This window comes from Streptomyces sp. WMMC1477, from assembly GCF_027460245.1.
GTDB lineage: Bacteria > Actinomycetota > Actinomycetes > Streptomycetales > Streptomycetaceae > Streptomyces.
On sequence record NZ_JAPZBD010000003.1, the window covers coordinates 3,191,915 to 3,247,813 of the forward strand.

The 55,899-nt window shown below is 72.8% G+C and carries 54 protein-coding genes, 4 tRNA genes and 2 pseudogenes (2 of these 60 only partly in view); 41 read left to right on the forward strand and 19 right to left on the reverse strand.

From position 1 onward, the window contains the following. Positions 1-260, reverse strand: partial view of a hypothetical protein gene (locus O7609_RS14565; protein WP_269736522.1) — the 5' portion only. The gene continues 34 nt to the left of window position 1, outside the view; only the first 260 of its 294 coding nucleotides appear in the window; it begins with the start codon at positions 258-260; the stop codon falls past the left edge of the window. Positions 261-267: 7 nt separating this feature from the next. Between O7609_RS14565 and O7609_RS14570 the strand changes: the two are divergent. From O7609_RS14570 to O7609_RS14580, 3 genes and pseudogenes are all read left to right on the forward strand, one after another. Further along, a pseudogene (locus tag O7609_RS14570) lies at positions 268-1,052 on the forward strand (aminoglycoside phosphotransferase family protein); the annotation flags it as partial. 204 nt (positions 1,053-1,256) lie between these two features. Further along, positions 1,257-1,664, forward strand: a complete 408-nt coding sequence (locus O7609_RS14575) for a YciI family protein (protein WP_269737253.1) — start codon at positions 1,257-1,259, stop codon at positions 1,662-1,664. A gap of 8 nt (positions 1,665-1,672) precedes the next feature. Further along, positions 1,673-2,818 carry an RNA polymerase sigma factor gene (locus O7609_RS14580; protein ID WP_269737252.1) on the forward strand — a complete coding sequence of 382 codons (1,146 nt, stop codon included), beginning with the start codon at positions 1,673-1,675 and terminating at the stop codon, positions 2,816-2,818. 213 nt (positions 2,819-3,031) lie between these two features. Here O7609_RS14580 and O7609_RS14585 read toward each other — a convergent pair whose 3' ends face one another. The 4 genes and pseudogenes from O7609_RS14585 to O7609_RS24760 form a co-directional block, all read right to left on the reverse strand. Beyond that, positions 3,032-3,514 carry a hypothetical protein gene (locus O7609_RS14585; RefSeq protein ID WP_269736520.1) on the reverse strand — a complete coding sequence of 161 codons (483 nt, stop codon included), beginning with the start codon at positions 3,512-3,514 and terminating at the stop codon, positions 3,032-3,034. Positions 3,515-3,736: 222 nt separating this feature from the next. Then, complete coding sequence (locus tag O7609_RS14590) at positions 3,737-4,438, reverse strand: hypothetical protein (RefSeq protein ID WP_269736519.1); 702 nt, start codon at positions 4,436-4,438, stop codon at positions 3,737-3,739. Positions 4,439-4,680: 242 nt separating this feature from the next. Further along, on the reverse strand, positions 4,681-7,275 hold the full coding sequence (locus O7609_RS14595; protein ID WP_269736518.1) for a LuxR C-terminal-related transcriptional regulator: 2,595 nt from the start codon (positions 7,273-7,275) through the stop codon (positions 4,681-4,683). 31 nt (positions 7,276-7,306) lie between these two features. Continuing rightward, positions 7,307-7,546, reverse strand: a pseudogene (locus O7609_RS24760) (ATP-binding protein); the annotation flags it as partial. Between the two features lie 355 nt (positions 7,547-7,901). On the opposite strand from O7609_RS24760, the gene O7609_RS14600 reads away from it, so the two are divergent. Next, on the forward strand, positions 7,902-8,255 hold the full coding sequence (locus O7609_RS14600) for a hypothetical protein (RefSeq protein WP_269736517.1): 354 nt from the start codon (positions 7,902-7,904) through the stop codon (positions 8,253-8,255). 92 nt (positions 8,256-8,347) lie between these two features. On the opposite strand, the gene O7609_RS14605 is transcribed toward O7609_RS14600, so the two are convergent. The 5 genes from O7609_RS14605 to O7609_RS14625 form a co-directional block, all read right to left on the reverse strand. Then, positions 8,348-8,839: a peroxiredoxin gene (locus tag O7609_RS14605; RefSeq protein WP_269736516.1), complete on the reverse strand. Its 492-nt coding sequence runs from the start codon at positions 8,837-8,839 to the stop codon at positions 8,348-8,350. Positions 8,840-8,850: 11 nt separating this feature from the next. Continuing rightward, positions 8,851-10,620, reverse strand: a complete 1,770-nt coding sequence (locus O7609_RS14610) for an SDR family oxidoreductase (RefSeq protein ID WP_269736515.1) — start codon at positions 10,618-10,620, stop codon at positions 8,851-8,853. After that, positions 10,617-11,480 carry a M24 family metallopeptidase gene (locus tag O7609_RS14615; RefSeq protein WP_269736514.1) on the reverse strand — a complete coding sequence of 288 codons (864 nt, stop codon included), beginning with the start codon at positions 11,478-11,480 and terminating at the stop codon, positions 10,617-10,619. The genes O7609_RS14610 and O7609_RS14615 overlap by 4 nt, the downstream gene beginning before the upstream one ends. A 97-nt stretch (positions 11,481-11,577) precedes the next feature. Next, on the reverse strand, positions 11,578-12,678 hold the full coding sequence (locus O7609_RS14620; protein WP_269736513.1) for a PDR/VanB family oxidoreductase: 1,101 nt from the start codon (positions 12,676-12,678) through the stop codon (positions 11,578-11,580). Positions 12,679-12,727: 49 nt separating this feature from the next. Next, complete coding sequence (locus O7609_RS14625; RefSeq protein ID WP_269736512.1) at positions 12,728-13,639, reverse strand: metal-dependent hydrolase; 912 nt, start codon at positions 13,637-13,639, stop codon at positions 12,728-12,730. A gap of 429 nt (positions 13,640-14,068) precedes the next feature. On the opposite strand from O7609_RS14625, the gene O7609_RS14635 reads away from it, so the two are divergent. The 11 genes from O7609_RS14635 (at position 14,069) to O7609_RS14685 (ending at position 25,446) form a co-directional block, all read left to right on the forward strand. Then, a complete protein-coding gene (locus O7609_RS14635; RefSeq protein ID WP_269736511.1) occupies positions 14,069-15,382 on the forward strand; it encodes a hypothetical protein in 1,314 nt (437 codons plus the stop codon). A gap of 276 nt (positions 15,383-15,658) precedes the next feature. Further along, on the forward strand, positions 15,659-16,024 hold the full coding sequence (locus O7609_RS14640) for an NADH-quinone oxidoreductase subunit A (RefSeq protein WP_219094465.1): 366 nt from the start codon (positions 15,659-15,661) through the stop codon (positions 16,022-16,024). Further along, positions 16,015-16,623: an NADH-quinone oxidoreductase subunit B gene (locus O7609_RS14645; protein WP_269743681.1), complete on the forward strand. Its 609-nt coding sequence runs from the start codon at positions 16,015-16,017 to the stop codon at positions 16,621-16,623. Before O7609_RS14640 ends, O7609_RS14645 begins: the two co-directional genes overlap by 10 nt. After that, positions 16,620-17,525 carry an NADH-quinone oxidoreductase subunit C gene (locus O7609_RS14650; protein ID WP_269736509.1) on the forward strand — a complete coding sequence of 302 codons (906 nt, stop codon included), beginning with the start codon at positions 16,620-16,622 and terminating at the stop codon, positions 17,523-17,525. The genes O7609_RS14645 and O7609_RS14650 overlap by 4 nt, the downstream gene beginning before the upstream one ends. Continuing rightward, positions 17,526-18,515, forward strand: a complete 990-nt coding sequence (locus O7609_RS14655; protein WP_269743682.1) for a complex I subunit 1/NuoH family protein — start codon at positions 17,526-17,528, stop codon at positions 18,513-18,515. Next, on the forward strand, positions 18,515-19,096 hold the full coding sequence (locus O7609_RS14660) for a NuoI/complex I 23 kDa subunit family protein (protein ID WP_269736507.1): 582 nt from the start codon (positions 18,515-18,517) through the stop codon (positions 19,094-19,096). Before O7609_RS14655 ends, O7609_RS14660 begins: the two co-directional genes overlap by 1 nt. Further along, positions 19,093-19,701, forward strand: coding sequence for an NADH-quinone oxidoreductase subunit J family protein (locus tag O7609_RS14665; RefSeq protein WP_269736506.1), 609 nt, complete (start codon positions 19,093-19,095; stop codon positions 19,699-19,701). The genes O7609_RS14660 and O7609_RS14665 overlap by 4 nt, the downstream gene beginning before the upstream one ends. Further along, a complete protein-coding gene (nuoK, locus tag O7609_RS14670; RefSeq protein WP_269736505.1) occupies positions 19,701-20,120 on the forward strand; it encodes an NADH-quinone oxidoreductase subunit NuoK in 420 nt (139 codons plus the stop codon). The genes O7609_RS14665 and nuoK overlap by 1 nt, the downstream gene beginning before the upstream one ends. Next, positions 20,117-22,270, forward strand: a complete 2,154-nt coding sequence (locus tag O7609_RS14675) for an NADH-quinone oxidoreductase subunit 5 family protein (RefSeq protein WP_269743683.1) — start codon at positions 20,117-20,119, stop codon at positions 22,268-22,270. The genes nuoK and O7609_RS14675 overlap by 4 nt, the downstream gene beginning before the upstream one ends. A 3-nt stretch (positions 22,271-22,273) precedes the next feature. Continuing rightward, positions 22,274-23,884, forward strand: a complete 1,611-nt coding sequence (locus O7609_RS14680) for a complex I subunit 4 family protein (protein WP_269743684.1) — start codon at positions 22,274-22,276, stop codon at positions 23,882-23,884. After that, positions 23,881-25,446, forward strand: coding sequence for an NADH-quinone oxidoreductase subunit N (locus O7609_RS14685; protein WP_269736502.1), 1,566 nt, complete (start codon positions 23,881-23,883; stop codon positions 25,444-25,446). The genes O7609_RS14680 and O7609_RS14685 overlap by 4 nt, the downstream gene beginning before the upstream one ends. Before the next feature lie 6 nt (positions 25,447-25,452). Here O7609_RS14685 and O7609_RS14690 read toward each other — a convergent pair whose 3' ends face one another. After that, a complete protein-coding gene (locus O7609_RS14690) occupies positions 25,453-26,106 on the reverse strand; it encodes a DUF1326 domain-containing protein (protein WP_269736501.1) in 654 nt (217 codons plus the stop codon). A 219-nt stretch (positions 26,107-26,325) separates the two neighbouring features. Between O7609_RS14690 and O7609_RS14695 the strand changes: the two genes are divergently transcribed. The 5 genes from O7609_RS14695 to O7609_RS14715 all read left to right on the forward strand — a co-directional run bounded on the left by O7609_RS14695 (position 26,326) and on the right by O7609_RS14715 (position 29,538). Then, complete coding sequence (locus O7609_RS14695) at positions 26,326-27,135, forward strand: DUF2182 domain-containing protein (protein WP_269736500.1); 810 nt, start codon at positions 26,326-26,328, stop codon at positions 27,133-27,135. Between the two features lie 233 nt (positions 27,136-27,368). Then, positions 27,369-28,229: a zinc metalloprotease HtpX gene (gene htpX / locus O7609_RS14700; protein WP_269743685.1), complete on the forward strand. Its 861-nt coding sequence runs from the start codon at positions 27,369-27,371 to the stop codon at positions 28,227-28,229. Continuing rightward, positions 28,226-28,636, forward strand: a complete 411-nt coding sequence (locus tag O7609_RS14705; RefSeq protein ID WP_269736498.1) for a YccF domain-containing protein — start codon at positions 28,226-28,228, stop codon at positions 28,634-28,636. The genes htpX and O7609_RS14705 overlap by 4 nt, the downstream gene beginning before the upstream one ends. After that, positions 28,633-28,986: a VOC family protein gene (locus O7609_RS14710; RefSeq protein WP_269736497.1), complete on the forward strand. Its 354-nt coding sequence runs from the start codon at positions 28,633-28,635 to the stop codon at positions 28,984-28,986. The genes O7609_RS14705 and O7609_RS14710 overlap by 4 nt, the downstream gene beginning before the upstream one ends. Positions 28,987-29,037: 51 nt before the next feature. Continuing rightward, positions 29,038-29,538, forward strand: coding sequence for an FBP domain-containing protein (locus O7609_RS14715; RefSeq protein WP_269743686.1), 501 nt, complete (start codon positions 29,038-29,040; stop codon positions 29,536-29,538). Between the two features lie 22 nt (positions 29,539-29,560). Here O7609_RS14715 and O7609_RS14720 read toward each other — a convergent pair whose 3' ends face one another. Both O7609_RS14720 and O7609_RS14725 read right to left on the reverse strand, forming a co-directional pair. Further along, positions 29,561-30,229, reverse strand: coding sequence for a dihydrofolate reductase family protein (locus tag O7609_RS14720; protein WP_269736495.1), 669 nt, complete (start codon positions 30,227-30,229; stop codon positions 29,561-29,563). A 154-nt stretch (positions 30,230-30,383) separates the two neighbouring features. Continuing rightward, entirely contained in the window at positions 30,384-30,872 is a 489-nt protein-coding gene (locus tag O7609_RS14725; protein WP_269736494.1) for a YajQ family cyclic di-GMP-binding protein, read from the reverse strand. A gap of 184 nt (positions 30,873-31,056) precedes the next feature. Between O7609_RS14725 and O7609_RS14730 the strand changes: the two genes are divergently transcribed. Next, positions 31,057-31,138 (forward strand) — tRNA-Tyr (locus O7609_RS14730). A gap of 86 nt (positions 31,139-31,224) precedes the next feature. Here the strand turns inward: O7609_RS14730 and O7609_RS14735 are convergent. Then, the gene (locus O7609_RS14735; protein ID WP_269743687.1) at positions 31,225-31,377 is read right to left on the reverse strand and encodes a hypothetical protein; all 153 of its coding nucleotides are present in this window, start codon (positions 31,375-31,377) and stop codon (positions 31,225-31,227) included. Between the two features lie 19 nt (positions 31,378-31,396). Here O7609_RS14735 and O7609_RS14740 point away from each other — a divergent pair, with 19 nt between their 5' ends. From O7609_RS14740 to O7609_RS14755, 4 genes are all read left to right on the forward strand, one after another. Further along, positions 31,397-31,891 (forward strand): MFS transporter, encoded by a 495-nt coding sequence (locus tag O7609_RS14740; protein ID WP_269743688.1) that lies wholly within the window; start codon positions 31,397-31,399, stop codon positions 31,889-31,891. A gap of 3 nt (positions 31,892-31,894) precedes the next feature. Beyond that, positions 31,895-32,023: a hypothetical protein gene (locus tag O7609_RS14745; protein WP_269736491.1), complete on the forward strand. Its 129-nt coding sequence runs from the start codon at positions 31,895-31,897 to the stop codon at positions 32,021-32,023. A gap of 61 nt (positions 32,024-32,084) precedes the next feature. Beyond that, entirely contained in the window at positions 32,085-32,501 is a 417-nt protein-coding gene (locus O7609_RS14750; RefSeq protein WP_269743689.1) for a hypothetical protein, read from the forward strand. Beyond that, on the forward strand, positions 32,498-34,717 hold the full coding sequence (locus O7609_RS14755) for a tetratricopeptide repeat protein (protein ID WP_269743690.1): 2,220 nt from the start codon (positions 32,498-32,500) through the stop codon (positions 34,715-34,717). Before O7609_RS14750 ends, O7609_RS14755 begins: the two co-directional genes overlap by 4 nt. Positions 34,718-34,744: 27 nt before the next feature. Here the strand turns inward: O7609_RS14755 and O7609_RS14760 are convergent, their stop codons facing one another. The 3 genes from O7609_RS14760 to O7609_RS14770 all read right to left on the reverse strand — a co-directional run bounded on the left by O7609_RS14760 (position 34,745) and on the right by O7609_RS14770 (position 37,162). Continuing rightward, positions 34,745-35,041: a hypothetical protein gene (locus tag O7609_RS14760; protein WP_269743691.1), complete on the reverse strand. Its 297-nt coding sequence runs from the start codon at positions 35,039-35,041 to the stop codon at positions 34,745-34,747. Between the two features lie 71 nt (positions 35,042-35,112). Further along, positions 35,113-35,775: an NAD(P)H-binding protein gene (locus O7609_RS14765; RefSeq protein ID WP_269743692.1), complete on the reverse strand. Its 663-nt coding sequence runs from the start codon at positions 35,773-35,775 to the stop codon at positions 35,113-35,115. Between the two features lie 97 nt (positions 35,776-35,872). Further along, entirely contained in the window at positions 35,873-37,162 is a 1,290-nt protein-coding gene (locus O7609_RS14770; RefSeq protein ID WP_269736486.1) for a hydrolase, read from the reverse strand. Between the two features lie 502 nt (positions 37,163-37,664). Between O7609_RS14770 and O7609_RS14775 the strand changes: the two genes are divergently transcribed. The 6 genes from O7609_RS14775 (at position 37,665) to O7609_RS14800 (ending at position 40,300) form a co-directional block, all read left to right on the forward strand. Further along, a tRNA-Thr gene (locus O7609_RS14775) sits at positions 37,665-37,737 on the forward strand. A 47-nt stretch (positions 37,738-37,784) separates the two neighbouring features. Next, a tRNA-Met gene (locus O7609_RS14780) sits at positions 37,785-37,857 on the forward strand. A gap of 92 nt (positions 37,858-37,949) precedes the next feature. After that, entirely contained in the window at positions 37,950-38,114 is a 165-nt protein-coding gene (gene rpmG, locus O7609_RS14785) for a 50S ribosomal protein L33 (protein ID WP_003956487.1), read from the forward strand. A 156-nt stretch (positions 38,115-38,270) separates the two neighbouring features. Next, positions 38,271-38,726: a MaoC family dehydratase N-terminal domain-containing protein gene (locus tag O7609_RS14790; protein WP_269736485.1), complete on the forward strand. Its 456-nt coding sequence runs from the start codon at positions 38,271-38,273 to the stop codon at positions 38,724-38,726. Position 38,727: 1 nt separating this feature from the next. Beyond that, entirely contained in the window at positions 38,728-39,162 is a 435-nt protein-coding gene (locus tag O7609_RS14795; protein ID WP_269743693.1) for a MaoC family dehydratase, read from the forward strand. 82 nt (positions 39,163-39,244) lie between these two features. Next, positions 39,245-40,300, forward strand: coding sequence for a UDP-N-acetylmuramate dehydrogenase (locus O7609_RS14800; RefSeq protein ID WP_269736483.1), 1,056 nt, complete (start codon positions 39,245-39,247; stop codon positions 40,298-40,300). A 79-nt stretch (positions 40,301-40,379) separates the two neighbouring features. On the opposite strand, the gene O7609_RS14805 is transcribed toward O7609_RS14800, so the two are convergent. Both O7609_RS14805 and O7609_RS14810 read right to left on the reverse strand, forming a co-directional pair. Next, the gene (locus tag O7609_RS14805) at positions 40,380-41,399 is read right to left on the reverse strand and encodes an adenosine deaminase (RefSeq protein ID WP_269736482.1); all 1,020 of its coding nucleotides are present in this window, start codon (positions 41,397-41,399) and stop codon (positions 40,380-40,382) included. Between the two features lie 203 nt (positions 41,400-41,602). Next, positions 41,603-42,844, reverse strand: coding sequence for a pyridoxal phosphate-dependent aminotransferase (locus O7609_RS14810; RefSeq protein ID WP_269736481.1), 1,242 nt, complete (start codon positions 42,842-42,844; stop codon positions 41,603-41,605). A gap of 319 nt (positions 42,845-43,163) precedes the next feature. Between O7609_RS14810 and O7609_RS14815 the strand changes: the two genes are divergently transcribed. The 10 genes from O7609_RS14815 to O7609_RS14860 all read left to right on the forward strand — a co-directional run. After that, positions 43,164-43,236, forward strand: a tRNA-Trp gene (locus O7609_RS14815). Positions 43,237-43,352: 116 nt separating this feature from the next. Beyond that, positions 43,353-43,634, forward strand: a complete 282-nt coding sequence (gene secE / locus O7609_RS14820; RefSeq protein ID WP_269736480.1) for a preprotein translocase subunit SecE — start codon at positions 43,353-43,355, stop codon at positions 43,632-43,634. A gap of 77 nt (positions 43,635-43,711) precedes the next feature. After that, positions 43,712-44,593 (forward strand): transcription termination/antitermination protein NusG, encoded by an 882-nt coding sequence (gene nusG, locus O7609_RS14825; protein WP_269743694.1) that lies wholly within the window; start codon positions 43,712-43,714, stop codon positions 44,591-44,593. Positions 44,594-44,863: 270 nt separating this feature from the next. Continuing rightward, entirely contained in the window at positions 44,864-45,298 is a 435-nt protein-coding gene (rplK, locus tag O7609_RS14830) for a 50S ribosomal protein L11 (protein ID WP_269736478.1), read from the forward strand. Between the two features lie 85 nt (positions 45,299-45,383). Then, the gene (gene rplA / locus O7609_RS14835; RefSeq protein WP_269736477.1) at positions 45,384-46,106 is read left to right on the forward strand and encodes a 50S ribosomal protein L1; all 723 of its coding nucleotides are present in this window, start codon (positions 45,384-45,386) and stop codon (positions 46,104-46,106) included. 120 nt (positions 46,107-46,226) lie between these two features. Next, on the forward strand, positions 46,227-47,189 hold the full coding sequence (locus O7609_RS14840) for a hypothetical protein (RefSeq protein WP_269743695.1): 963 nt from the start codon (positions 46,227-46,229) through the stop codon (positions 47,187-47,189). 485 nt (positions 47,190-47,674) lie between these two features. Next, the gene (rplJ, locus tag O7609_RS14845; protein WP_269736475.1) at positions 47,675-48,229 is read left to right on the forward strand and encodes a 50S ribosomal protein L10; all 555 of its coding nucleotides are present in this window, start codon (positions 47,675-47,677) and stop codon (positions 48,227-48,229) included. Positions 48,230-48,337: 108 nt separating this feature from the next. After that, positions 48,338-48,724 (forward strand): 50S ribosomal protein L7/L12, encoded by a 387-nt coding sequence (gene rplL / locus O7609_RS14850; protein ID WP_269736474.1) that lies wholly within the window; start codon positions 48,338-48,340, stop codon positions 48,722-48,724. 654 nt (positions 48,725-49,378) lie between these two features. Continuing rightward, a complete protein-coding gene (gene rpoB, locus O7609_RS14855; RefSeq protein WP_269736473.1) occupies positions 49,379-52,861 on the forward strand; it encodes a DNA-directed RNA polymerase subunit beta in 3,483 nt (1,160 codons plus the stop codon). Between the two features lie 96 nt (positions 52,862-52,957). Further along, a protein-coding gene (locus O7609_RS14860; protein ID WP_269737251.1) for a DNA-directed RNA polymerase subunit beta' crosses the window boundary here: on the forward strand, positions 52,958-55,899 show its 5' portion. It continues 958 nt past the right edge of the window; 2,942 of the gene's 3,900 nt are visible here — the first part of the coding sequence; it begins with the start codon at positions 52,958-52,960; its stop codon lies off the right edge, out of view.

The following is a 55,899-nucleotide window of genomic DNA, read 5'->3' on the forward strand; positions in this document are numbered from 1 at the left end:
CGCCCCAGCCCTACCCCGAGCAGCACCAGGACGAGCGTCGTACCGAGGACCGCCACCAGCCCGGCGCCGATGTCGGCCCCGACGGTACCGGCCGTCATGACCCGGTGCCCGAGCGCCGCGACGACACCCGCCGCCAGCAGCGGCCCGACGGCGGACCACCAGTACAGGGGAAACCGCCGCGTGCGGCTCCGGGCGACCAGCAGCGCGGCGGCCCCGCCGAAGGAAAGTCGGTGGCTTCCCGTGATCCTTCGTGGGGACACTTCGCGCGTGACGCTTCACCAGAACGAGATCGCGGTCGACGAGGCGCTCGTCGGGGCGCTGCTGGCGGCCCAGCGCCCCGAGTGGGCTCAACTGCCGCTGGCCCCCGCAGGCTCCGGGACCGACAACACCCTGTACCGGCTCGGCGACGACCTGCTGGTCCGGCTTCCCCGCACGCCCGGCAACGGGCGCTCCGTGGGCAAGGAGCGGCGGTGGCTGCCCCGGCTGGCGCCCCGCCTCACCCGTGCCGTCCCCGAGCCCGTCCACGCCGGTACGCCCACCGACGCCTTCCCCGTCGCCTGGTCCGACTACCGCTGGATCGACGGCGAGGAGGCCGGGCCGGACACCGTCTCCGACTGGGCGGCCTTCGGGGCCGACCTCGCGGCCACGGTGCGGGAACTCCACGCCGTCGACCTCATGGGCGCCACGCGCGGTGACGACCTGAGCTGGTACCGCGGCGGCAGCCTGCGGCCGTGCGACGAGCCGGTCAGCGCGTCGTTCGCGGACTGCCGGGCGGCCGAGGGCGCGGAGTTCGACGTCGACACGCTGGAGCGACTGTGGCGGGCCGGGCTCGCCCTGCCCGACCCCGCCGCGCCGCACGTGTGGCTCCACGGCGACCTCAAGCCCACCAACCACCTCGTCCGGGACGGCGGGCTGCACGCCGTCATCGACTTCGGTGCCCTCTCCGTCGGCTTCCCCGACGCCGAGCACGCCACCGTGTGGGACTGCCGCCCGAGGCACGTCACGCCTACTGGAACGCCCTCGGCCTCGACGACGCGACCTGGGCCGCGGCCACCTGCCTGCCCGATTCCGCAGGTGGGCGGCGGTCGGACCGTTCAGGGTGCTGCTCCGGTCCGCGCAGGCGGGAGCCCCGGGCCGGGCGGCTCGTCGGAAAAGCCCGGAAAAATCTTGGCCGGTGATGTCGAAACCCCGTGGCCCGCTCCGTCCCAGGGGTGAGCGCGACCACAATGGGCCGCACCAGCACCGAGGAGAACATCATGGCCAAGTACCTGCTGCTGAAGCACTACCGCGGCGCTCCGGCCCCGGTCAACGACGTGCCCATGGACCAGTGGACGCCGGAGGAGGTCTCGGCGCACGTGCAGTACATGAAGGACTTCGCGGACCGCCTGACGGAGACCGGCGAGTACGTCGGCGGTGAGGCGCTCGCCCCCGAGGGAGCCTGGGTCCAGTACGGCGGCGAGGGGCGGCCGGCTGTGACCGACGGGCCGTTCGCCGAGACCAAGGACCTGATCGCCGGCTGGATGATCATCGACGTCGACAGCTACGAGCGCGCCGTGGAGCTGGCCGGGGAGCTGTCGGCGGCCCCGGGCGCGGGCGGGAAGCCGATCCACGAGTGGCTGGAGGTGCGCCCGTTCCTGGCCGCGCCGCCCACGATCACGGAGTGACCTCACTCATGGACGAGGCACTGCTCCGCGGCCTCACCCCGAGCGTGCTCGCGATCCTCGTCCGCCGCGGAGCCGACTTCGCGGCGGCCGAGGACGCCGTCCAGGACGCGCTGGTCGAGGCCGTCCGCGTCTGGCCGGAGGGGGCGCCGCGGGACCCGAAGGGCTGGCTGGTCACCGTCGCCTGGCGCCGGTTCCTCGACGCGACGCGGGCGGACGCCGCCCGCCGCCGCCGTGAGGACCTCACCGACGAGGAGCCGGCCCCCAGGCCCGCGTCCGACGTGGACGACACGCTCCAGCTCTACTTCCTGTGCGCCCACCCGTCGCTGACGCCGTCCTCGGCGGTGGCGCTCACGCTGCGCGCCGTCGGCGGGCTCACGACGCGCCAGATCGCCCGGGCCTATCTGGTGCCCGAGGCGACGATGGCGCAGCGCATCAGCCGGGCCAAGCGCACCGTCTCCCGGGTGCGGTTCGACGAGCCCGGCGACGTCGCCACCGTGCTGCGCGTCCTCTACCTGGTGTTCAACGAGGGCTACTCCGGTGACGTCGACCTCGCCGCCGAGGCCATACGGCTCACCCGGCAGCTCTACGCCGTCGTCGACCACCCCGAGGTGGCGGGGCTGCTCGCCCTCATGCTGCTCCACCACGCCCGGCGCCCCAGCCGGACCGCGCCCGACGGCAGCCTGGTGCCGCTCGCCGAGCAGGACCGTGCCCGGTGGGACACCCGGCTGATCGCCGAGGGCATCGAGATCCTGCAAGCCGCCCTCGCCCGGGACCGGCTGGGCGGGTTCCAGGCCCAGGCCGCCATCGCGGCGCTCCACGCGGACGCGCGGACCGCCGGCGAGACCGACTGGGTGCAGATCGTCGAGTGGTACGACGAGCTCGCCCGCCTGACCGACAGCCCCGTCGTCCGGCTCAACCGCGCCGTGGCGGTCGGCGAGGCCGACGGGCCGCGCGCCGGGCTGGCCGCGCTCTCGGCGCTCGACGACTCCCTGCCCCGCCACGCCGCCGCCTCGGCCTACCTCCACGAGCGCGACGGCGACCTCGCCACGGCGGCACGCCTGTACGCCGAGGCCGCGCGGAAGGCGTCCAACCTCGCCGAGCGTGACCACCTCACCCGCCAGGCCGCCCGGCTCAACGCACGCCGGGACGGCTGACGGACCGCGTTCATGCCCGGGGCCGGCCAGGAGCGTGCGGATGTCGTCCCGGCACAGGTGCCCGGGTCGGTGGCGGCGGCGCGCCGGGCGTGGCCGCGCGCAGGCCGCGCGGCGCGCCCCCGCGTGGGTCCAACAGGCGACCCCCGCCCGGCCGTGTCCCCTCGCCGTGGTGGAGAGGGGACACGGCGGGCGCGGGCCTTCCGCGCGTCAGCCTCAGCGGAAGCTGAAGGTGGCGTTCACCGACGCCGGGTCGGGGCAGAGCCAGCCGCCCTGGTAGAGCGGGATGTCGGCGGTGGCCGTGTAGGTGCGGGTGTCGCCGTCGCGCTGCGCCGAGACGTCCGACGCCTGGTATCGGCAGGTCACGCCGAGCATCGTGACGGAGACGTCCAGCAGGTCGACGGTGGCCGTGCCGTTCGTGTCGTCGAACGTCACGGTCGGGTCGTTGTTCAGCACCGCGGTGGTGTCGCCCGCGCAGCTCAGGTTGCCGCCGGGCTGGTTGATGGTGTCGTTGTCGACCGTCAGGGTGTTGGGGGAGGTGTCGCTGGTGACGCCGTCGGTCCAGCTGCAGGCCTGGCCCTCGGCGGTGATGGTTCCGTCGACGGCCCCCTGGGCCGCGTTGGCCGGACCGGTCGCCAGTCCGGTGACGGCCAGCGCGCTCACCAGCACGCCGATGACCTTGGGTGAGATACGAGACATGTGCGCCCGCCTTTCCGCGAGTTGCGCAGCGTCGAGTTGATCTACCGGCCGGTAACTGACTCGAAAGTAAGTGTGCGTACGACAGGCGTCAATCCTTCGCGCACTCCCGGCCGCGCTGTGCCTGACTCCTCTGACGGAAGGGGCTGTTGGTGTGCCGTGTGCGGCACGATGTCGCCGCCGGGCGACCCCGCGGTGCGCGCGTCCCAGCCCGAGGAGCAGAGCTCACGCGTACGACGGTTCCGGGGGCGGGCCGCCCGTCTCGCCGTAGTAGGCGTGGAAGAGCGAGACTCTGGCGACTCGCCGCCCTTCCGCCAGCGCCCGCTTCGCCGTCAGGTGTCCCGAGAACTCCCGGCCCTCTCGTTCGTGCTTCTCGAAGGGTTCGAGGGAGGGGAAGTCGTTCAGGAAATGGAGCTCGCCGCCGTCCTGAACCAGGGTGACGACGAGACGGTCGCGGGTCCGGGGGTGGTGGTACCCGAATCGTTCGGAGGTTCCGGCGCTGGACGGGAACCCCGAGTACTCGCCGGTCCACCCCTGGTCGCCGAGCATCGTGTCCCACGCGTCGCCCGCGGTACGCAGGTCGTCGTCGAGGACGACGTACTGCTCCAGGCGCCACTGACAGGTCATCGGGCCCGCGGGTTCGCCCTCGAAGGGGACGTGGCGGAGGCAGTGGTCCGACGCCGCGTCGTCGAACCGCCTCGGAGCCCCCGGCAGGGCGTCGACGAGCTTCTCCAGGCGGTCCCGGGCCTCCGCCTTCCCGTTGTGGCTGGCCGTGTCCACCCGGTCGGTTCCGGAGAGCTCGGCCAGTGAGGCGTCACCTCGCAGGAAGCCGTACCACCCGGCAGTGGCCACGGCCGCCAGCGCCGCCACGGCTGTCCCGGTACGGATGATGCGGCGCTTCGCCTGAACGTTCTCCCCTGTCGCCATGCCGGGATCCTCCCAGCTCGGGGTCACCGAACGGCCACGAGGCCGGTGGGCTCCACGGGCCGGGGCGGGGCGCCGGTCGCCGTGATGCGGGTTCGACGTCAGCTCGAAGCTCCGGTTAGCCCCCCGCGACGGCTTGCTCGGGAGCGTGCCGGGTCGCGGAAGGCCGTGCGGTTGACTCCGTCCTCCGCTTCCGGACGGTCTCGGGCTGTCGGGGGCCAAGGAGCGAGCCTGGCGGGCCGAGGTCAGTTCGGGCCCCGGCGGCCGAGTTCCGCGCGGGTCGTACCGAGCTTGCGCAGGGTGCGGGCGACATGGTGCTCGACCGTGCGGAGCGAGAGGAACAGGGCCATGGCGATGTCCTTGTTGGTGGCGCCCCGGGTGAGGAGGTCGCGGACCTGTTCCTCCCGCGGCGAGAGCCGCTCGCCGTAGCCGGCGCGGCCGGGCCCGGCGAGCGCCGCCGGGCGGCCCGTTCCGAAACCGCGCAGGTGGTGGTGGCAGCGGGCGGCGTCCGAGGTGGCGCCGAGACGGTCGAACACGGCGACGGGACCGGCGAGGCGGCCGGAGGCGTCGCCGGGGTCGGAACGGGTGAGGGCGGCGAGTTCGGCGGCGAGGGCGGATCGGTAGGGGCGGCGGCCGATGGTGTGCCAGAGGGCGGCGGCGCGGTCGAAAGCGGCCAACGCCCCGTCGGGGTCCTCGGTGCGCAGCAACAAGCCGCGGCACAGATGCTGCTCGGCGCGTGCACCGGGGGCGTCCCTGCCCTCGATGCCGGCCGCCTGTTCGTCTGCCAGGTCCCGTGCCCGCCGCTGCTCACCCAGGGCCAGGAGGACCTCGACGGCGGTGGGCACCAGGTCCCATGCGTAGGTCCAGACCTCGTTGCGCCGCAGGAAGGCGAGATGGTCGAGCGGATGGGACAGGGAGGCCCAGGCGGCCTCGGGGCCGTGCCGGGCCAGGGATATGCGGGCCGCTCCGGCGGCGGCTCCGAGCGTGAGCACACTGACGCCGTCCCGGGCGAGCGCGCGGTCGAAGTCGGCCTCGGCTTCGGCGGTACGACCGCATGCGGCGGCGGTCAGGCCGTGGGCGGTCGCCACCAGGCCGTAGTCCCACACCGGTGTCTCCGTATAGCGGGCGCGGCATTCCGCGAGGCCGCGTTCCCACTCCTGCCAGCGCCCCGCCTGCCAGTCCAGGAGGATCCGGTAGGAGTGCGCGTAGGCGGTCAGGAAGGGGATGTGCGCCTCCGGTGCCAGGGCGAGGACCTCGGCGACCAGCGCGGCGGCCCGGTCGTCCTGACGCAGGCACAGGGCCGCCTCGGCACTGTTGGCGAGGATCATCACGACCGCCCGCTGGTTGATCCGGTCGCTGCCCTCGCGCGGCAGCGCCGCCAGCCGGCCCGGGAGCGACGGGTCGCCCTGGACGGACAGCAGGATGTGGTAGCAGACCTCCAGGGCGTCGCGCGCCTCGTCCTCCCCGCTGGCCGCGGCCAGCGCGCGGCCCCGCTCGATCATGGCCCGCTGTTCCGCGGAGGAGAAGCGACCCGATTCCGACGCTCCGAGCGAGGCCAGGATCCGGGCCGCGGTCCCCGGGTCGGCGTCTCCCACTTCGGACAGCGCGGTCAGGAGTTCCTCCTCGCCGGCCACCTGGGCGTGGGCCTGGTTGGCCAGCATCCCTCCCAGGTAGGAACGGATCTTGCCGCGGACCGGGACCGGCAGCCCCGGCAGCAGGACGATCCGCCGCAGCGTGGCCACCGTCTCGGTGTGCTCGATTCCGTTCCGGGTGACCACGGCGAAGGCGAGGGCGGCCTTGCCGAGTTGTTCGGAGGGCAGACCGGGGAACTTGATGATGTCGCGGAGCAGGGCGGCCGCGGTTCCGTCGTCTCCGACCTCCATCGCCTGCTCGGCGGCGGCCTGGGCCTGTGGAAGCCACGCATGCTGATCGCCCAGCGCGCGTGTGTGGTGGGCGATCTGCACCAGCGGGGGCGGATCCTGCGTCTGCAGGACGGTCCGCACCCGGCGGTGGTGCCGGTTGCGGACCGGGCCGGGCAGCGCCTCGTACACGGCCTCCTGCGCCAGACTGTGGGCGAATCCGTAGCTGTCCGGGCCCTTCTGGCGCAGCACGGAGGCCCGCAGTGTCTCCAGCAGGGCGTCCCCGCCCCGCTCGTCGTCGAGTCCGGCGGCCCGGCACAGCAGTTCCTCGTCGGCGGGACGCCCGAGCACCGCCGCTGCCCCGGCCAGCGCGAGCCCGTCGGGGGAGAGGGCGCCGGTGCGCTGTGCCATCACCTCGTGCAGACTCCGCGGCACCCGCAGGGTGGTGGCATCGGACGTTCCGCCCAGCGCGATCAGGTCCTCCTCGATGATGAGCGGAAGGCCCGCACTGCGTTCCAACAGGGTGTTCACCAGCGCGGCGGACGGCTCGCGGTCGAGGCTGTCACGGGCCAGCTTCCTCAGCGCGGCCTCGCCCAGCGGCCCGAGGACCACTTCGGCCCCGGCGGTGCCTGCCGGGTGGCGGTAGGGCACGCCCAGTACCGGTCGGCCGCCGGGGAGTTCCTCGGCGCGGTAGCTGAACACGAGTGCGGTGTCCCGCGGCACGTCACGGGCGAGCAGCAGGAGCAGTTCCCGGGTGGCGTCGTCCGCCCAGTGCAGGTCCTCCACGAACAGCGCCACCGGAGCGACCGCCTCCAGCAGGGTGCGCACCCCAGCCGCGAGGCGGTGGCGCTGCCCGCCCGGCCCGGCGCCCTCGCGAGGAGGCTCGGGAAGGCGGCGGGCGAGGTCGGGCAGAAGGGGGGGCGAGCACTCCGGCGGAGGGCTCCAGCCGGTCGGCCCGGGGAAGCCACGGGCTGATCTCACGCAGCTCGTCCATCACCGGGCCGTACGGGAGCGGCTCGCGCAGCGGGTGGCAGCCGCCCATCAGGACCCGCACCCCGTCTCTTGCCAGCACGGCGCCGGCCTCGGTGAGCAGCCGCGACTTGCCGATCCCGGCCTCGCCCTGCACCAGGACGACGGCCGGGCGGGCCGCCACCGTATCCACGACCGTTCGGAGCTCGGCCGAGCGTCCCACGAACGCCTGCGGCCGTGCCGCAGGGGGCCGGCTCCGGTCGCCGTGGCCGTGATCGTCCACTACGTGCTCCCGATTCGCCCCGAGGCTGCGAGCGCCGTTGCCGCGTCACCGCGCCCGGGGCGACACGGCACCTGTTACCAGTGTCCGGCGCGGGTGGCGGTCCTGTCCACGATGTCGGCCGTGGGCCCGGGAGGCTGGTCGGGGCCCGCGACGCCGGAGCCGGCCGGGACGGGGCAGCCGGTTCTCGTCGGAAGGAATGGGTGGTGACCCTCATTGAATACCCAGTGGACGCGCTGGTTGCCTGACGAGGCAGGCAGAGGCGTTGGAAGCCCGGGGCCCTCGTCCGAAACCCGGCAGGTGAGCCATGGACAGCACATCCGCTCGACGTACCAGTGGAGCCGCGTACGCACAGTGCGTGATCTACCTCCGGTGCTACCCGTTCGACCCCATGGGGATGGAATGCCACGTCCGCGCCCTGGAGGAGGTCTCGGCCGGCATGGGGGTACCCCAACCGATGCTGATCATGGATAACGGCAGGAGGTCGTCAGACGGCCTTCCGGGGCGGGATCTCCTGCTGCGCCTCGCGGGGCACGGTCTCCTCGACGCCGTTCTGGTACCCGGCCCCTTCGTCTTCTCGCTGGACGGCGCCCAGGCCGCCGCGGTCGTCGCCGAACTGGAGGCCCGGGGGTGCCGGGTGATGGAGCTCCCGGGCGGTGGGGGCGGCCGGGCACCGGTGAGGGCCCGGGCGGCATGGCAGCGGGCGGCCTAGGGCCGGACGGTCCGGGCAGCGGATGCCCGGCGTCCGCGCGGCTCGTTCCGCCGCCCGCGCCGCCGTCGCCCTCAGCGACGTTCCGTCCGCCCTCAGGCGGGGTCGCCGGCGAGCTCGGTGAGCTGGGCGCGGAGGGTCTCGGCGGACTGGAAGCCGAGGCCGGCGAGGGCGACGTGCTTCCAGTGGACGCGGCCCTCGGCGTCGAGGATGAAGACGGAGCGGCGCAGGCCGAGCCCGGGGACGGCGATGCCGTAGGAGCGGGCGACGGTGCGCTCGGTGTCGGCCAGCAGCGGGAAGGCGAGCCCGTGGGTGCGGGCGAACGACTCGTGGCTGTCGAGTCCCTGCGGGCTGATGCCCCAGACGGTGGCGCCGAGGCCGGTGAAGGCGGCCAGCTCGGAGGTGTAGGAGCAGAGCTGCTTGGTGCAGACGGGGGTGTTGTCGCCCGGGTAGAAGGCGAGGACGAGCGGGGCGCCGCGGTGGGCGCCCAGGCGGTAGGTGTCGCGGTGCGCGGTGCCGTCGCGCAGGACGACGCCGGGCAGCTCGAAATCGGGGGCGGTGGTGCCGGTGCCGGGGCTCTTGGCCACGTGAACGTCCCTTACTTGAGGTCGAAGCGGGCGGCCAGGCGCAGGAGGCCGGGGGAGAGGCGGCCGAGGAGGCGGGTGGCCTTCGCCTCGAAGGTTACGGGGACGACGGCGCGGTTGGCGCGGACGGCCCGGACGATCTCGTCGGCGACCTTCTCGGGCGGGAAGTTGCGCCGCGCGTACATGCCGCTGACCCGCTTGCGGCGGGCGTCCTGCTGGCCGGCGTCGAGGCCGGAGAAGGTCGCCGTCCGGGTGATGTCGGTGTTGACGATGCCGGGGCAGACGGCGGTGACGCCGATGCCCGAGGAGGCGAGTTCGGCGCGCAGGCAGTCGGAGAGCATCGCGACTCCGGCCTTGCTGGTGGAGTACGCGGAGAGCATCCTGGAGGGCAGATAGGCGGCGGCCGAGGCGACGTTGACGATGTGGCCGCCCTTGCCGCCCTCCTCCATGAGCCGCCCGAAGGCGCGGCAGCCGTGGATGACGCCCCACAGGTTGACGTCGAGGACGCGCTTCCACTCCTCGGGGGTGGTCTCCAGGAAGGTGCCCGAGTGGCCGATGCCCGCGTTGTTGACGACGACGTCGGGCACCCCGTGCCGCTTCGCGACCTCGGAGGCGAAGGCGTCGACGGTGTCGCCGTCCGAGACGTCGACGTGGTGGACGGTGGCGGAGGCGCCCAGCAGGCGGGCGAGTTGGGCGGTGCGTTCGGTGCCCTCCGGGTCGACGTCGGCGAGGACGACGTCGGCGCCCCGCTCGGCGAAGGCGAGGGCGGTGGCGCGCCCGATGCCGCTGCCCGCCCCGGTGACGACGGCGAGTTGCCCGGCGAAGGGCCCGGCGGCGGCCTTCGGGGCGGCGGCCCTGGCGGTGGCCTCGGCGGCGCCCTGGGCCGCGAACTCGCGCACCATCCCGGCGACGGCGGTGCCCTTCTCCAGCAGCGCCGACCAGTGCGAGGCGGCGAGCGAGCGGCGCACGAGCCGGGGCGCCCACTGCTCCAGGCCCTCGGCGAGGTCGGGCGAGACGTAGTGGTCCTTGGTGAGGGTGACGAGCTGGACGGGAACCTGGGTGGGCCGCAGCCGCGGGTGCAGCACGCGGGGGAGCATGTTGGCCCGGTAGAGGGCGATGCCGCGGACCGCGTCGCGGCCCAGGGTGCGCTGCGGGTGGCCGGGGCGGGGCGTGACGCCTTCCAGGCGGTGCAGGACGGTGGGCCACCCGGCGGCGAGTCCGAGCCGCCAGACGGCGGGGGCGAGCACGGGCAGGTGGAAGGCGTAGACGTACCAGGAGTGCGCGGCCTGGGCGAGGAGTTGCCGCAGGTGGCGCGGGGTGGGGCGGCGCAGCCGGTGCCGCGTCCAGTGGCCGACGTGGTCGAGGCAGGGCCCGGAGAGGGTGGTGTAGGAGGCGATGCGGCGGTCGGCGCCGGGCCGGGTGACGGCCTCCCAGCTCTGGATGGAGCCCCAGTCGTGGGCGACGAGGTGCACGGGCCGGTCGGGGCTGACGGCGTCGGCGACGGCGTTCAGGTCGTCGGCGAGGTGTTCCAGCCGGTAGGCGGCGCGGTCGCGGGGTGCCGAGGAGGCGCCGGCGCCGCGCACGTCGTAGCGGACGACGTGGTGGTCGGCGGCGAGCTCGGCGGCGACGTCGTCCCACACCTGGTGCGTGTCGGGGTAGCCGTGGACGAGCAGCACGGTGGGCCGTGCGGGGTCGCCCTGCTCGTAGACGGCCAGCTCGACGCCGGTGGAGTGGACGGTGCGGCGCCGGACGGCCGGGGCGCTGTTCGGGGGCGTGGTGCTCATCGGGCGGCGAGTTCCTTTCCGCGGCGGACGTGGGGGAGGTCGTCGTCGAGCCAGTAGGCGTCGTCCTCGGTGACGACGAGCAGCTCCTCGAACTTCAGGCCCACGTCCCGGAACCCGACGTGCGGCTCGACGGCCCACAGGCCGGGGGTGGGGGCGTGCCGGGAGGAGCGGCCGTCGGCCCACAGGGGGGAGCGGCCGTGGAGCCGTTCGCCGATGAGCTCGCGGCCGAGGGTCTGGAGGGTGCGGATGCCGAAGCCGAAGAGGGTGACGCCGGCGGGGCCGCGCGCGGTGCTGCGGGTGACCTGGTGGCCGATGACGCGGCCGGGGTAGACGCGGTGCCGGTTGTCGTAGCCGTGCCGGGCGATGAGCGCGTCGACGGCGGCGTACACCTCGTTGAGGGGGGTGCGCTCGCGCACGAGGTCGACGATGAGTTCGCGGTACTCGAGCAGGTCGACGGCGACGCGGTCCCAGACGGGGTTGTCGCCGACCTTGCCGGCGTAGCCGATGTCGGCGGTGTAGCCGTCGACGACGGGGGCGCAGTCGAGGACGAAGGGCATGCCCTCTTCGAGGCGGCGGTTCGAGGCGAAGAACTGGAGCGGGGTGCGGAAGCGCCGGAAGGCGGTCCGGTCGCCGAACCAGGCGAAGGGGACGTGGAAGTAGTCCTCGACGCCCTCGGCGACGAGTTCGCGGCGCAGCCGGGCGGCCGCCTGCCGTTCGGTGACGCCGGGTTCGAGCCAGGCGGCGGTCTTCTCGGCGCAGCGGTAGGCGAGTTGCTGGAGCTCGCGGAACCGGTCGAGGTCGTGTTCGGTGAACGGGAAGGCGGGGCGGGCGCTGCCGCGCCGCGCGGGGCTCTGGTTCATCGTCTGCTGCGTTCCCCCTCGGGACGGGCCGGGCTCGGTGGGCGGGCCGCCGGTGGTAGCCGGGTCGCCGGCGGTGGGCGGGTCGTCGGTGGGCGGATCAGAGGTCCAGTTCGAGGCACTCGCCCTCGGGTGCGCGGGAGACGCACACGAGCATGTCCCCGTCGGCCCGTTCGGCGGGGCCGAGCTTGCGGTCGCGGTGGTCGACGGTGCCGGAGACGACGCGGAGCCTGCACACGCCGCAGAAGCCCTGACGGCAGGAGTAGGGCGTGCCGGGGTCGTTCTCGCGCAGGACGTCGAGGGCCGAGCGGTCGGCGGGGACGGGCAGGACGGTGCCGCTGTGCCGCAGCCGCAGGCTGAACGGTTTGCCGTCGACGATGGGCGCGGCGGCGAACCGTTCGACGTGCAGAGCCGTGGCCGGGGCGGGCTCGAAGGCGGCGCGGACGGCGTCGAGCATGGGCCCGGGGCCGCAGCAGTAGACGGCGGCACCGGCGGGCGCGCGGCCGAGGAGGCCGGCCGCGTCGGGGACGCCGTCCTCGTCGTCGGTGAGCAGCTCCACCCGGCCGGGGTGGCGCTCGGCGAGCGCGGCGAGTTCCGTGCGGAAGGGGAGCGAGGCGCGGGTGCGCCCGCAGTGGACGAGCCGCCAGTCGAGGCCGCGCCGGGCGGCCTCGCGGGCCATGGGGAGGATCGGCGTGATGCCGATGCCCCCGGCCAGGAGCAGGACGGCGGGGTCGGCGGCGAAGGGGAAGGCGTTGCGCGGACCCGTGACGGTGACGCGGGTGCCGGCGGTGAGGGTGTCGTGCACTTCCCGGGAGCCGCCGTCGCCGTCGGGGATGCGGCGGACGGCGATGCGGTAGGCGTACCGCTCGGCCGGGTCGCCGCACAGGCTGTACTGCCGCCTGCGCCCGGACGGCAGCAGCAGGTCGAGGTGGGCGCCGGGCTGCCAGGGCGGCAGGGGCGCCCCGTCGGCCGCGGTGAGCCGCAGGGCGACGACGTCGTCCGCCGCGGCCTCCCGCGAGGTGACCGTCAGCCGCAGTGGCGGGCGGTCGGGGCGGGGGCGGCGGCCGTACCGGTCCTTGCGGGTGGCCAGATCGATGTACCGGTCGGCGAACGCGTCGAGGAGGCGGAGGAAGAGGTCGGGGCGGCGCCGCCCGAACAGGCTGGGCGGCGCCTGGGCGGGCGGGATCGGATGGCGGCTCATGCGGGGGTCCTCGGCAGGGTGCGGCTCGGCGGGCTGCGGCTCGGGCGGGTCAGTGGGCCGCGGCGCGGGCCGCGGGGGAGGAGCCGAGGTAGGCGACGGCCTGCCGGGTGCAGCCCTCCTGGGTGGGGTGGTAGCCCGGCTTGAAGTACCGGACGACGGAGTGGGCGCCCTTGCGCAGGTCCGGCAGCAGCCCGCGGCGGGCGGCCTGCGCGTAGCCGCGCCAGGTGGGCCCCGCGGCGGGGTGCAGTTCGGGGTCGGCGGCCATGAGGAACCGCGTCCCGCGGACCCACAGCTTGAGCAGCACCGTGGCCGAGATGACCATGGCGCGGCCGCGGCGCACGTAGCTCGGGTCGAGGTGGCACAGCAGGTCGTAGGCGACGCTGCGGTGTTCGACCTCCTCGGCGCCGTGCCAGCGCAGCAGGTCGAGCATGGTGGGGTCGGTGCCCGCCCGGTCGAGGCCGTCGGCGTTGAGCACCCAGTCGCCGAGGAAGGCCGTGAAGTGCTCGACCCCGGCGATGATGGCGATCCGCTCGACGAGGTACTCCCGGGCGCGCTCGGGCGACAGCCCGGGGCGGTCGCCGAGGACCCGGTGGAAGATGAACTCCAGGTGCTCGACGTAGGGGCGCGGGTCGAGGCCGTGGGCGAGCATGTGGTCGAGAACGCCCTGGTGGGCCTCGGCGTGCAGGGCCTCCTGGCCGGTGAAGCCGAGGACCTGCTCGCGCAGTTCGTCGTCGGTGATGAGCGGGATCGCCTCCTGGAAGGTGCGGACGAACCAGCGCTCTCCCTCGGGCAGGAGGAGGTGCAGCACGTTGATCACGTGGCTGGCCATCGGCTCGTCGGGTATCCAGCGCAGGGGCAGGCCGTTCCAGTCGAACGCGACGTCGCGGGGCTGGAGGACGAGGTTGTCGTGCTCTTCGGAGGGGGCGGGGCGGGCGTCCGTCCCGGGGGCTGGCTGCTGCATGGCGTCCTCCCGAGGTGTCCGGGTTACCGGAGGGCTACCTCACGGTAAGGCTTGCTGACAAATTGTCAATAGGTGCGGAGTGAGGCATGGGGCTCCCGCCGCGGGCGGCCGGGTACGGTCCGGGCCGCACCGACGTGGTCGGCGACTCGGCGGCGGGTCGTATGCGGCGGGTCGTAAGGTGTTGCCGCGCGAGGCGCCGGGCGCCTCGCGCGAACACGGGCGGAAGGGAGCCGATGGCTCGGGACTACGACAGCCAGGCGCTGGAGTCGGTCGCGGTTCGGCGTCGACGGCTGCGCGATGCGCTGCTGTTCGGCTGCGGCGGATGGCGGACCTGGTGGAGTCGATCAGCGTCGTGGTGCTGATCTCCGTCGTGATCGGCGCATTCGGCGTGTACGGCCGACTGCTGGATACGTTCTGAGAGGGTCCCTCATGGCACAGCCGGCGCAGGGTGACTGGCAGCGCGACGTGCTCGGCGAGCTGAACGGCGGCCCGCGGGGGGCGGCGGAGCCGCCCGCCGTGCCGACGCCCCCGCCGGGCGAGCCCGCGCGGCAGGCCGAGCCCGCGCCGCCCGGTGAGCCCGCGCGGCCGCAGGCGGGGCGGCCGCAGGCCGCGGAAGCGCCGCGGGCGGGAGTGCCGTCCGCGCTGGCCAGCCCTGCGCCTTCGGCGCAGACCTCCCAAGCTCCGCCGCCCACGCCCGTGTCCGTGCCCGTCGTCGCTCCGCAGCTCGCCGGAGCCGAGGGGCGTTCCCGGCACGGCGACAGCCTCGCCCGCCGCACCGGGCTGCTGCTGCGCCGCCTGGTGACGTCCACCGCCAAGGACACGGCCGCCGCCACCGAGATTGCGCAGGCCATCCAGCAGCCCTTCACCACCGGTCGGCAGATCGCGGTGACGAGCATCCGCGGCGGCGCGGGCAAGTCCACGCTCGCCGCCCTGCTGGCCCTGACGTTCGCGCACTACCGCACGGACCCGGTGCTCGCCGTCGAGGCCGATCCGGCGCTGGGCACGCTGCCGCGCCGACTGGGGGCGGAGGAGGTGCGCTGGTCCTGCGCGGACCTGGCACGCATCGTGGACCCGTCCATGCAGATCACCGACGTCACCGGGTACCTGCTGCCGTTCCCGGGCGGCGGCTGGCTGCTGCCCGGCAGTCAGGGCTCGGTCGGCGCCCAGCTCGACGTGGACATCTACCGGGTCGTCATGACCTCCCTGCGCCGCTACTTCGGCACGACCCTCGTGGACTGCGAGACGCTGCCGGCCGAGGTGGCCCGCACCGCGCTGACGACGACCCAGGCGCGGGTCCTGGTCACCCCGGCCACCGTCGAGGGTGTGGCGGCGACCCGCACCGTGCTGGACTGGACCGGCGGCCTGCACCGCAGCATGCTGCCCACGACCGTCGTCGTCCTCACCCACAGCACGCCCGACATGACGCTGGACGCCTCCGAGGCCGCCGGTTACCTGGAGGCGGGCGGGGCCAAGGTGCTGAGCCTGCCCTACGACCGTCACCTGGCGGCCGGGGGCGGCATCCGGACGAGCTTGCTCGGGCAGTCCACCCGGGAGGCCGCCGCCCGGATCGCGGCGACGCTGATGGACCGCGCCATGTCGCGCGGCGCTCGCGCGGGCCGCACCGCGGCCCCCGGCCCGACCGGGGGCGGCCCCGGCCCCTGCACGGGCGACACCGGCCCCGGTACGGGCGGTCCCGGCACGGACGGCACCGGCCCCGGGCCACACGGAGCGGCGGCGCGATGAGCGTCCGCGTGATCCACCGGCCCGCCCGCCCGTGCGGGCGGGCGCTGTCCGCCGGCCGCCCCCGGCCGGGAGGGCTTCCAGCGACTCGCCCAGCACCTGCGCACGGCGGACGACCGGGGTAAACCGGTGGATGTCGGCCGGGCTGGACGGGATTCGCCCGGGCCGTGAGACAGCGCCACGCCGCGCCCGACCAGGGCCTAGACTCCCGTCCGTACAGATCGTCGAACGCCGACGCACAGACAGGGACGACGGGGACGAGAGGGACGAGGTAGGACGGTGCCGGACTATTTCCACGGCTATGCGGTCGTCGGGCTGGTCGCGGTCGTCGGCGTGCTCTTCGTGGCCGTGTCCTTCGCGGCCGGAGCGCTCCTGCGGCCCGTGGTGCCGACGCGCGAGAAGATGCTCACGTACGAGTGCGGCGTCGACCCGGTGGGGGAGGGCTGGGCGCACACCCAGGTCCGCTACTACGTCTACGCCTTCCTGTACGTCATCTTCGCCATCGACTCGATCTTCCTGTTCCCGTGGGCCACCGTCTTCGCGGCCTTCGGCGCGGTGACCCTGGTGGAGATGCTGCTCTTCCTCGGTCTGCTCGCCGTGGGCCTGCTCTACGCCTGGAAGAAGGGTGTCCTCACATGGACGTGACACCTACCGACCTGCCGATGCCGCGCCGCCTCGGCACCCTCGCCAAGCTGGCCCCGGAGCCGATGAAGGTCGTGCTCAACTGGGGGCGCCGCTACAGCCTGTGGGTGTTCAACTTCGGGCTCGCCTGCTGCGCCATCGAGTTCATCGCCGCCTCCATGGCCCGCCACGACTTCATCCGGCTCGGCGTCATCCCCTTCGCGCCCGGCCCCCGGCAGGCCGACCTGATGGTCGTCTCCGGCACCGTGACGGACAAGATGGCCCCCGCCGTCAAGCGGCTCTACGAGCAGATGCCCGAGCCCAAGTACGTCATCTCCTTCGGCGCCTGCTCCAACTGCGGCGGCCCCTACTGGGACTCCTACTCGGTGACCAAGGGCGTCGACCAGGTCATCCCCGTCGACGTCTACGTGCCCGGCTGTCCGCCCCGGCCCGAGGCCCTGCTCCAGGGCGTCCTGAAGCTCCAGGAGAAGATCGCCGCCGAGTCCCCGGCCGCCCGGTACGGCCCCGGTCCGGCGGCCCGGCCCGGCGGCGGTTCCCGGCCCGGCACCGGCGCGCTGACCAGCGGGCTCGTCGCCCCGCCGAACGAGGAGAGGAAGCGGTGAGCGTGAACTGGCTGCCCCGCCCCGTCGAGGAGCTGTTCGGCGCCGAGGCCCGGGCCGAGGACGCCTACGAGCTGCTGACCGTCGACGTCCCCGCCGCCGAGTGGCTCACCGCCCTGCGCACCGCGCGCGACGAGCTGGGCTGCACCTATTTCGACTGGCTCAGCGCCATCGACGAACCCGGCACCGGCTTCCTCGTCGCCGCCCACGTCGCCGCCCTGCCCTCGGAAGGCCGCGACGGCGTCCGGCGGCTCGTCCTGCGCACCACCGTCCCGCACGACACGCCCGCCCTGCCCACGGCCACCGGCATCTACGCGGGAGCCGCCTGGCACGAGCGGGAGACGCACGAGATGTTCGGCGTCGACTTCCCCGGCCACCCGAACCTCACCCCGCTGCTGTTGCCCGAGACCTTCGAGGGCCACCCGCTGCGCAAGGACTTCGTCCTCGCGGCGCGGGTGGCGAAGGCGTGGCCGGGGGCGAAGGAGCCGGGGGAGTCTCCGGCGGGGGCGGCGCACGGCGGACCCAGGCGGCGTCAGATGCTGCCGCCCGGCGTGCCCGACCCGAACGAGTGGGGCCCGCTCAAGGGTCAGTTGCCGCCCGCCCCCGCCCGGCCGGCCCGGGCCACCCGCGGCCGCGCGGCGGCCGGGGAACGCCCGCCGCGCCGCGCCCGCAGTGCCTCGGCCGGTTCCGCCAGCCAGCGCGCCGCCGCGGCCGACGCGCCCTGGCGCGAGCCGAAGCCCGACGCCGAGCCGCCCGCGCCGAAGGCCGAAACCGCGCCCGCCACGGAGGCGAAGCCCGCCGCGGAGGCGAAGCCCGAGCCCGCCGCGCCGCGGGCCGAGCCCGAAGCAGAGGCCGACACCGACACCGACGACCGGACCGCTGACCGAGAGGAGGACCAGGGCTAGATGGAATTCTTCGATGTCGCATGGCGGCTCGCCGCCGTGCTCGTGGCGTTTCTGACGCTCCCCCTCCTCGTCGGCCAGACCGAGCACAAGGTCATGGCCCACATGCAGGGCCGGGTCGGGCCGATGTACGCGGGCGGCTTCCACGGCTGGGCCCAGCTCGTCGCGGACGGCGTCAAGTTCGCCCAGAAGGAGGACGTCGTCCCGGCCGAGGCGGACCGGCGGATCTTCCGCCTCGCGCCCGCCGTCGCGCTCGTGCCCTACCTCCTGGTGCTCATCGTCATCCCCGTCGCCCCTGGGGGCACCCCCGGGGTCGAAGGCTCTGGGGGAGGCGGGGTCGGGCAGGTCATCGACGCGGGCATCTTCTTCGTGCTCGCCGTCCTCGGCGTCGGCGTGCTCGGCCAGCTCATGGGCGGCTGGGCCTCGGCCAACAAGTACAGCCTGCTCGGCGGCCTGCGCACCGCCGCCCAGCTGATGGCCTACGAGCTGCCCCTCCTCCTCTCCGCCGCGTCCGTGGCCATGGCAGCCGGGACACTCTCGCTGCCGGGCATCCTGGACGCCTGGGAGTGGTGGTGGCTGCCGTGGCAGCTCATCGGTGCCTTCGTCTTCTTCACCGCGGGCGTCGCCGAGCTCCACCGTCCGCCCTTCGACGCGCCGCTGGCCCCCGAGGAGATCATCTTCGGCCCGCTCACCGAGTACGGCGGGCTGCGCTTCGCCCTGTTCATGCTGGCCGAGTACGCGGGCATCGTCGTCGTCTCGGCGCTGACCGCCGTGCTGTTCCTCGGCGGCTGGCACGGCCCGTTCTCCGACCAGCTCGGCTGGCTGTGGATGCTGCTCAAGACCGGTGCGCTCAGCTTCCTGGTGATCTGGATGCGCGTCGCCTGGCCCCGGATGCGCGCCGACCAGATCCAGAAGTTCGCCTGGACGGTGCTGGTGCCGCTCGCCCTGTTCCAGATCGCCGTCACCGGTGTCGTGAAGGTGGTGTTCCCCTGATGGGTCTCCCCGGCTCCGGCCTGGCCAAGGGCCTCGCCGTCACCCTGCGGACGATGACGCGGCGCTCGCACACCGCGCACTACCCGGACGTGCAGCCGCACCTGCCCGCGCGCAGCCGCGGCGTCATCGGACTGTTCGAGGAGAACTGCACGGTCTGCATGCTCTGCGCCCGCGAGTGCCCGGACTGGTGCATCTACATCGACTCGCACAAGGAGACCGTCCCCGCCGTCACGCCGGGCGGGCGCGAGCGCAGCCGCAACGTGCTGGACCGCTTCGCCATCGACTTCTCCCTGTGCATGTACTGCGGGATCTGCATCGAGGTGTGTCCGTTCGACGCGCTGTTCTGGTCCCCCGAGTTCGAGTACGCGGAGACCGACATCCGGGAGCTCACCCACGAGCGCGACAAGCTGCGCGAGTGGATGTGGACGGTGCCGGAGCCGCCGCCGCTCGACCCGGCGGCCGAGGAGCCGAAGGAGATCGCCGCCGCCCGCAAGGCCGCCGACAAGGCCGCGGCCGCCGCCCAGGAGGCCGCGGCGGCCAAGTCGCCGGAACAGCCGGGCGAGGAGGGGGAGCGCCCGTGAACGCTCCCGGCTTCCTCTCGCCCACCGGCGTCGAGATCGCCTTCGTCCTCACCGGACTGGTCACGCTCGGCGCCGCGCTCATGGCCGTCACCACCAAGCAGCTCGTGCACGCCGCGCTGTGGCTCGTCCTCGCCCTCGGCGGCGTCGCGGTGGAGTACCTGCTGCTCACGGCCGAGTTCGTGGCCTGGGTGCAGGTGCTCATCTACGTCGGCTCGGTCGTCGTGCTGCTGCTGTTCGGGCTCATGCTGACCCGGGCGCCCATCGGCCGCTCCCCCGACGCCGACTCCGGCAACCGCTGGGTCGCTCTCGGGGTGGCCCTGGCCGCGGCGGCGACGCTCGTCACCGTCGTCGTCGACGCCTTTGCCACCGCCTGGATCGACGTGGACACCCCGCAGGGCTCCACCCAGGCCGTCGGCGAGGCGCTGTTCCGGCACTGGGTGCTGCCCTTCGAGGCGCTGTCCGTGCTGCTGCTCGCCGCCCTCGTCGGCGCCATCGTCGTCTCCCGCCACCGGGCGGGCGAGGGGGAGCCGGAGGCCGGGGCCGAACCCGCGGCCGGTCCAGGGGCCGGTTCCGGAGCGGTGAGCGCACCGGAGGAGGAGCGCTGATGCATCTCGTCTACCCCGCCGTGCTCGCCGCCCTGCTGTTCAGCGTCGGCCTGTACGGCGTGCTCGCCCGCCGCAACGCCGTGCTCGTGCTGATCTCCGTCGAGCTGATGCTCAACGCGGTCAACCTGAACCTCGTCGCCTTCGACGTGTGGCTGCGCGACACCCTGCGCGCCGGGCAGAGCCTGACGCTCTTCACCATCGCCATCGCCGCGGCCGAGATCGGCATCGGCCTGGCCATCGTCCTGCTCGTGTACCGCAACCGGGCCGGGTCCGACGTCGACCGCCTGCGCGACCTGGCCGAGCCGCCCCCGGGGCCCGGTGACGCCGCCCACCCCGACCACCTATCCGACGACGCCGAGGAGCACGCCGTGGACAGCGCGGACGCCGCCGGGGCCCGAGGCGCGGGGGCCGCCGCGTGAGCACGACCGCCCTCGCCGTCCTCGTCCCCGTCCTGCCCTTCCTGGGTGCCCTCGGCGGGCTCGGCGCGGGTCGCAGGGCGCCCGGCTTCGTCCGGCCGCTCGCCGTCCTGCCGACGCTCACCGCCGCCGTGCTCGCCGTCGTCGTCGCCGTGCGCCAGGGCGGCCGGGCGCCGCTGACCGCCGCCACCGAGCTGACCCCCACCGGCAACGCCGCCCTCCCCGTCGAGCTGGCCTTCAACATCGACGGCACCGCGGTCCTCGTCGCGGTCCTCGTCGCCGTCGTCGCGTCCTGCGTGCAGATCTACTCCACCGGCTACCTGCGCGACGACCCCCGCTACGCCTCCTACTCCGCCCTCGTCTCCCTCTTCACCGCCGCGATGCTCCTCGTCGTCTACAGCGACGACCTCATCGTGCTGCTCGTCGGCTGGGAGGTCATGGGCATCTGCTCGTACTTCCTCGTCGGCCACTACTGGGAGACGGCCGCGGCCCGGGCGGCCTCGCTCAAGGCGTTCCTCGTCACCAAGCTGGGCGACGTGCCGTTCCTCATCGGCATCCTCGCCCTCGCCTCCGACGCCGGGACGTTCCGCATCTCCACGATCGTCACCCGCCTCACCTCCCCGCTCGCCGACTTCCAGCTCGACCACCCCACGGTCATCGCGCTGCTGCTCCTCGCGGGCGTCGCCGGCAAGTCGGCGCAGTTCCCGCTGCACACCTGGCTGCCGGACGCGATGGCGGGCCCCACCCCCGTCTCCGCTCTCATCCACGCCGCGACGATGGTGGCGGCGGGCGTGTACTTCGTGGCCCGCCTGCTGCCCGTCTTCACCGCCTCCGCGGCCGCCCTCGTCGTCCTCGCGCTGCTGGCCGCCGTCACCATGGCGGGCTCCGCGCTGGCCGCGCTCGCCCAGGACGACGTCAAGCGCGTGCTCGCCTACTCGACCATCGGCCAGCTCGGCTATCTCGCCGGTGCGCTGGCCGTCGCCGACCGGGGCGCCGCCGTCTTCCACCTCCTCTCCCACGGCGCCTTCAAGGCGCTGCTCTTCCTCTCCGCCGGCGTGCTCATCCACGCCGCCGGCACCGGCTCGCTCACCGCCATGGCCCGCGCCGGCGGCACCGCCCGCCGGGTGCCCGACGTCTACTGGACGCTGACGATCGGCCTGCTCGCCCTCGCCGCCATCCCGCCGTTCAGCGGCTTCTTCTCCAAGGAAGCCGTGCTCGGGGCGGCCGAGCACGCCGCCCTCGACCCCGTCGACGGCATCCCCGCCGCGGCCGGATGGATCGTGCTCGTGGCCGGGCTGCTCACGGCCGCCCTCACCGCCGCCTACGCGGCCCGGCTCTGGCTGCTGGCCTGCCGGAGCGAGGGTGCGGCCGCGTTCACCGCCGCGGCGCCCGCCGCCGGCGCCGTGTCGGGCGGGGGCGCGCACGTCGTCACCGGGGCCGGTACTCCCGCCGACGGCGGCACCCCGGACGTCGAGGACGCCGCGGCGCCCGAGCCCGGCGCCACCGAGGCCCGCGCCTGGGCCGCGACGGAGGAGGCCGCCGAGGGCGCGGCAGCCGTCGAGGGTGCCGCGGCCGAGGGCGCGCCTGCCGAAGGTGCGGTCGCCGGGCAGGGCACCGGGGCCGAGCCGAGGCAGCCGGAGCCCGGGCACACCCACCCGCCGTTCGTCATGACCGCCGTCCTGTGGGCGCTGGCCCTGCCCTCCCTCGCCTTCGGCCTGTTCTACGGCTGGCTGCCGCACTGGCTCGGCGGGGGAAGCCTCGGCCCGACGCTCGTCACCTCCGTCCTGGCCACCGGCGCCGCCGCCCTCGGCGCCGCCCTCGCCTGGGGCGCGTGGCGGCACGCCGTCACCTACGGCGCCGTCGACCCCGGGGCCGTGCTCCTCGGGCCGCTCCACCGAGCCGCCGTCGACGGCTTCCACCTCGACGTGCTCTACCAGAAGGCGTTCGTCACCCCCGTCCGCGCCGCCGCCACCCTCGTGCGCTTCCTGGACCGGGAGGTCATCGACGCCTACGTGCGCGGTGCCGGGACCACGGCCAACTGGCTGGGCCGGGCCGTCCGGCTCGCGCAGACGGGCAACGTCCAGACCTACCTGAGCGCCCTGCTCGCCGGCTCCATCGTGCTGGCCCTCGCCGTCGTCCTCGCCGGAGCGTGAGCCGTGATCACCCTCAACGACACCGTGCTGCAGTACCTCCTCGCGGCCGTCGTCGTGCTGCCGCTGCTCGGCGCCGGCGCGGCCCTGCTGCCCGCCCCGCCCGGTCTGCGCGGACGCGGCCCCGAGCAGGCCGTGCTGCGCCACGGCGTCACCGTCACCGGCCTCGTCCTCGCCGCCGCCCTGGTGCTCGCCGCGGGCTTCGACTACGACCGCGCCGAGGACGTCCAGGGCGGCACGGACCTCTCCTGGATCCCCGCCCTCGGCATCCGGCTCCACCTCGGCGTCGACGGCATCTCGCTCCCCCTCGTCGTCCTGAGCGCCCTGCTGACGTTCCTCTGCGCGCTCTACAGCTACCGGAACCCGCCGAAGGGCCCGAGCCCCACGGCGTTCGTCGCCCTCCTCCTCGTCCTCGAAGCCGGCACGCTCGCGACCTTCGCCGTGCTCGACCTCGTGCTGTTCTTCCTCGCCTTCGAGATGGTGCTCGTCCCGATGTACTTCCTCATCGCCCGCTGGGGCGGGGAAGGCCGCGCGCGGGCGGCCTGGAAGTTCATCCTCTACACGCTCGTCGGTTCCGTCGTCATGCTGCTCGGGCTGCTGCTCGTCGGCCTCAGCGCGGGCACGTTCGACATGGTGGCGCTCGCCACCTCGGCGTCTGATGGTGCCTCCGGCACGGGCGGCTCGGGCCTCAGCCACACCACCCAGATCATCGCCGTCCTCGCCCTCGGCATCGGCTTCGCCGTGAAGACCCCGATGTGGCCCCTGCACACCTGGCTGCCCGACGCCCACACCGCCGCCCCCACCGTCGGCTCCGTGCTGCTGGCCGGCGTCCTGCTCAAGATGGGCACCTACGGCCTCGTGCGCATCGTCCTGCCCGTCGCGCCCGAGGGCGCCGCGTACTTCGCGCCCTACCTGGCCGCCTTCGCCGTCGTCGGCATCCTCTACGGCTCCCTCGCCTGCCTCGCCCTCGTCCGCCAGGGCGGCGGCGGCGACCTCAAGCGGCTCATCGCCTACTCCTCCGTCGGCCACATGGGCTTCGTCCTTCTCGGCATCGCGACCCTCACCCGAACGGGTGTCAACGGCGCGCTCTTCGCCAACATCGCCCACGGCCTCGTCACCGGCCTGCTCTTCTTCCTCGTCGGCGCCCTCAAGGTGCGCACCGGCTCCACCGACCTCGACGCCCTCGCCCGCGGCGCCGAGGGTGGACGCGGCGCCGGGCTCTACGGCCGCGCCCCCCGCTTCGGCGGGCTGCTCGCCTTCGGCGCCGTCGCCTCCCTCGGGCTGCCCGGCCTCGCCGGGTTCTGGGGCGAGATGCTCGCCCTGCTCGGCGCCTACCACCCCGCCGACGGGCTCAGCCGCCCCGCCTTCCTCGTCTTCATGGCCCTCGGCGGCCTCGGGACCCTGCTCACCGCCGCCTACCTGCTGCTCGTCGTCCGGCGCGTCTGCATGGGCGAACGGCAGCCCGAGACCGCCGCCCTCCCGGACGTCCGCGGCTACGAGTTCGCCGCCTGGACGCCGCTCGTCGTCCTCACCGTCCTCGCCGGACTGTGGCCCGCGCTCCTCCTCGGGCTCACCGACCCGGCCGTGCAGAACCTCCTGCCGGGAGTCGCCCGATGACCGACCTCGCCACCCTCGCCGCCGGCGCGTCCAGCGCCGCGCAGCAGGTCCAGTCCGTCGACTGGGTCGCGCTCGCCCCCGTCGTCGTCACCGCGGGCGTCGGGCTGTTGCTCCTGCTCGCGGACCTCTTCGTCGCCGAGCGGCACAAGCACCTGCTCGGCTGGGCCGCCGTCGCCGGACTCGGGCTCGCCGCCCTCTCCCTCCTGCCGCTCCTCGGCGACGACCGCACCACCTTCTGCCTGACCGACCAGCCCACCGTGTGCAGCTACACGGCCGACGGCTTCGCCCTCGCCATCCAGTTCCTCGTGCTCGGCGGCGCCCTGCTCACCGCGCTGCTCTCGCTCACCACCGTCGCCGACAGCAAGCTGCCCCCCGGCGAGTACTGGTTCCTGCTGCTCGCCTCGGCCGCCGGGGCCGCCCTGCTGCCCGCCGCCCGCGACCTGGCCACGCTCATCGTCGCGCTGGAGGTCGCCTCGCTGCCCGTCTTCGGGCTCATCGCGCTGCGCCGCGGCGACCGGCTCGCCTCCGAGGCCGCGCTCAAATTCTTCCTGTCCTCCGTCGCCGCCACGGCCGTCAGCCTGCTCGGCATCAGCTTCGTCTACGCCGCCACCGGCAGCCTCCACCTCAGCGCCGTCGCCGAGGGGCTGCGCGACGTCGACCCCGCCCTGGCCCTCCTGGCCCCCACCGGCGTCGTCCTCACCCTCGTCGGCTTCGCCTTCAAGACCGCCGCCGTCCCCTACCACTTCTGGGTGCCCGAGACCTACGTCGGCGCCCCCGTGCCCGTCGCCGCCTACCTCTCCGTGATCGGCAAGGCCGCCGGCTTCTCCGGGCTCGTCCTCGTCACCGTCTACGCCTTCCCCGCCTACGGGGACACCTGGGGTCTGGTCGTCGCCGTCCTCGCCGCGCTCACCATGACCGTCGGCAACGTCGGCGCCCTCCGGCAGCGGGCCGACGCCCCGCACAGCGCCGTCCGGCTGCTCGCCTGGTCCTCCGTCGCCCAGGCGGGCTACCTGCTCGTGCCCATCGCCTCCGCCGCCTACGCCGAGGACCCCGGCCGGGCCGTCGGCGCCACCGTCACCTACGCCCTCATGTACGCCGTCGTGAACCTCGGCACCTTCGCCATCGTGCTGCGCGTCCACCGCACCGGGCGCGACGGCGCCCCCCTGCCCGAGGGCAGCGCCGGGGGAGCCCGGGTCAGCGACTTCCGCGGCCTCCACGCCGCCCACCCCCTCACCGCGCTCGTCCTCGGGTTCTTCCTCCTGTGCCTGGCCGGGCTGCCGCCCGGCGTCATCGGGCTGTTCGCCAAGGTCACCGTGTTCGCCGCCGCCGTCGACGCCGACCTCGGCTGGCTCGCCGTCGTCATGGCCGTCAACGTCGCCATCGGGCTCGTCTACTACCTGCGCTGGACGGCCGTCCTCTTCCGCGCCCCGGCCGGGGCGCCCGTGCGGCTCGCCCGCCCGGCCCCGGTCGGCCTGGCCGTCGGCCTCACCGCCGTCACGGCCCTCGTCCTCTCCGTCGCCCCCCAGCTCATCCTGCGCTTCGCCTCCGGCGACCTGCTGTAGCCGGGCTCATCCGGGGCCGGTCCAGTCGAACGTGATGTGCTTGCTGGACTGGCCCTCCCGGCTCCAGGCGAACCCGTAGGCGTCGGCCTGGTCGGCGGTCGACCGGCCCCAGGTCGCCACCTGGCCCGGGCCCGTCTCCGAACCCGGCAGGTTGGTCGACTGGACCCGCGCGCCCTCCGGCGTCGTCGGACCCGTCAGCGCCTCCGCGCGGGCCCGGACCCTTCCGGGGACCTCCGCGCGCCAGGAGCCCAGGTCGTCGTCCACCTCGATCCTGACCGGCGCGAACTCCATGCCGCGCATCTCGGCTCCGAACATCTCCGCGAACTCCGCCGGCCAGCCCCCGGCCTCGCCGCCGAAGATCATCTGGATGGCCTCGCGCTGGCGCTCGTCCGCCCGCTCGTCGACGAAGACGGCGGCGTAGGCGTCCGAGTGCTCGGCCCACGCGTTGCCGACGAAGCTGCCCAGCATCACGACGTTGAGCCCGTCCAGCCGGACGTCGCCGTAGCTTCCCTCACGGATGTGCCAGGCCAGCACGCCCTCGCACTCACCGAAGGTGGGCAGCTGGGCGAACGTGCACGGGCAGGGCACATTGCACTTGCAGGTGTCGAACCAGTCCCCGCGCAGACTCCAGGAGGGCACCGTGGGTGCGGTGGCTGTCATGGGAGTGCCTCCTTCGCGACTCCGCTCTCCTCCGCTTCCGGCAGCTCGCGTGCCCGGGGCGCTTCCGGGCGGACGCCCGGCGTCCTCGGGCCACGACGCGCCGGTGCTCCTCCTTCCAGTCTGAACCCCGGCGTCCCCCGGCTCCAGCCAGCTGTCGGGCCCCTGCGACCGGGGCCGCCGCGTGCTCTACTGAAACCACCGACCCCGGGGAGGTGCCTGGTGCGGGGAAGCCCTGAGCGAGCCCCCGGGCGGGAGGCCGCCTCCCCGTCCGGGACGGGCGTCGAGCGCGGCCCGCTCAGGGAGTACGCCCGGGTCTGGGCCGTGCTCGTGCTGCTGATCGCGGTGCCCGCCTGGCTGCTCACCGTCGCCCAGGCCGGCGGCCTCGGCGCCATGCCCGGGACGATGGGCCTGGCACTGCCGCTCTTCCTGGTCATGTGGCTGACGATGATGACCGCCATGATGTTCCCCGCGCTCGCGCCGGTCGCCCTGACCTGGGGCCGGGGCATCCGCCGGCAGTCCCGGGGTCTCGCCCGGGCCGCGCGGTTCACCGAGTTCACCGTCGGCTACCTGCTGGCCTGGACGGCGCTGGGCGTGCCCGCGTACGGCGTGTTCACGCTCGTCGCGGACCTGTCGGCCGACCACCCCGGCGCCGTGCGCTGGATCGGCGCCGGTGCGTACCTGGTGGCCGGGGTCTACCAGTTCACCTGGGCGAAGAGCGCCTGTCTGCGCCACTGCCGCAGCCCCATGGGGCAGCTCCTGGACTACTCCCGCTACCGCCCCCGCCTGCGTGACCTGCGCGTCGGCCTCCACCACGGGCTCTACTGCGTGGGCTGCTGCTGGGGGCTCATGCTCGTCCTCGTGCCGCTGGGCGCGATGAACGTCGCCGCCATGGCCGCGCTCGCCCTGGTGATCTTCCTGGAGAAGCTGTGGCCGCACGGCTGGTACCTGTCCCGGGCCGTCGGGGTGGTGTTCCTGGCCCTCGCCGCGCTCGTCCCCTTCCAGAGCTGGCCGATCGCCGCCCTGTCGTAGGCGGGGCGCGGACGTGGCGGCCGCTCGCGCGATACGGCGGCCTATCCGCCTGTGCCTGGCTGCTGATCGACCGAATGTGGCGGCTGAGGTAGATGTACGGCACACCGGATTCGCCGCCGGCGGGGAACCCGGGGTGGCCGCCTCGCGTTGTGCTCACAGGGAAGGTCCACTGGACGGTGGCGGAGACGCCACCCGCGCAAGGGTCCCCCGATGCACCACCAGGAGGGCGTACCGTGCACCGCCGACACAACGGCCTGAGGACAGCTGCGCTGCTCGGGGCGCTGTCCGCACTGATCATCGTCATCGGCGGTCTCTTCGGCCGCACCGGCCTGATCCTGGCGCTGTTCGTCGCCCTCGGCACCAACGCCTACGCCTACTGGAACAGCGACAAGCTCGCGCTGCGCGCCATGCGGGCCCGCCCGGTCAGCGAGTTCCAGGCCCCGCAGCTCTACCGCGTCGTGCGGGAGCTCTCCACCGCCGCCCGGCAGCCGATGCCGCGGCTGTACGTGTCCCCGACGCAGGCGCCCAACGCCTTCGCCACCGGACGCAACCCGCGCAACGCCGCCGTATGCTGCACCGACGGCATCCTCCGTCTCCTCGACGAGCGCGAGCTGCGCGGCGTCCTCGGGCACGAGCTCAACCACATCCACAACCGCGACATCCTCATCTCCTCCGTCGCCGGTGCACTCGCCTCCGTCATCGTCTTCCTGGCCAACTTCGCCTGGCTGATCCCCCTCGGCCGCGACGACGAGGAGGGCCCCGGCCTGCTCGGCATGCTGATGCTGATGATCCTCGGGCCGCTCGCCGCCTCCCTCATCCAGCTCGCCGTCAGCCGTTCGCGCGAGTACGAGGCCGACGCCGCCGGAGCCCGGCTCACCGGCGACCCGCTCGCCCTCGCCTCGGCCCTGCGGAAGCTGGACGCCGGCACGAAGCAGCTACCGCTGCCCCCGGAGCCGCGCCTCGAAACCGCCAGCCACATGATGATCGCCAACCCCTTCCGGCGCGGCGAGGGCATGGCCACGCTGTTCTCGACCCACCCGCCCATGGCGGAACGTATCGCCCGCCTCGAACGCATGGCAGGCTGGCGCCCGTGAAGACCATCCTCAACCTCATCTGGCTCGTCCTCAGCGGATTCTGGCTCTTCCTCGGCTACCTCCTCGCCGGGCTCATCCTGTGCGTCACGGTCATCGGCATCCCGTTCGGCGTCGCCTCGTTCCGGATCGGCGTCTACGCCCTGTGGCCCTTCGGCTACTCCGCCGTGGAGCGCCCCGACGCCGGAGCGCCCTCGATGATCGGCAACATCCTGTGGCTCGTCCTCGCCGGCTGGTGGCTCGCCCTCGGCCACATCGTCTCCGGCGTGCTCCTGTGCGTCACGATCATCGGCATCCCCTTCGGGATCGCCAACTTCAAGCTGATCCCCGTCTCCCTGATGCCCCTCGGGCGCGAGATCGTCCGCGACGGCACGCCCACCGCCCACCCCTACGGAGGCCACGCCCGATGACCGTCCGCCGCGTCGTACCCGACCTCCACACCCACGCCATGGCCGAGCACCGCGACTTCTACGGGCTCCTCGGGCTGGAGGAGGTCATGAACCTCGACTGGGTCATGACCCTCGCCTCCCCCAGCAACCCCTCCGCCCAGCTCATCTTCATCCGCGAGGAGGAGTCCGCGCCCGTCGTGCCCGACCTCAGCATCGAGGTCGTGGACGTCGACGCCGTCCACGCCGCCGTCGTCGCCTCCGGAGCCGAGATCGTCCACCCCCTCACCGACGAGCCCTGGGGCGTCCGGCGCTTCTTCACCCGCGACCCGCACGGCCGCGTCGTCAACGTTCTCAGCCACCCCACGGCCTGACCAGCGGAAATCGACGCGACCGCGAGCCCTGCGGTCGCCTACCGTCCTGGTATGGACCCATTGACGGAAAAGGACATCCGCAAGAGCTTCGTCAACTGCAGCAAGGGCGAGGCCACCCGGCTGCGCCTGCCGCCGGACTTCCCCGACACCCCCTGGGAAGATCTCGACTACCTCGGCTGGACCGACCCGACGGCACCGCAGCGCTCCCTCATCGTCATGCCCGGCGCCGAAGGCCCCCTCGGCATCCTGCTGCGCAGCGCCACCGGCAAGCCCGCCGGCGCCGTCAAGTCCAGCATGTGCCAGATCTGCCTCACCGGGCACGACCTCGCCGGCGTCCGCCTCCTCGTCGCCCCGCGCGCGGGCGCCGCCGGCCGCCAGGGCAACTCCGTCGGCCAGTACATCTGCGCCGACCTCGCCTGCTCCCTCTACCTGCGCGGCAAGCGCCAGCCCGCGCTGCGCCTCGTCCGGCACACCGAGTCCCTGACGCTCCAGGAGCGCGTCGACCGCGCCATGGCCAACCTCACCGCCTTCGCCGCCAAGGTGACCGCCTGACCGGTGCCGCCCGGCCTGCCCGCTACCGGCGCCAGAACAGGTGGTGCGCCACGCCGCTCGGGCTGGGCACGACCTCCAGGTGGAACCGGTCGAGCAGCTCCTCGGGGGACTCCCAGAGCCGCACCCCGGACCCGAGCTCCACCGGCGCCACGGCCACGTGCAGCGTGTCGACGAGATCGGCGTCCAGGAACTCCCGGATCGTGGTCGCTCCGCCCCCGAGCCGCACGTCCCTGCCCTCGGCCGCCTCCCGCGCCCGCTCCAGGACGTCGGCCGGGTCGCCGGAGACGAAGTGGAACGTGGTGTCCGACAGCGTGAACGAGGGCCGCTCGTGGTGGGTCATGACGAACACCGGGGTGTGGAACGGCGGATCGTCGCCCCACCAGCCACGCCACTCGTGGTCGCGCCAGGGCCCGCGCTGCGGCCCGAACTTGTTGCGGCCCATGATCTCGGCGCCGATGTTGTGGCTGAAGTCCCGCGTGAAGTAGTCGTCCAGCCCCCGGCTCCCACCGGGGTCGGTGCGCCCGGGCCAGCTCGCCGTCGCCCCGGCCCAGGCGAACAGCTCGCCCGGGTCGACGGCGATCAGCTCGCCCGGGCCGACGTAGCCGAAGGGACGTTCCAGGCTCTGGCCCTTCCCGGCACCGACGCCGTCACGCGAGACGCTGAAGTTCTGCACCCGCAGAAGCTGTGCCACGGCTTCCTCCTCATACCGTCGATAACGGTGAGAGAGACTCCCCGCCCCGCCGAAACTCATCGCCGCCCGCGGAACAGCGTGCAACGAGGGCCGCCGTCGGGGCGTCCCCGGCGACAACGCCCCCGTTGCGCGCTGCCGGCGCGGGAGCGCTCCGTCAGCGGTAGTTGACGAACTGGAGCGCGAAGTCGAAGTCCTTGCCCTTCAGCAGGGCGATGACCTCCTGCAGCGCGTCCCGGCTCTTCGAGCTCACGCGGAGCTCGTCGCCCTGCACCTGCGCCTTGACGCCCTTGGGGCCCTCGTCGCGGATGACCTTGGCGACCTTCTTCGCGTTGTCCTGGGAGATGCCCTCCTGGATCGAGCTGAAGATCTTGTATTCCTTGCCCGACGCCTGCGGCTCGCCCGACTCCAGGGCCTTCAGCGAGATCCCGCGCTTGACCAGCTTGCCCTGGAAGATGTCGAGGACCGCCTTCGCGCGCTCCTCGGAGTTCGCGCGGATCTCGATCTTCTCGCCCGACCAGGCGATGCTCGCTCCCACGCCCTTGAAGTCGTACCGCGTCGAGATCTCCTTGGCGGCCTGGTTGAGGGCGTTGTCGACCTCCTGCCGGTCGACTTTCGAGACGATGTCGAAACTGGAGTCGGCCATCGTTGGTTGGCTCCTCGTACGTAGATCCGGTAGGGACGACGGCCCGCCCGACGGCGTCCGCGCCCGCCCAGCCTAGCCCCGTCGCCCCGCCGGGCCGCTGATCAACCGAGTGGCGAAGCACCCCCACCCATCAGGTATGGTTTACCCCGTCGTCGAGGAGCGCGGCTCCGGACGGCGAACCCCTGGCGGTGTGCCCGAGCGGCCAAAGGGAGCAGACTGTAAATCTGCCGGCTCAGCCTTCCCAGGTTCGAATCCTGGCGCCGCCACAGGAACGGGAAACCCCCTCCGATCAGGTCGAAAGACCAGGTCGGAGGGGGTTTCTGCGTGTCCGGCGGTGGCCCTGGGGGTGGGGTCAGGGGGGTGGGGTGCCGTTGTCCGGGGGCAGGGTCGCGGTGAGGCGGCGGAGCAGGTCGGCGAGGTGGACCTGGTCGTCCTCGTCGAGCCCGGCGAGAAGGCGGCGCTGGTTGTCCAGGTGGACGGCGACGAGCGCGTCAGTGAGGGGCAAGCCGGCGTGGGTGAGGGTGATGCGGCGTCCCCGGGAGTCTGATATCAACTTCCTGGTCGCCTTCGGCTACACGGCCCAGGCCATCGCCCTGCCGGTCTACCTCACCCGCGACGTCGGGCTGCCCGGCGCCCTGGCCGGGCTGGTCTTCGCGGTCAACACCGCGCTGGTCGCCGGGCTCGGCGTGCCCGTCGCCCGGCTGACCCTGCGCGGTCGGCGTACCCGCACGGCCGCACTCGGCGCCGCCGGTTTCGCGGCCTCCTTCGCCGCCTTCGCCGCCCTGCCCCGGTTCGTCGGCGGCCCGGACGCGGTCGTCGCCGTCCTCGCCGTCGCCGTGCTCTACACCGCCGCCGAGCTCGTCCACTCCGCGCCCACGCAGAGCCTGTCCGTCCAGGCCGCCCCCGACCACCTGCGCGGACGCTACCTGTCGGCCTATCAGCTCTCCTGGTCGCTCTGCCGCACGATCGCGCCCCTGCTGCTGGGGCTCCTGCTCGACGCGGGGGAGTGGCACGTGTGAGCGGTGCTCGCGCTGATGGTGCTGGCCGGCGCGGCGATCCTGCTGCGCGCCGAACGCTCCCTCCCCGCCCAGGTGCTCACCATGCCCCGGGCCCCCGCCACCGCCCCGCCGCCGCAGAAAGCCGCCCGATGACGCGACGGGGCCGGGGAACTAGGGTGACGGGACGTCAGGCAGGACGTGGGACGGGGGCGGAATGGACGCGCAGATCGTCGAGTTGGCGCGGGCGGCGGGGACGGCCGTCGTCGGGGTGCTGGTGACCGAGGCGTGGCAGTCGGCCCGGGACGGGCTGACGGGGCTGTGGCAGCGGGTGCACCCGGAGCGGGCCGAGGGTGTCGGGGCGGAGCTGGCGGCGTCCCGGGACGAGCTGCTGGCGGCCCGGGAGGCCGGGGACGAGCTGGCTGAGGAGGAGCTGCGCACCGAGTGGCAGGCCCGGGTCCGGCGGCTGCTGGTCGAGCGCCCGGAGGTGGCGGACGAGCTGCGGGTGCTGCTGGACGAGCTGCGGCCCGCGCAGCCGGAGCAGACGGGGACGACGGTGACGTTGAACGCGACGGCGTCCGGGCAGGCCCGGGTCTACCAGGCGGGCCGCGACCAGCACATCGGCGAGGGGTGAGCGGGGCGCTGTCCGGCCGTGCCTCCGGGCAGGGCCGGGTGTACCAGGCGGCCGGCGACCAGCACATCGTCGAGCACCACCATCACCACCCCGCCGGGCCGGGCCCCATGCCTGACTCCGTGCGGGTGCCGACGGTGGGGCGCACGCCGCCCGTCCTGCGGGACCGGAACGAGGTGAGGGCCGCGCTGCGGGAGGCGGTGGCACCGGGCGGCTCGGGGGTGCACGTGCTGTTCGGCATGGGCGGGTGCGGGAAGACGAACATCGCCCACGCGCTCTTCCGGGAGGCGGAGCGGGAGGGGGCGCGGGACTGCTTCTGGGTGGGCTGTGCGGACCGGATGACCCTGCGCTCCTCCATGCTGGCCGTGGCGGCCGAACTGGGCGTGCCCGAGGGCACGATCGCGGCCGCGGCCGAGGGGCGGCGCCCTGCGGCGGACCTGGCGTGGGCGGCGCTGGAGGGGGCTTCGCGCCCGTGGCTGCTGGTGCTGGACAACGCCGACGCCCCGGAGATCCTGGCCGAGGGCGGCTGGCTGCGGGCGGCCCGCCGGGGGACGGTGGTGGTCACGACGCGGCTGGGGACGTCCCCGGTGTGGGCCGGGGCGGTGCGCCACGCGGTGGGCGCGCTGCCGCTGCCGGACGCAGCGCAGGCGCTGTGCGATCTGGCGCCGGAGGCGGGCGGGCCGACGGAGGCGCGGGAGATGGCGCGGCGGCTGGGCTGCCTGCCGCTCGCGCTCAACCTGGCCGGGACGTATCTGGCCCAGCAGGTGCTGGAGCGGTGGACGATGAGCGAGTACTGCGGCCGTCTGGAGCCTGATCCGACGGCGCTCCTGGACCGGGGCGCGCGGCCCGGGGCGCCGGACGGCCAGCTGGTCGGCGGCACGTGGCGGCTCTCGTTGGACGCTCTGGCCGCCGAGGGCCTGCCCGGCGCGGTGACGCTGCTGCGTCTGCTGGCGTGCTGGGCGGCGGAGCCGCTGCCGTTGCCGCTGCTCGCGGCGGCGGCCGGGCATCCGGTGACCGCGGGGGTGCGGGTGGAGCCCGCGCTGCGCGGGCTGCTCGACCACTCGCTCGTCGCCCTGACCACGGCGCCCGGGGCGGGCTCGGCCGAGCCCGCGCGCTGCGTGCTGGCCCATGGCGTGCTGCTGGACAGCGTGGCGGCGGGCACCCCGCACGGTGAGCGCGCGCGGCTGCTGACGACGGCGGCCGAGCTGCTGGACGGTGCGCTGCTGGCCGGTGCGGGCAGCGACGGGGAGCGGGCGACGACGCGGCTGCTGGCGCCGCACGCCGCCGCGCTCCTGAAGCGGGCCACGGCCCACGCGGAGTCGGCGGAGCCGCCGGACGGGGCGGCGGGCCGGGCGGCGGACGAGCCGTGCGTCACGGCCGCCGCCGAGGTCGTGCGGAAGGTCCTCGGGCCCGTGCTGCGCGTCGCCCGGCTCGCCTACCGGGCCGGTGACTGGCCCGCGGCCCTGGCGCTCGCCGACGCGGCGGCGCGGACGGCGGGCCGGGTGCTGGGCGAGCGGGACGCGGTGACGCTGGAGGCGGGGCTCGCCGCCGGGCCCGTGCTGTTGCGGCTCGGCCGGTACGCCGAGGGTGCGGAACGGCTCGGCCGGGTGCGGGCGGGCTGCGTCGACGTGTTCGGCCCGGACGACGTCCGCACGCTCGACGCGGGCTTCGAGCTGCAGCGGCTGCTGCATCGGCTCGGGCGGTGGGCCGAGGCCCGCCCGCTGCTGGAGGCGGTGCTCGCCGGGCGCGCCCGGCTGCTGGGGCCGGAGCACACCGACACGCTCAAGGCCCGCTGCGAGCTGCTGGAACTCCGGGCGGCGCAGGGGGACCACGCGGGGGCGGAGACGGCGGCCGCGGAGCTGGTGGGGGCGTGCGAGCGGTATCTGGGCGCCGGGCACCTCGTCACCGTCTGGGCCCGGGACGCGTATGCGAAGGAGCTGCTGCGCCAGGGCCGCGCGGAGGCGGCGGCCGGGCTGCTGCGGTCGGTGCTGGCGGGGCAGCGCGCCGGGTACGGCGAGGGGCACCCGCTGGTGCTGGGAGTGTCGATCGTGCTGAGCCGTGCGCTGTACGCGTCCGGTGAGACGGCCGAGGCCGCGGCGCTGGCCCGGGAGGTGGCGGAGGGACGCGCGGCGATCCTCGGCGAGGACCACCCGGAGACGGCGGCTGCGCTCGCCTGGCTGGACCGGGCTGCCAACGGGGGTGTCAGCGAGGCCGGGTGACGGCGTCTGCCCCCGGTTGCCGGGATGTCAGGTCACGTCCTTCTCCTCGGCGGGTTCGAGGATCCGGGTGCGGGGTGTGCCGGCGAGTGAGGAGGACCGTTCCTTGTCCGGCCAGACTTTCGTACGCACCGTGTAGAGGAAACCCTCGGCCTGCTCGATGGTCGGGAAGTCGAGGTCGATGACGACGGTGGCCGGGTCGTCGACCGGACGCTGGACGCGGTAGTGCTGGACGCCCGCTTTGCGGCGCAGTTCGGCGTTGCGGTCGAACTGACTCTTGAAGAGATCGAAGTCGGTGATCGGCGCCTCGATGTGGACCGTGGTCATGGTGCCCTCCTCGGGGAGGCTTGCACTTCCCATGCTCGTACGGCGGAGGAGGGCTGTCCAACCGCGTCGGATCAGGCCGGCAGGGTGGCGGTGACGGCGGCGGGGACCGGGGTCTCGCCGCTGACGAGGCCCAGGGTGAGGCCCGCTGTGCGGGGCTCGTCGAGGAGGGCAGCGAGGACGGCGGCCACGTCCTCGCGGGGGACCTCGGCGCGGGTGACGTCGGGGCCGAGCCGGACGCGCCCGGTGCCGGGCTCGTCGGTGAGGCGGCCGGGGCGCAGGATCGTCCAGTCCAGGTCGGTGCGGGCCCGGACGGCGGCGTCGGCGGCGCCCTTGGCGCGGAGGTAGGCGGCGAAGACGGGGTCGGTGCCGGGCGGCGGCTCCTCGTCGACACGCAGGGCGGAGACGACGAGGAGACGGCGGACCCCGGCCCGGGCGCAGGCCTCGGCGAAGAGTTCGGCGCCCGCGCGGTCCATGGTGTCCTTGCGCGCGGCGCCGCTGCCGGGGCCCGCGCCGGCGGCGAAGACGGCGGCGTCGGCGCCCGCGAGATGACCCGCGACCTCCTCGGCGGTGGCCGACTCCAGGTCGCAGACGACGGGTTCGGCGTGGGCGGCCCGGACGGCGTCGGCGGCTTCGGGACGGCGGATCAGGCCGACGGCTTCGTCCCCGCGGGCGGTGAGCAGCCGCTCCAGCCGTACCGCGATCTTTCCGTTGCCCCCTGCGATGACTGTGCGCATGGCCCCGACCGTACGGCACCGGACCCGGCGGAGAAGGGCAACCCCGCGGGCGACCCCGCCGCCGACCCCGAAGTCAGCCCCGCGGGCGACCTTGAGGTCAACCCTGGGCCTGGCGCGGGAGGTCGAGACCGTCGGCGTCGGCGGCGTCGCAGAACTCCCGTACCGCGCTGGTGCGGGCCACCACGCGCCCCCGGTGCACGACGACGCGGCTGTACCCGAGCGACAGCACGCCCGAGACGGTCTGGCCCCGGACGGCGAGCAGTTCGGCCGGGAAGCCCGCCTCGACCCGGACCGGGGGCAGCCCGAGGGTGTGCCGGGCGGCGGCGCTGACGGCGGCGTAGGCGGTGTGGGGGTCGGCCTCGGCGGCGGAGGCGAGCAGGAAGGCGGCCTCGAGGGGGTCGCCGCGGCCGACGGGGTTGGCGGTGTCGCGCAGGGCCCCGCTGCCCGCCGCGACGTGGACGCCTGCCGCACGCAGAAGCCGCAGCGGCGCCCAGCCCGCCTTGCCGGGGCCCGGGTCGCCGGGGTGACCGGACGGGCCGGGGCCGCCCTCGTACGCGCAGCCGCCCTGGGGCAGGGTGACGACTCCGACCCCGGAGGCGGCGAGCCGTTCGGCGAGCTGCCGGGCGACGTCCTGCGGCAGCCGGGCGAGCCCGCGGCAGGGGCCGATGGTGACGCGGGGCCGCAGCCCGCCGGCCATGGTGGCGAGCCGGGCGAGGCGGACGGGCTCGGGGGCGCCGGTGTGGAGGTCGACGGGCCGGCCGTGTTCGGCGGCGAGTTCGAGCACGGCCTCGGTGTGCCCGGCGGGGTCGGGGTCGAGGTCGGGGCAGCCTCCGACGACGTCCACGCCCATGCGGACGGCGTCCCGCAGGAGGGCGAGCCCGTCGGCACCGGCCATGCCCGTGAGGAGCCCGGGGACGGCGACGACGCTGAGCTCGGTCAGGCCGCGCAGGGCGCGCCGGGCGCCGAGGACGGCCTGCAGGGGACCGAGCCCGGTGACGTCGCCGACGCGTACGTGGGTGCGGATGGCGGTGGCGCCGTGGCCGAGTTGGAGGAGCGCGGCCTGTGTCGTGCGCCGCTGGACGTCGCCGGGGTCCTGGGAGGGCGGGCCCGGGGCGTCGGCGGTGAGGGCGTTGTCGTGGTGGGCGTGGGGCTCGGCGGGGGCGGGAAGGAGGAGGTAGCCGGTGAGGTCGACGCGGGTGCCCCGGTCGCGGGGGACGGTGTCGGCGAGGCTGCCCGCGGTGCCGACGGCCTGGATGTGGCCGTCGGTGATGCGGACGTCGACGGCGCGCCCGTCGGCGAGGCGGGCACCGCTGAGGAGGAGGGTGGCGCCGTCGCGGTCGGTGCCGGTGCGGCCCTCGTCGGGCCCCTGAGGCTGGCTGTCCGGCATCGGGCTCCCCTCGGTGACGCCCCGGCGGGGTGCGGTGCGGGGCGTGTGCGGACGTGGAACGTGCGGCCCTGGCTCCCGGCGGGCCGGGGCCTGCGGACTGGGGACGTGCAAGATCCATCCGAGCGTAGGACGCACTCGCGGACGATGGTGCCCAGTCGTGGCCTGTCGGGATAAGTCGTACCGGCAGCGGCGGGCCGAACCGACGGCCGCGCGCCGGAAGCCGCCCGGGGCCGCGCGGCGGAGGGCGCCCGGAGAGCGGCCGGCCGATGCCGAGCCGGGCGGCCGCCGAGCGGTGGGGCCGCCGGACGCAGAGGCCGCCGAACCGCGAGGCCAGCGGGCCGGGAGGACATCGGCTGGGCCGTGCGGGGGCGTGCGCGGCAGGGTACGGGGGCGTGCGCGAGACCGCACGTCCAGTGGCGCGCCGGGCGGCGCGCTGGGGCGCCTCACGCACGCGATACGGATTTCACCTTCGGCGGCGGACCGTGTAGTGTCTTCATCGCTCGCCCCAATAGCTCAGTCGGCAGAGCGTCTCCATGGTAAGGAGAAGGTCAACGGTTCGATTCCGTTTTGGGGCTCTGATGTGTTAAGCCGTCCGCCGCTGGCGGGGGGCCGCTCGCATCGTGGCGGCGTAGCTCAGTCGGTAGAGCAAACGGCTCATAATCGTTGTGTCACCGGTTCAAGTCCGGTCGCCGCTACTAATCCCAGTAGCCGATTGTGGGGTCGGTCCTTCGATCGGCTACTCTTTCTGCGTTAAACACCTATTCGTTCGCGTCAAGGAGCACTCAACGTGGCTGCCACCGACGTCCGCCCGAAGATCACGCTGGCCTGCGTGGAGTGCAAGGAGCGGAACTACATCACCAAGAAGAACCGGCGTAACAACCCGGACCGTCTTGAGATGAAGAAGCACTGCCCGCGCTGCAACTCGCACACCGCGCACCGCGAGACGCGCTGACCGCAGGGCTGATCAAGGTTCGTCACTGAGGCCGCCCCCTTTCCCGGGGGGCGGCCTCAGGGCGTTCGGGGTCGGGGGAGACCAGCGCCACAGTGCGGGCAGCCCGACCCCGTGAGGTGTACGGACAGACGAGATCCCAGCAGGAGGTAGCGGGCCATGGCCCTCGACCAGTCGTTCGTCGGGCGGAGTTACCCGCCCACCGCGCCCTACGAGGTCGGCCGCGAGAAGATCCGGGAGTTCGCGGAGGCCATCGGCGACGCGAACCCGGCGTACACGGACCCGGAGGCGGCGAAGGCCCTCGGCCACGAGGACGTGATCGCCCCGCCCACCTTCGTGTTCAGCATCACCTTCCGCGCCGCCGGGCAGGTCGTGCAGGACCCGGAGCTGGGGCTGGACTACAGCCGTGTCGTGCACGGCGACCAGCGTTTCGTCTACACCCGCCCGGTGCGGGCCGGCGACCGGTTGACGGTGACGTCGACCGTCGAGGCCATCAAGTCCATGGCGGGCAACGACATCCTGGACATCCGCGGTGAGGTGCACGACGCGCTGGGCGAGCACGTCGTGACCGCCTTCACCAAGCTGGTGGCCCGTGCGGCGGACGAGGAGAGCTGAGATGACCGCCACGATCGCCTACGCCGACGTCGAGCCCGGCACCGAGCTGCCCGCGCAGACGTTCCCCGTCACCCGCGAGACCCTGGTGCGGTACGCGGGGGCCTCCGGGGATTTCAACCCGATTCACTGGAACGAGCGGTTCGCCCGCGAGGTCGGCCTGCCCGACGTCATCGCGCACGGCATGCTCTCCATGGCCTCCGCCGTCCGCGTCGTCACCGACTGGGCCGACGACCCGAGCGCCGTCGTCGAGTACGGGGTGCGGTTCACCAAGCCCGTCGTCGTCCCGGACGACGGGAAGGGCGCCGTGATCGAGGTCTCGGCGAAGGTCGCGGCCAAGCTGGACGACGAGGCCCGCACCGTCCGGGTGGACCTCACGGCCACCAGCGCGGGGCAGAAGGTGCTGGGCATGTCCCGCGCCGTCGTCCGCCTCGCCTGACGCCTCACCCGGTCTCCTGTCCCCTGTCCCGTTGTCCGCTCGCCCGGCGTCGCCGTCGGGCCCGCCCCTTACGCTGGTGCCCGTGCAGGAACTTCTCGACGCCCCGCTCGCCCCGCTGACCACCTTCCGGCTCGGCGGGCCGGCGCGCCGCCTCGTCACCGCCACCACGGACGACGAGGTGGTCGCCGCCGTGCGCGCCGCCGAAGCGGCCGGTACCCCGCTGCTGCTGGTCGGCGGCGGCAGCAACCTCGTGATCGGCGACGGCGGTTTCGACGGCACCGCCCTGCGCATCGCCACCACGGGCTTCGCCCTGGACGGGACGGCGCTGGAGCTGGCGGCGGGGGAGACGTGGTCCGACGCCGTGGCCCGCACCGTCGAGGCGGGGCTCGCCGGGATCGAGTGCCTGGCCGGGATCCCCGGTTCGGCGGGGGCCACCCCGATCCAGAACGTCGGCGCCTACGGGCAGGAGGTGTCGTCCGTCATCACGGAGGTCGTCGCCTACGACCGCGCCGAGGGGCGGGTCGTGACGATCCCGGCGGCCGACTGCGGCTTCTCCTACCGTCACAGCCGCTTCAAGGCACACCCGGAGCGCTACGTCGTCCTGCGGGTGCGCTTCGCCCTTAAGGACGCCGGCGGGCTCTCCGCGCCCATCCGCTACGCGGAGACGGCGCGGGCCCTCGGGGTCGAGGTCGGGGAGCGCGTTCCCGCGGCCCGGGCCCGCGAAACCGTCCTCAAGCTCCGGGCCGGCAAGGGCATGGTGCTCGACCCGGAGGACCACGACACCTGGTCCGCCGGCTCCTTCTTCACCAACCCGATCCTGGGCGAGGCCGAACATGCCGCGTTCCGCGCCCGCGTCGCCGAGCGCCTCGGGCCGGCCGTCGAGCCGCCCGCCTGGCCGGTCGGCGACGGCCGGGTGAAGACGTCCGCGGCCTGGCTGATCGACCACGCCGGGTTCCGTAAGGGCCACGGCACCGGTGCCGCCCGGATCTCCACCAAGCACACGCTGGCGCTCACCAACCGGGGCGCGGCCACCACCGAGGAGCTGCTGGGCCTCGCCCGCGAGGTCCGGGACGGCGTGCGGGCGGCCTTCGGGGTCACGCTCGTCAACGAGCCCGTCACCGTCGGCTGCGCCCTCTAGCCGACGCGCCCCCCGAGGCACCTCCCGAGCCGTTCGCGAGCCGTTCCCGAGCCGTTCCCGAGCCGTCCGCGAGGCGCCGTCAGGCCGTCAGCCAGGCGTCGATGTCCGCCAGCAGGGCCTTGCGCACCTCCGGGGGCGCCACCGAGCCCCGCACCGACTGCCGGGCCAGCTCGGCCAGCTCCACGTCCGAGAAGCCGTGGTGCTCTCGGGCCAGCTCGTACTGGGCGGCCAGCCGGGAGCCGAACAGCAACGGATCGTCGGCGCCCAGCGCCATCGGCACCCCCGCGTCCCACAGCACCCGCAGCGGGACGTCGGCGGGTTTGTCGTAGACCCCCAGGGCCACGTTCGAGGCGGGGCAGACCTCGCAGGTCACGCCCGCGTCGGCGAGCCGCCCGAGCAGCACCGGGTCCTCCGCGGCCCGCACCCCGTGCCCCACGCGACGCGCGGCCAGGTCGTCCAGGCAGTCCCGCACGCTGCTGGGCCCGGTCAGCTCGCCGCCGTGCGGCGCGGCGAGCAGCCCGCCGTCGCGGGCGATGGCGAACGCCCGGTCGAAGTCGCGCGCGAAGCCGCGCCGCTCGTCGTTGGAGAGCCCGAAGCCGACGACGCCCCGGTCCCGGTAGCGCACCGCGAGCCGGGCCAGGGTGCGGGCGTCCAGCGGATGCTTCATGCGGTTGGCGGCCACGAGGACCCGGATGGACAGGCCCGTGCGGCGTTGGGCGGCCTCGACGGCGTCCAGGATGATCTCCAGCGCGGGGATCAGCCCACCCAGCCGCGGCGCGTAGGAGGTCGGGTCCACCTGGATCTCCAGCCACCTGGAGCCGTCCCGCAGGTCCTCCTCCGCCGTCTCGCGGACCAGCCGGTGGATGTCCTCGGGCTCGCGCAGGCAGGAGCGCGCGATGTCGTAGAGCCGCTGGAAGCGGAACCAGCCGCGCTCGTCCGTGGCCCGCAGCTTGGGCGGCTCCCCGCCGCGCAGCGCGTCCGGCAGGTGGACGCCGTATTTGTCGGCCAGCTCCAGCAGTGTGCCGGGCCGCATCGAGCCGGTGAAGTGCAGGTGCAGGTGGGCCTTGGGGAGCCGCCGGACATCACGTGCGCGTTCCATCCCAAGATCCTGCCGCAGAGCACCGGAGTCGGGAAGCGGCTTTCCGCAATTCCGCGACCCCCGCGAACAGACGTCCACCCGCCGCACCCACGGGCGCCGGCCCCGCCCGCACCGGCCCCCCCCACGCGCCGGACCCCCGCCCGCGGGCGGAACGGGGGTCCGAAGGAGAGGGACCGCGGGCGGCCGCGCGCCGCCCGGCGGGCTCAGCGCGCCTCGGCCAGCAGCTTCTGGATCCGGGAGACGCCCTCGACGAGGTCCTCGTCGCCCAGGGCGTAGGACAGCCGCAGGTAGCCCGGGGTGCCGAAGGCCTCCCCGGGAACGACGGCGACCTCGGCCTCCTCCAGGATCAGCGCGGCCAGCTCCACGGTGTCGGCGGGGCGCTTGCCCCGGATCTCCTTGCCCAGGAGGCCCTTGACCGAGGGGTAGGCGTAGAACGCGCCCTCGGGCTCCGGGCAGACGACGCCGTCGATCTCGTTGAGCATCCGCACGATCGTGCGGCGCCGACGGTCGAAGGCCTCCTTCATCGTGTCCACGGCCGTCAGGTCGCCGGAGACGGCGGCCAGCGCGGCGGCCTGGGCCACGTTGCTGACGTTGGAGGTGGCGTGGGACTGGAGGTTCGTCGCCGCCTTGACGATGTCCTTCGGGCCGATGATCCAACCGACCCGCCAGCCGGTCATGGCGTACGTCTTGGCCACGCCGTTGACGACGACGCAGCGGTCGGCCAGCTCCGGCACGACGACGGGCAGCGAGGAGAACTCGGCGTCACCGTAGACGAGGTGCTCGTAGATCTCGTCCGTCATCACCCACAGACCGTGCTCGGCGGCCCAGCGGCCGACGGCCTCGACCTGCTCGCGCGAGTACACGGCGCCGGTCGGGTTGGAGGGGGAGACGAAGAGCAGCACCTTGGTGCGCTCGGTGCGCGCGGCCTCGAGCTGCTCGACGCTCACCCGGTAGCCGGTCGTCTCGTCGGCGACGACGGGCACCGGAACCCCGCCGGCGAGCTTGATCGACTCCGGGTAGGTCGTCCAGTACGGGGCCGGGACGATGACCTCGTCGCCCGGGTCCAGCATGGCGGCGAAGGCCTCGTAGATGGCCTGCTTGCCGCCGTTGGTGACGAGCACGTTGGCGGCCTCGACCCGGTAGCCCGAGTCACGCAGCGTCTTCTCGGCGATGGCGGCCTTCAGCTCGGGCAGACCGCCGGCCGGGGTGTAGCGGTGGAACCTGGGGTTGCGGCACGCCTCGACCGCCGCCTCGACGATGTAGTCGGGAGTCGGGAAGTCGGGCTCGCCCGCGCCGAAACCGATGACCGGCCGTCCGGCCGCCTTGAGGGCCTTCGCCTTGGCGTCGACGGCCAGGGTGGCCGACTCGGAGATCGCGCCGATGCGCGCCGACACGCGGTTCCCGGTCGGGGCGGGGGACTGGTCTGAGGGGGTTGCAGCAGTCATACCAGCATCGTTGCAGACTCGCCGTCGGCCGGACACAACGGTTTCACTCCCCGGAGTCACCGTCCCGCGCCCGAGCCCGCCCCTGAGCCGGCGCACGGACCCGCCCCGGAGCCCGTGCCGTGCCGCGTCCCCGCCTCCCCCGGAGCCTCGTGCGGGAAGCCGACGGGGCTCAGCGCGGGGGCTCGCGCACAGCCGTCGGGTGCAACCTGTTCGACGGCAGCGCGGTGAGCACGTACACTCTTCCCTCGTTGGCCTTCAGCGACCGCGGGCCGGGCACTCTACGCAGTGCCGGGGATGCGGTAGGTTGGGGGATCCGCAAAGGGTCGTAGCTCAATTGGTAGAGCACTGGTCTCCAAAACCAGCGGTTGGGGGTTCAAGTCCCTCCGGCCCTGCTCACGCATCTTCTCCACCCCATAGGATGGTGCGTGCAGGCGTACGTACTGAAATGCACCGCCGTGCGGCTGGGCCGAACGTCGCACGGCCCCGACCCCGGATCAGGTGAGGACAAGTGGCGGAGATCACCGATACTGCCGAGGTCCCCGAGCCCGGGCGTTCGTCGGACGACAAGAAGCCGCGGCGCGGCGGCAAGCGAGCCAAGAAGGGTCCGCTGGCTCGGCTGGCACTCTTCTACCGGCAGATCGTCGCCGAACTCCGCAAGGTCGTCTGGCCCACGCGGCAGCAGCTCGCGACGTACACCACCGTGGTGATCATCTTCGTTCTCATCATCATCGGTTTTGTCTTCGTGATTGACTATGGATTCAGCAAGGCCGTCGAGTTCGTCTTCGGCTGAGCCCCACCGCGGCGGCACCGCTTCCGTGGTGCCGATCCGTATGTTCGACCCCATAAAGCCAGGAAGAAGCAGCTACCGTGTCTGACCCGAACCTGAACGACGCCGTCGAGCCCGCCCAGGGCGGCGAGGCTGCGCTCGACTCCGTCGAGTCCACGGCAGCCGACAGCGTCGACCAGGCCGAGGCCGCGCAGGCCGCCGACGCGGTCGAGGAGCCCACCGTCGAAGCCGACACCGAGGTCGAGGCCGAGGTGGAGGCCGGCGAGGCCGCCGAGGACGACGCGGAGGCCGTCGACACCGAGGCCGTCGACACCGAGGCCGTCGAGGAGGCCGAGGAAGAGCCCGTCGACCCCGTCGCCGCGCTCCGCGAGGAGCTGCGCTTCCAGCCGGGCGAGTGGTACGTCATCCACACCTACGCCGGCTACGAGAACCGGGTGAAGACGAACCTGGAGCAGCGTGCCGTCTCGCTCAACGTCGAGGACTACATCTTCCAGGCCGAGGTGCCGCAGGAAGAGGTCGCCCAGATCAAGAACGGCGAGCGCCGCACCGTCCGGCAGAACAAGCTGCCCAGCTACGTGCTGGTCCGCATGGAACTGACGAACGAGTCCTGGGGCGTCGTCCGCAACACCCCCGGTGTGACCGGCTTCGTCGGCAACGCCTACGACCCGTACCCGCTCACGCTGGACGAGGTCGTCAAGATGCTCGCCCCCGAGGCCGAGGAGAAGGCCGCCAAGGAGGCCGCCGAGGCCGAGGGCCGCCCGGCGCCCAGCCGCAAGGTCGAGGTGCAGGTGCTGGACTTCGAGGTGGGCGACTCGGTCACCGTCACCGACGGCCCCTTCGCCACCCTGCAGGCGACCATCAACGAGATCAACGCCGACTCCAAGAAGGTCAAGGGCCTGGTGGAGATCTTCGGCCGCGAGACCCCGGTCGAGCTGAGCTTCGACCAGATCCAGAAGAACTGAGGCCCACGGCCCGGTCGAGCCCCCGCACGGCGCCAGCGGCGCCGCCGGGGGCTCGTTCCGTGCCACCTCACACGCACCTCGGCCGTCGGCGACGTCCGCGGTCCGGCCCGTCCGGCGGCGGGCCCGGCGGTGGCCGTCACGGCCCCTCCCCAGGCTTGGGACCTGCCGGTTTCGCTCTGGGGTGGGGCATTGGCTATCGTGGTGCGGTATGCCTCCATCCGGATGACGGATGGTTCGGCGAAACACTCTCACTCAAGACCCGGAGAGAGCATGCCTCCCAAGAAGAAGAAGGTCACGGGGCTGATCAAGCTCCAGATCCAGGCCGGTGCCGCGAACCCGGCTCCGCCGGTCGGCCCCGCGCTGGGCCAGCACGGCGTGAACATCATGGAGTTCTGCAAGGCCTACAACGCCGCGACCGAGTCGCAGCGCGGCTGGGTCATCCCGGTGGAGATCACGGTCTACGAGGACCGTTCGTTCACCTTCGTCACCAAGACCCCGCCGGCCGCGAAGATGATCCTCAAGGCCGCGGGCGTGGAGAAGGGCTCGGGCGAGCCGCACACCAAGAAGGTCGCCAAGATCACGCGCGACCAGGTGCGGGAGATCGCCACCACCAAGATGCCCGACCTCAACGCGAACGACCTGGACGCCGCCGAGAAGATCATCGCCGGCACCGCGCGTTCCATGGGCGTGACGGTCGAGGGCTGACCGACCCCGGTCACCAGCAGTTCCCGTGGGAGGACCGAGCGCTTGGTCCACACCACGACTCCATACCTGAAACACAGGAGCAGAAGTGAAGCGCAGCAAGACTCTCCGCAGCGCGGACGCCAAGGTCGACCGCACGCGGCTCTACGCCCCCCTTGAGGCCGTCCGCCTCGCCAAGGAGACCTCCGGGGTCAAGTTCGACCCCACCGTCGAGGTCGCGTTCCGGCTGGGTGTGGACCCGCGCAAGGCCGACCAGATGGTCCGCGGCACCGTGAACCTGCCGCACGGCACCGGTAAGACCGCCCGGGTCCTGGTCTTCGCGACCGGTGACCGTGCAGCCGCCGCGGAAGCCGCGGGCGCCGACATCGTCGGCTCCGACGAGCTGATCGACGAGATCTCCAAGGGCAACCGCCTGAACGAGTTCGACGCCGTCGTCGCCACCCCGGACCTCATGGGCAAGGTCGGCCGCCTGGGCCGCGTGCTCGGTCCGCGTGGTCTGATGCCGAACCCCAAGACCGGCACCGTCACCCCCGACGTCGCCAAGGCCGTCACCGAGATCAAGGGCGGCAAGATCGAGTTCCGTGTCGACAAGCACGCGAACCTGCACTTCATCATCGGCAAGGTCTCGTTCAGCGACGAGCAGCTCGTCGAGAACTACGCGGCGGCGCTGGAGGAGATCAACCGGCTGAAGCCGTCCGCGGCCAAGGGCCGGTACATCAAGAAGGCCACCATCACCACCACGATGGGCCCCGGCATTCCGGTCGACTCCAACCGCACCCGCAACCTCCTCGTCGAGGACGAGGCGGCCTGACGCGTCGGTCGAGTGTGACCCGAGACCCCCGCTCCTCCGGAGCGGGGGTTTTGCCGTTGTCGGACACCTGCCCTCATGCACTACGGTTGGCACATTCACTGGCACAACTTGGGGGGACGCATGCGTCCGATACGTAAGACGGCGCTGGGAGCCGCGAGCCTGGCCGCGGCCGTCGTGCTGACGGGCTGCTCCGGCGGCGGCGACAAGAGCGACGACGGGGGCAAGCCGGCTCCGGCGAAGTCCGCCGAGCAGCGCACCGAGGAGCGCTCCGCGCTCCAGGTGATGACGGCGGCCACGAAGAAGACCACCGAGGCGAAGTCCGCCCGGGTCGAGATGACGATGAAGATGCCCGAGGGCGCGGCCGGTCCGGGGGGCGAGGCCGGGGCGATGGAGATGCACGGCGTCATGTCCTGGGACCCGGTCGCCATGGACTTCACGCTGAGCGGCTCCGCCTTCGAGGAGGCGGCCGGTGAGCCCGGCATGCCGGACGAGATCCGCATGATCTGGCTCGACGACATCATGTACATGCACATGGGCGAGGCCATGGCGGCCGAGACCGACGGCAAGAGCTGGATCAAGATGGATCTGGGCGCGCTGGCGGAGCAGACCGAGGACGAGGAGATCGCCCGGCAGATGACGGGCGGTCTGCAGGACATGGGCCAGAGCCCGGCCGAGCAGATGGCCCTCCTGCTGGACTCGCCCAGCATCGAGCACGTCGGCGCCGAGAAGCTGGACGGCGAGGCCACGCAGCACTACCAGGGCACGCTGAGCATCGCCGAGCTCCTGGAGATGGAGATGGAGCAGTCCGCCTCCGCGGACTTCATGACCGAGGAGGAGCGCAAGGAGCTCCTCGAGGGCATGGACGAGACGGGCATCGAGAGCCTCGACCTCGACGTCTGGATCAACGGCGACGACATGCCGGTGAAGCTGACGATGACGATGGACAGCCCCATGGGCGCCATGGAGGTCACCCAGCGCATCACCGACTACGGCGTCGAGGTCGCCCCGCAGGCCCCGCCGGCGGAGGACACCTTCGACTTCCTGCAGATGCTGGAGGACCTGGGCGGCCCGGGCGCGGTCTGACCCAACCGCGGTCCCCGCGCCCCTTCAGGGGCGCGGGGACCGCGCGGGCGGCCACGGCGTGCCCGGGGCCCGCGAGGTGCGGGAGAGGCGGCCCCCTCCCGGTGCGGGGTGCAAACCGCGCTTGCCAGCTCTGCGCCTACGCGCAGACCTCCCACGTGCGGGGGGACGGATTTGCCCTGGCGGAGGGCCTGCCCGTACAGTGTCGCGGTAGCCAAAGACCGCTGGTCGTTGCTGTGTGCCTCCGCGAGGTGGTGCTCAGTGGCCTAAGGATCCGCCCGTTGGGCGGACGGCCCGTGCAGGCACATGAGGTCCACTCCGGCATGGGCGCGAGCCCGAGCCGTCGAGTCACGCCCCGTGCGCCTGCGCACCGGGGCGTTTCGCTTGTTGAGCGGCTCCTTCCTGTAGTGCCCGATGGGGCGGTCCGGCGCGACGGGCCGGTCGTAGGACCGGCCGAGGACCAACACCCGGAAGGAGGCGCGAGGCTCATGGCGACGCCCGACAAGGTCGCAGCCGTTGAGGAGATGACGGAGAAGTTCCGGAACTCCAACGCCGCTGTGGTCACCGCGTACACCGGTCTTTCCGTGGCACAGCTCAAGGAGCTGCGCCGCTCGCTCGGTGACAACGCCCAGTACCGTGTGGTGAAGAACACGCTGACCAAGATCGCGGCCAAGGAGGCCGGGATCACCGCACTCGACGAGTTCCTGGTGGGCTCGACGGCGGTCACCTTCGTGGCCGGTGACCCGGTCGAGGCGGCCAAGGGTCTGCGTGACTTCGCCAAGAACAACCCCGCGCTCGAGGTCAAGGGCGGTGTCCTTGACGGCAATGCCCTGAGCGCGGACGAGATCAGGAAGCTTGCGGACCTCGAGTCCCGCGAGGTGCTGCTCGCCAAGCTGGCCGGTGGCATGAAGGCGTCCATGGCCAAGGCCGCGGCGACCTTCCAGGCCCCGCTCACGAAGTTCGTCCGCACCGCGGACGCGCTGCGTGCCAAGGCCGAGCAGGGCGGTGCCGGTACGCCGGCTCCCGCCGAGGCCGCGGAGTAACCACTCCCCGGTCCAGCGGGCCCCGTCTACGAAGCGAAGCCGCCAGGCGCACGCCCGCCGACATGTACGACATCCGGCACCAGCCGACTTAGTGGAAGGACGCCAACCATGGCGAAGCTCACCCAGGACGAGCTGCTCGAGCAGTTCGAGGGCATGACTCTGCTCGAGCTCTCCGAGTTCGTGAAGAAGTTCGAGGAGAAGTTCGACGTCGAGGCCGCCGCTCCGGCCGCCGTCGTCGCCGCTCCGGCCCAGGGTGGTGGCGAGGCCGCCGCCGCCGAGGAGAAGGACGAGTTCGACGTCGTCCTCACCGGCGCCGGTGACAAGAAGATCCAGGTCATCAAGGTCGTGCGCGAGCTGACCTCCCTCGGCCTGAAGGAGGCCAAGGACCTGGTCGACAACACGCCGAAGCCGGTTCTGGAGAAGGCCAACAAGGAGGCCGCGGACAAGGCCAAGGAGGCCCTCGAGGGCGCCGGCGCCTCCGTCGAGGTCAAGTGACCCGCTGAACCTCCGCGGGGCGGAGGCCGCACGCGGCTCCCGACCCGCTCGCCGAGGGCGATCACCCATCCGGGTGGTCGCCCTCGGGCGTTTTCGGGGGCCCACAGGCGAGTGAATTCCCGGGATTACCCGCCGGTCACCCTTCCAGGCGCGTGCCGCTCTCCTTGCCTTCGCGTCCGCCGCGGGTAGGGTGATCACCGGTGTTCGGCGCGACCCTCCGTGACGGAGGTGTCGGGCGGAACGGGGCGGTCTTCGGCCGCCGCACATCGCGGGTGTGACGGCCGCGGCGGAGTGCGGGGCCTTGACGTATGGCGTCCGGGCGCGCGATTCTCACAAGCGCCGTGGCGTCAGGGGGCGCACCGGTTCGGAGTTCCGCGCAACCCGAGGCATGGATCCTCGGCGATGTGGGAAGTCTTGCGGCAGGCACCGAGAGGCGGGCCGAAGGACAGCGCCGAGGCAGTACCCGACAGACAACCGAGGAAGAGCTCCCGGAGGGAGAGAGAGGCCCTGCGCCGATCTCCGATGTTCCGCTCTGGACATCAGTGGGCCTTGTGGCTACACTGACCCTTTGCGCTGCCTTATAGCTGCTCCCTGCCCGTCACCAGGGGCACCGGTATGCGCGTAGTGAGTCCGAGCCCTCGGAAGGACCCCCTCTTGGCCGCCTCGCGCAACGCCTCGACCGTCAATTCGAACAACGGCGCCAGCACCGCACCGCTGCGTATTTCCTTTGCGAAGATCAAGGAGCCCCTCGGGGTTCCCAACCTCCTTGCCCTCCAAACCGAGAGCTTCGACTGGCTGCTCGGCAACGAGGCGTGGAAGGGGCGGGTCGAGGCTGCCCTCGACCGGGGGGAGGACGTCCCCACCAAGTCCGGTCTGGAGGAGATCTTCGAGGAGATCTCCCCGATCGAGGACTTCTCCGGCTCCATGTCGCTGACGTTCCGCGACCACCGGTTCGAGCCGCCGAAGAACTCGATCGACGAGTGCAAGGAGCGTGACTTCACCTACGCCGCTCCGCTCTTCGTCACCGCCGAGTTCACCAACAACGAGACCGGCGAGATCAAGTCCCAGACGGTCTTCATGGGCGACTTCCCGCTCATGACGAACAAGGGCACCTTCGTCATCAACGGCACCGAGCGTGTCGTGGTCTCGCAGCTCGTCCGCTCGCCGGGCGTGTACTTCGACAGCTCCCTGGACAAGACCTCCGACAAGGAGATCTACTCCGCCAAGGTCATCCCGTCCCGCGGTGCCTGGCTGGAGATGGAGGTCGACAAGCGTGACATGGTCGGTGTGCGCATCGACCGCAAGCGCAAGCAGTCGGTCACCGTGCTGCTGAAGGCCCTGGGCTGGACGAACGACCAGATCCTGGAGGAGTTCGGCCAGTACGAGTCCATGCGGGCCACCCTGGAGAAGGACCACACCCAGGGGCAGGACGACGCGCTGCTGGACATCTACCGCAAGCTGCGTCCGGGCGAGCCGCCGACGAAGGAGGCCGCCCAGACCCTGCTGGAGAACCTCTACTTCAACCCGAAGCGCTACGACCTCGCCAAGGTCGGCCGGTACAAGATCAACAAGAAGCTCGGCGGCGACGAGCCGCTGGACTCCGGCGTGCTCACCAGCGCCGACATCATCGCCACGATCAAGTACCTGGTGAAGCTGCACGCCGGGGAGACGGAGACGGTCAGCGCCGAGGGCGACGAGATCGTCGTCGAGACGGACGACATCGACCACTTCGGCAACCGCCGCCTGCGCAACGTCGGCGAGCTGATCCAGAACCAGGTCCGCACCGGTCTCGCCCGTATGGAGCGCGTGGTCCGCGAGCGCATGACCACGCAGGACGTCGAGGCGATCACGCCGCAGACACTGATCAACATCCGGCCGGTCGTCGCCTCCATCAAGGAGTTCTTCGGCACCAGCCAGCTCTCGCAGTTCATGGACCAGACGAACCCGCTGTCGGGTCTGACCCACAAGCGCCGCCTGTCGGCGCTGGGCCCGGGTGGTCTGTCGCGTGAGCGGGCCGGCTTCGAGGTCCGTGACGTGCACCCCTCGCACTACGGCCGCATGTGCCCGATCGAGACGCCGGAAGGCCCGAACATCGGTCTGATCGGTTCGCTCGCCTCCTACGGCCGGGTCAACGCCTTCGGCTTCGTGGAGACGCCGTACCGCAAGGTGGTGGACGGCGTCGTCACCGACGAGGCGCACTACCTGACGGCCGACGAGGAGGACCGCTTCGTCATCGCGCAGGCCAACGCGCCGCTGACCGATGACATGCACTTCGCCGAGGCCCGCGTCCTCGTCCGCCGCCGTGGCGGCGAGGTCGACTACGTCACGGGTGACGAGGTCGACTACATGGACGTCTCGCCGCGCCAGATGGTGTCGGTCGCGACGGCCATGATCCCCTTCCTGGAGCACGACGACGCCAACCGCGCGCTCATGGGCTCGAACATGATGCGCCAGGCCGTGCCGCTGCTGAAGGCGGAGTCGCCGCTGGTCGGCACCGGCATGGAGTACCGCTCCGCGGTCGACGCCGGCGACGTCATCAAGGCCGAGAAGGACGGTGTCGTCCAGGAGGTCTCCGCCGACTACGTCACGGTGGCCAACGACGACGGCACGTACACGACGTACCGCGTCGCCAAGTTCTACCGCTCCAACCAGGGCACCTCCTTCAACCAGAAGGTGATCGTCGACGAGGGCGCCCGGGTCATCGAGGGCCAGGTCCTGGCCGACGGCCCGTCCACGCAGGACGGCGAGATGGCCCTCGGCAAGAACCTCCTCGTGGCGTTCATGCCGTGGGAGGGCTACAACTACGAGGACGCGATCATCCTGTCGCAGCGCCTCGTGCAGGACGACGTCCTGTCCTCGATCCACATCGAGGAGCACGAGGTCGACGCCCGGGACACCAAGCTCGGCCCCGAGGAGATCACCCGGGACATCCCGAACGTCTCCGAGGAGGTCCTGGCCGACCTCGACGAGCGCGGCATCATCCGGATCGGTGCCGAGGTCGAGGCCGGGGACATCCTGGTCGGCAAGGTCACCCCGAAGGGTGAGACGGAGCTGACGCCGGAGGAGCGTCTGCTGCGCGCGATCTTCGGTGAGAAGGCCCGCGAGGTCCGTGACACCTCGCTGAAGGTGCCGCACGGCGAGACCGGCAAGGTCATCGGCGTCCGCGTCTTCGACCGCGAGGAGGGCGACGAGCTGCCCCCGGGCGTGAACCAGCTCGTGCGCGTCTACGTGGCCCAGAAGCGCAAGATCACCGACGGTGACAAGCTCGCCGGCCGGCACGGCAACAAGGGCGTCATCTCCAAGATCCTGCCGGTCGAGGACATGCCGTTCACCGAGGACGGCACCCCGGTCGACGTCATCCTCAACCCGCTCGGCGTCCCGTCCCGGATGAACCCGGGCCAGGTGCTGGAGATCCACCTCGGCTGGCTGGCCTCCCAGGGCTGGAAGGTCGAGGGCAGCGAGGAGTGGATGGAGCGGCTGAAGGCCATCGGCGCCGACGAGGTGGCCCCGGGCACCAACGTCGCCACCCCGGTCTTCGACGGCGCCCGCGAGGACGAGCTGACGGGCCTGTTCGAGCACGCGCTGCCCAACCGCGACGGCGAGCGGGTCGTGCTGCCGTCCGGCAAGGCCCGGCTGTTCGACGGCCGCTCCGGCGAGCCGTTCCCGGCCCCGATCTCCATCGGCTACATGTACATCCTCAAGCTGCACCACCTGGTGGACGACAAGCTGCACGCCCGCTCCACCGGCCCGTACAGCATGATCACCCAGCAGCCGCTGGGTGGTAAGGCCCAGTTCGGTGGCCAGCGCTTCGGTGAGATGGAGGTGTGGGCGCTGGAGGCTTACGGCGCCGCCTACGCCCTCCAGGAGCTGCTGACCATCAAGTCCGACGACGTCACCGGCCGCGTGAAGGTCTACGAGGCCATCGTCAAGGGCGAGAACATCCCCGAGCCCGGCATCCCCGAGTCCTTCAAGGTGCTCATCAAGGAGATGCAGTCGCTCTGCCTGAACGTGGAGGTGCTCTCCTCGGACGGCATGTCGATCGAGATGCGTGACACCGATGAGGACGTCTTCCGCGCCGCGGAAGAGCTCGGTATCGACCTGTCCCGGCGCGAGCCGAGCAGCGTCGAAGAGGTCTGACGGGTGGTCGGGGGGCCGTGCACACCACGGCCCCCCGGCACTCCCCGGACCCCGTTCAGACCACAATTGACACGACCCTGAGAGGGATTGACGAGAGTGCTCGACGTCAACTTCTTCGACGAGCTGCGGATTGGCCTGGCCACCGCTGACGACATTCGTCAGTGGTCCCACGGCGAGGTCAAGAAGCCGGAGACCATCAACTACCGCACCCTCAAGCCCGAGAAGGACGGACTCTTCTGCGAGAAGATCTTCGGCCCCACCCGGGACTGGGAGTGCTACTGCGGCAAGTACAAGCGCGTCCGGTTCAAGGGCATCATCTGCGAGCGCTGCGGCGTCGAGGTGACCCGCGCCAAGGTGCGCCGTGAGCGGATGGGCCACATCGAGCTGGCCGCTCCCGTGACGCACATCTGGTACTTCAAGGGTGTGCCGAGCCGCCTCGGCTACCTGCTGGACCTCGCGCCGAAGGACCTGGAGAAGGTCATCTACTTCGCCGCGTACATGATCACGTACGTGGACGAGGAACGCCGCACCCGCGACCTGCCCTCGTTGGAGGCCCACGTCTCCGTCGAGCGTCAGCAGATCGAGCAGCGCCGCGACTCCGACCTGGAGGCGCGCGCCAAGAAGCAGGAGGCCGACCTCGCCGAGCTGGAGGCCGAGGGCGCCAAGGCCGACGTCCGCCGCAAGGTGCGCGAGGGCGCCGAGCGCGAGATGAAGCAGCTCCGCGACCGCGCGCAGCGCGAGATCGACCGCCTTGACGAGGTGTGGAGCCGCTTCAAGAACCTCAAGGTCCAGGACCTGGAGGGTGACGAGCTGCTCTACCGCGAGCTGCGGGACCGCTTCGGCACCTACTTCGACGGTTCGATGGGCGCCGCCGCTCTGCAGAAGCGGCTGGAGACCTTCGACCTGGAGGAGGAGGCCGAGCGCCTCCGCGAGATCATCCGCACCGGCAAGGGCCAGAAGAAGACCCGCGCCCTCAAGCGGCTCAAGGTCGTCTCCGCGTTCCTGCAGACGTCCAACAGCCCCAAGGGCATGGTGCTGGACTGCGTCCCGGTCATCCCGCCGGACCTGCGTCCGATGGTGCAGCTGGACGGTGGCCGCTTCGCGACCTCCGACCTGAACGACCTGTACCGCCGCGTCATCAACCGCAACAACCGCCTCAAGCGTCTCCTCGACCTCGGTGCCCCCGAGATCATCGTGAACAACGAGAAGCGGATGCTGCAGGAGGCCGTCGACGCGCTGTTCGACAACGGCCGCCGCGGTCGTCCGGTGACGGGCCCGGGCAACCGGCCGCTGAAGTCGCTGTCCGACATGCTCAAGGGCAAGCAGGGCCGCTTCCGGCAGAACCTGCTCGGTAAGCGTGTCGACTACTCGGCGCGTTCCGTCATCGTCGTCGGCCCGCAGCTCAAGCTGCACCAGTGCGGACTGCCGAAGGCCATGGCGCTGGAGCTGTTCAAGCCGTTCGTGATGAAGCGCCTGGTCGACCTGAACCACGCGCAGAACATCAAGTCGGCCAAGCGCATGGTCGAGCGCCAGCGCACCGTGGTGTACGACGTCCTCGAAGAGGTCATCGCCGAGCACCCGGTGCTGCTGAACCGTGCGCCGACGCTGCACCGCCTCGGCATCCAGGCCTTCGAACCGCAGCTGGTCGAGGGCAAGGCCATTCAGATCCACCCGCTCGTGTGCACCGCGTTCAACGCGGACTTCGACGGTGACCAGATGGCCGTCCACCTGCCGCTGTCCGCGGAGGCTCAGGCCGAGGCCCGCATCCTGATGCTGTCCTCGAACAACATCCTCAAGCCCGCCGACGGCCGTCCGGTGACCATGCCCACCCAGGACATGGTGCTCGGCCTGTTCTTCCTGTCCAGCGAGGCGGGGGAGCGGGACGTCAAGGGCGCGGGCCGGTCGTTCGCCTCCACCGCCGAGGCGATCATGGCCTTCGACGCCGGCGAGCTCTCGCTCCAGGCCGAGGTGGAGATCCGCTTCCCGGTCGGCTCCGTCCCGCCGCTGGGCTGGACCCCGCCGGCTCCGGAGGAGGGCGAGGCCGCCTGGCAGCCGGGCGACGGCTTCCGGCTCAAGACGACGCTGGGCCGGGCGCTCTTCAACGAGCTCCTGCCCGAGGAGTTCCCGTTCGTCAACTACACCGTCGGTAAGAAGCAGCTCTCCCAGATCGTCAACGACCTGGCCGAGCGCTACCCGAAGGTGGCGGTCGCCGCGACGCTGGACAACCTCAAGTCGGCCGGTTACCACTGGGCCACCCGCTCGGGCGTCACCATCGCCATCTCCGACGTCGTCGTGCCCGAGGCGAAGAAGGAGATCATCGCCGGGTACGAGGCGAAGGACGAGAAGGTCCAGAAGCAGTACGAGCGCGGTCTGATCACCAAGAACGAGCGTTCGCAGGAGCTCATCGAGATCTGGACCAAGGCGACGAACGAGGTCGCCGAGGCCATGAACGTGAACTTCCCCAAGACGAACGCCATCTTCATGATGGTCGACTCGGGCGCGCGCGGAAACATGATGCAGATGCGGCAGATCGCGGGTATGCGCGGTCTGGTGTCGAACGCGAAGAACGAGACCATCCCGCGTCCCATCAAGTCCTCGTTCCGTGAGGGCCTGTCCGTGCTGGAGTACTTCATCTCCACGCACGGTGCGCGTAAGGGTCTCGCCGACACCGCCCTGCGGACCGCCGACTCGGGGTATCTCACCCGTCGTCTGGTGGACGTCTCGCAGGACGTCATCATCCGCGAGGAGGACTGCGGCACCGACCGCGGCCTCAAGCTGCCGATCGCCGTCAGGGGCGCGGACGGCACGCTGCGGAAGACGGAGGACGTCGAGACCAGCGTGTACGCGCGCTGCCTCGCCGAGGACATCGTCGTCGACGGCAAGGTGCTGGCCCCGGCCGGCACCGACCTGGGCGACGTCCTCATCGAGGAGGTCGTCCGGCACGGCGTCGAGACGGTCAAGACCCGCTCGGTCCTGACCTGCGAGTCCGCCGTCGGCACCTGCGCCATGTGCTACGGCCGCTCCCTGGCCACCGGCAA

Excerpts from the sequence above, each read along its gene's own strand:
- O7609_RS14575 (WP_269737253.1), top strand. The coding sequence starts at position 1,257 with ATGGCCAAGTACCTGCTGCTGAAGCACTACCGCGGCGCTCCGGCCCCG.
- O7609_RS14580 (WP_269737252.1), top strand. The coding sequence starts at position 1,673 with ATGGACGAGGCACTGCTCCGCGGCCTCACCCCGAGCGTGCTCGCGATC.
- O7609_RS14585 (WP_269736520.1), bottom strand. The coding sequence starts at position 3,514 with ATGTCTCGTATCTCACCCAAGGTCATCGGCGTGCTGGTGAGCGCGCTG.
- O7609_RS14590 (WP_269736519.1), bottom strand. The coding sequence starts at position 4,438 with ATGGCGACAGGGGAGAACGTTCAGGCGAAGCGCCGCATCATCCGTACC.
- O7609_RS14610 (WP_269736515.1), bottom strand. The coding sequence starts at position 10,620 with ATGAGCACCACGCCCCCGAACAGCGCCCCGGCCGTCCGGCGCCGCACC.
- O7609_RS14615 (WP_269736514.1), bottom strand. The coding sequence starts at position 11,480 with ATGAACCAGAGCCCCGCGCGGCGCGGCAGCGCCCGCCCCGCCTTCCCG.
- O7609_RS14620 (WP_269736513.1), bottom strand. The coding sequence starts at position 12,678 with ATGAGCCGCCATCCGATCCCGCCCGCCCAGGCGCCGCCCAGCCTGTTC.
- O7609_RS14625 (WP_269736512.1), bottom strand. The coding sequence starts at position 13,639 with ATGCAGCAGCCAGCCCCCGGGACGGACGCCCGCCCCGCCCCCTCCGAA.
- O7609_RS14635 (WP_269736511.1), top strand. The coding sequence starts at position 14,069 with ATGGCACAGCCGGCGCAGGGTGACTGGCAGCGCGACGTGCTCGGCGAG.
- O7609_RS14645 (WP_269743681.1), top strand. The coding sequence starts at position 16,015 with ATGGACGTGACACCTACCGACCTGCCGATGCCGCGCCGCCTCGGCACC.
- O7609_RS14655 (WP_269743682.1), top strand. The coding sequence starts at position 17,526 with ATGGAATTCTTCGATGTCGCATGGCGGCTCGCCGCCGTGCTCGTGGCG.
- O7609_RS14660 (WP_269736507.1), top strand. The coding sequence starts at position 18,515 with ATGGGTCTCCCCGGCTCCGGCCTGGCCAAGGGCCTCGCCGTCACCCTG.
- nuoK (WP_269736505.1), top strand. The coding sequence starts at position 19,701 with ATGCATCTCGTCTACCCCGCCGTGCTCGCCGCCCTGCTGTTCAGCGTC.
- O7609_RS14685 (WP_269736502.1), top strand. The coding sequence starts at position 23,881 with ATGACCGACCTCGCCACCCTCGCCGCCGGCGCGTCCAGCGCCGCGCAG.
- O7609_RS14690 (WP_269736501.1), bottom strand. The coding sequence starts at position 26,106 with ATGACAGCCACCGCACCCACGGTGCCCTCCTGGAGTCTGCGCGGGGAC.
- O7609_RS14710 (WP_269736497.1), top strand. The coding sequence starts at position 28,633 with ATGACCGTCCGCCGCGTCGTACCCGACCTCCACACCCACGCCATGGCC.
- O7609_RS14715 (WP_269743686.1), top strand. The coding sequence starts at position 29,038 with ATGGACCCATTGACGGAAAAGGACATCCGCAAGAGCTTCGTCAACTGC.
- O7609_RS14725 (WP_269736494.1), bottom strand. The coding sequence starts at position 30,872 with ATGGCCGACTCCAGTTTCGACATCGTCTCGAAAGTCGACCGGCAGGAG.
- O7609_RS14740 (WP_269743688.1), top strand. The coding sequence starts at position 31,397 with ATGCGGCGTCCCCGGGAGTCTGATATCAACTTCCTGGTCGCCTTCGGC.
- O7609_RS14750 (WP_269743689.1), top strand. The coding sequence starts at position 32,085 with ATGGACGCGCAGATCGTCGAGTTGGCGCGGGCGGCGGGGACGGCCGTC.
- O7609_RS14760 (WP_269743691.1), bottom strand. The coding sequence starts at position 35,041 with ATGACCACGGTCCACATCGAGGCGCCGATCACCGACTTCGATCTCTTC.
- O7609_RS14765 (WP_269743692.1), bottom strand. The coding sequence starts at position 35,775 with ATGCGCACAGTCATCGCAGGGGGCAACGGAAAGATCGCGGTACGGCTG.
- O7609_RS14770 (WP_269736486.1), bottom strand. The coding sequence starts at position 37,162 with ATGCCGGACAGCCAGCCTCAGGGGCCCGACGAGGGCCGCACCGGCACC.
- O7609_RS14790 (WP_269736485.1), top strand. The coding sequence starts at position 38,271 with ATGGCCCTCGACCAGTCGTTCGTCGGGCGGAGTTACCCGCCCACCGCG.
- O7609_RS14795 (WP_269743693.1), top strand. The coding sequence starts at position 38,728 with ATGACCGCCACGATCGCCTACGCCGACGTCGAGCCCGGCACCGAGCTG.
- O7609_RS14805 (WP_269736482.1), bottom strand. The coding sequence starts at position 41,399 with ATGGAACGCGCACGTGATGTCCGGCGGCTCCCCAAGGCCCACCTGCAC.
- O7609_RS14810 (WP_269736481.1), bottom strand. The coding sequence starts at position 42,844 with ATGACTGCTGCAACCCCCTCAGACCAGTCCCCCGCCCCGACCGGGAAC.
- rplK (WP_269736478.1), top strand. The coding sequence starts at position 44,864 with ATGCCTCCCAAGAAGAAGAAGGTCACGGGGCTGATCAAGCTCCAGATC.
- O7609_RS14840 (WP_269743695.1), top strand. The coding sequence starts at position 46,227 with ATGCGTCCGATACGTAAGACGGCGCTGGGAGCCGCGAGCCTGGCCGCG.
- rplJ (WP_269736475.1), top strand. The coding sequence starts at position 47,675 with ATGGCGACGCCCGACAAGGTCGCAGCCGTTGAGGAGATGACGGAGAAG.
- rplL (WP_269736474.1), top strand. The coding sequence starts at position 48,338 with ATGGCGAAGCTCACCCAGGACGAGCTGCTCGAGCAGTTCGAGGGCATG.